A 56,717-nucleotide genomic window follows, 5' to 3' on the forward strand; every position below is an offset into this window, starting at 1 on the left:
CCGCGCACCGAGGTGATCATCGCCAACCCGGCGGGCATCCAGGTCGATGGCGGCGGCTTCATCAACGTGAACCGTGCCACGCTGACCACCGGCACGCCGCAGTTCAACGCCCAGGGCGGGCTCGACAGCTTCGTCGTGCGCGGCGGCAATGTGCGCATCGAGGGTGCGGGGCTGGACGCGGCCAAGACCGACTACGCGGCCATCCTCGCGCGGGCGGTGCAGGTCAATGCGGGCCTCTGGGCGAACGAGCTGAAGGTGGTGACTGGAGCGAACCAGGTCAGCGCGGACAGCAGCCAAGTAAATCCGACAGCCGGCAACGGCGCGGCACCGAGCTTTGCGCTGGACGTGGCGGCACTGGGCGGCATGTACGCCGGCAAGATCACGCTGGTGGGGACCGAGGCGGGGGTGGGCGTGAGGAACGCCGGGCACATCGGTGCGGGGGCCGGCGGACTCGTCGTGACGGCGGCGGGGCGGCTGGAGAACACCGGCACGCTCGAAGGTGCGAAGGTCGAGCTGCGCAGTGCGAGCGACATCGACAACCGGGGCGGGACGATCCGGCAGGCGGGGACGCGGGAGATCAGTGTCACCGCGCCGGTGTTGAGCAATACCCAGGGGGGCTTCATCGGGGCTGAGCCGGTGGCGGCGGATGCGGCATCGGGCACGCCAAGCACCGACGCCGGTGCAACGGGAACGAATACCGGCACCACGCCGACGACCGGCACCACGGCCAGCGCGGCAGGCACGGCAACGACAACAGCGGGCATCACCGAGGCAACTCCGCTGCAGCCAGCGGCAGCCGCCGGCTCGGGTGCGATCGCGGCGACCGGCAGCGTGCTCAACGACGGTGGCCACATCTACGCAGGCGGCGAGATCGCGCTGAACACGCCGCGCATCGACAACACCGGCGGCTCATTGAGCGTGGGCACGATGGCCGTCACAGGCGATCGCTTCAGCAACGCGGGCGGCACGCTGAACGTCAGCCGCGACTTCAGCGCGAGCGTGGGGAGCTTCGACAACAGTGGCGGCACCTTGCAGGCCGGGCGGATCACCATCGATACCACGGGCAGCGTGAGCAACCAGGCCGGCTCGCTGGTCAGCGATGCCGACCTGTCGGTTCGGGCCGCCAGCCTGGACAACTCCAGCGCGGGCACTGTGCGTGCCGGCAACGATCTGAACCTGGCGGTGGCAGGCACCTTGCTCAATGAGGGCAGCATCACGGCAGGCCGGCATGCGTCGGTCACTGCCGCGCGTGTCGACAGCACGGCCAAGGGCGTGCTCGGCGCTGGTGTCCATTCCGACGGGACACTTGGCCCCACGGGCGACCTGACGGTCACGACCACGCAGACCCTTTCTGCGCACGGCAGCAACCTGGCCGGCGGCAGCGCCGTGCTCCAGGGCGCGGGCATCGACCTCGATGGCAGTCAGACGCATGCCACCGACCTCACGCTGTCGGCCACGCAGGGCGACATCACGACGCGCGGCGCGACGGTGGTGGCATCGGGCACCCTGACTGCGACGGCAAACTCGTTCGCCACGCAGACCCTGAGAAACGACAAGGGTGCGATCAGCGCCGGGCAACTCGTGCTGCGCACCGCGAACCTGTCCAACACCCAAGGCGGTGCCATCGTCCAGACGGGCAACGGCGCCACCGCCATCGAGATCGCCGGCGACATCGACAACAGCGGGGGCAAGCTCACGGCCGTAGGCGACCTGGCGGCGCGCGCGGGCAGTGCGGTCAAGAACCTCGGGGGCACGATCGCTGCCAACGGCGACGTCCGCCTCGACGCAGGCAGCCTGGCCAACGCGCAAGGAACGGTCCGCGCCGTTGAGGGCGCCCTGCATGTCGCGACCACGGGCACAACCTCCAACACGGGCGGAACGTTGCAGGCCGCAGGCGCCGTGGTGCTGCGCAACGCCGGCTTCACGAACAGCGCCGACCTCGTGAACACCGCCGCAGGCCAGGTCATCGGCGACAGCCTGTCGATCGACACCCGAGGGCAGGCGCTGGACAACCGGCAGGGCACGCTCGCCGCCACCACCACGGTGTCGATCGCCTCCGGCGCCATCGACAACACGGCCGGCCTGTTGCAGTCCGGCGGTGCCATGGTGATCGACACACACGGCCAGGCCCTGACGAACACCCAGGCGGCGAACTACGAAACGGCCCAGGGCGGCATCACCAGCGCCGGCAGCCTCGACCTGTCCGCCGGTGCGTTCGACAACACGGGCGGCTTCATCGGGTCGAAGGGCGATCTGCGCGCCAGAACCACCGGCGTCGTCAACGGCACCGGCGGCATCGTGCTGGGCCAGTCCGCGCTGACCATCGACACGCAGGGCGGCCTGTACGACAACCGGGGCGGTCAGACGCAGAGCGTCGGCGCGCTGCGCATCGATGCGGGGACGATCGACAACAGCGGCAGCCTGATTCGCTCGCTGGAGACGGCCACGCTGAATGCCACCACAGTGACCAATGTCAACACGCAAGGCAGCGAGCAGGGCATCGAGGGCCGGAACCTCGCGATCAACACCGGGGCGCTGAACAACGCATCGGGCGCCATCCGCGCCGACATCGACACCACCATCATCAGCAGTGGGCAGGTCGACAACACCGGCGGCCTGATCTCTGCGCGCCGCACGCTGCGCATCGCAGACCCGAACCCGGGCGCGCGGACGCTGGCGATCACCAACACCGGCGGCACGCTGGTGGCCGACCAGGCCGCGCAGGTGCAGGCGGACTCCCTCAGCGGGGACGGCAAGGTCGTCTCCGGGAAGGACTTGACGCTCGACTTCACCAAGGACCTCGTGAACAACGGCGAGATCAGTGCCAACGGCAACCTGACCTATGCTTCCAGCGGGAACCTCACCAACAACGGAAAGCTGCTCGCGGGCGGTACCTTGGCCGTCAGCGGCAACAACGTCGAGAACACCGAGAACGCGGCGATGCGCGGCGACACCACCATCGTCACCGCTGCGGCGACGCTGACCAACCGTGGGTTGATCGACGGGACCGACACGCAGATCAACGCGGGTGCGCTGGTGAACGACATCACCGGCCGTATCTATGGCGACCACCTGTCCATCGCAGCGGGGTCGGTGCTGAACGAGGGCGACGGCACCCGGGGCGGCACCATCGCCGCGCGCGAACGCCTGGACATCGGCGCGAACACGGTCGTCAACCGGGAGCACGCGCTGATCTTCAGCGGCAACGACATGGCCATCGGCGGTGCGCTCGATGCCAACCGGCAAGCCGTCGGGCAGGCGGCGCTGATCCACAACGCCAGCGCCACGATCGAGTCGCTGGGCGACATGCGCCTGTCGGCCGCGACCATCCGCAACAGCAACGAACACCTGAGCGTGCAGCGCGAGGTCGTCTCGAGTGTCCACAAGCAGGAGATCATTCCTGACGGCGTCACGCAGCCGCGCCCGGCCTCCGACTACGTCAGCCCCGACGGCAAGTGGATCTACCTGAAGCTTCATCCGGAGAAGTACGGCCAGCGTCAGATCGCCGCGCCGACCAGCGTCACGACGCAGAACTGCTCAGGCTCCGGCGACAGCGCGAGCTGCGAAGACCCGGTCACCACCACCGAGCCGCGCGACTCGGCGCGCTTCGCGGAGTTCAAAGTCACCCCACCCACGCAGGCGCCTATGCCGATGCCGCAGGACTTCGGGTGCTCGCCCTTGGGCACCTGCCCGGCCTACGAAGCGGCCTACACCGCATGGAACGAGAGCTACACCACCGCCCTCGCGCAGCTGACCACCGCCATCGCCGCCTACAACGCCGAAGTCAACGCGGACAACGCCACCCAGCAGATCGCCCGCGCCTGGACCGACTTCGACTACACCGAGACGCTCAGCCACGACGTCATCGCCCACACCGACCCCGCGAAGATCGTCGCGGGCGGCGACATGACGCTCAGCGGGCAGTTGATCAACAGCGACAGCCAGGTGTTGGCCGGCGGCACGATCACGACCGACCACGCACCGCAGAACCAGCAGACCCAGGGCGCGGAAGTGCTCAGCCGGAACGGCAAGTCGATCTACCGGTATTGGGAGCACCATGGCGGCCTGAATGGCGGCACCGACTGGTCTGCCGTCGAGTCCGCCTACGCCCCCGCCGACAGCGTCACCACCTTCGCGCTCCCAGGCTGGCGCTACGTAGCGGGCACCACGGCCACCAGCCACGACAAGCCGCCGGCTGCTGGCGGCGTGTCGGTCGCCGACCACGGCAGCGCCGCGGGCACCGGCACCGCCTCGGGCCGAGGCCGAACCTTCACCGAGGTGCCATCGACGGTCAAGGCCCCCGACGCCGGCAGCGCCGCCACCGGTGCAACGCTCGTCGTGCGCACCAGCACGCCCGACACCGCGCTGCCCTCGGCCAGCCTGTTCCGCACCAGCGCGACAGGCCACTACCTGATCGAGACCGACCCGCGCTTCGCCAGCTACCGCGGCTGGCTGTCCAGCGACTACCTGCTCGATGCCCTGGGCCTGGACCCGAACAACACGCTCAAGCGCCTGGGCGATGGCTTCTACGAGCAGAAGCTCATCCGCGAGCAGATCGCCCAGCTCACCGGCTACCGCTACCTGGGCGGCTTCACCAGCGACACCGACCAGTACACCGCCCTGATGAACGCGGGCGTGACCTTTGCGCAGGCCTACGGCCTGCGGCCCGGCATCGGCCTGAGCGCGGCGCAGATGGCGCAACTCACCAGCGACATCGTCTGGCTGGTCGAGCGCGAGGTGACCCTGGCCGACGGCAGCACCCAGCGCGTGCTGGTGCCCCAGGTGTACGTGCGCGTGAAGCAGGGGGACATCGACGGCTCGGGCGGGCTCCTGTCGGCGGACGCCCTCGTGATCAAAGGCGGTGCCGACGGCAAGGGCGCCGGCGACCTGCTGAACACCGGCACCCTCGCCGGGCGCACGCTGGTGTCCATCAACGCAGACAACGTCAACAACCTGGGCGGGCGCATTGCAGGCGGCAGCGTGGGCATCCTTCCCGATCGATCTGGTGTGTTAGTGCTCTTCAAGGCTGACGACGCCCCGCAAGGGGAGCTCATGCACTATGCACCCCCCAACAACGCCGCGATCTTCAACGCCGATGGCTCACTTCGATTTCAGTTGCCGAATCCCTTCGGCGCATCCGGCAGTTTCCGCGCCGTGCTGCGCAACCGTCGCCCCGATGGCGCCATCGAGTTGGGCGTGCGCGTGTGTCCAATGAGCTACCCGGTGTGCGAAACGGTTTATGTGCTCGACGGCAGTACGCCCGACATCAGCAAGCAAATGCCGCGCTGGGTTCGAGACTGATGCTCACAGACCTGATGGTCACCACCACTCTACCGCCATTGGGAGCACTGCGGCGGCCGAACGGCTTCACCATCGAACTGGGCATGAGCCAGGGCAAGGGCAAGGGCAAGGACGACGGCAGCGAGGTCGGCACCAACAACACGCATGTGAGCGGCGGCAAGGCGGTGAACGTGACGAGTGGCGGGACCTGACCCTCAAGGGCGCCGTCATCGATGCACCGAAGGTCACGGCCGACGTGGGCGGCAACCTCAGCATCGAGAGCCTGCAGGACACCAGCAGCCAGGTCTCCAAGCAGAACAGCTCCGTCAACCTGACCGCCGACAACGCCATCCACGCCGCGCCCGCCTTCGCCCCACACATCAAAGGAGTGATGATGAAAAAGAAAATACTTGCGGCGCTTCTGCCGTGCTGCCTGCTGACGGCGTGCTACACGCCCTACATAGCCCCGCCCTACAAGCTGGCCCAAGGGGCGAAAACCGCCACGATCCTGATCCCAGCGCCGTTTGCGCCAGGCCAATACGACTACTCCAGCGTGTCTAGACGCGAGTTGAAATGCGATGCCAACAACGCGGTCGTCAACCCCGCGCCGTATTCAGGCGAGTTAGCCAGATTTTCCAAAAAGGAAAACAGCGCCGCTGAGTTGAGTGTTGGAGCCGGGTACGCGCAATACGACTTCGCGATCCGCGTTCGAGATCGGAGCTGCGGATTTCCGTTTTGGGCGAAGCTCGAAGCGGGCCACAGCTACGAGATGGTCTTGAAATACGTCTACGAGGGCAACTGGCCTCTCACCAAGCAGTCTTGCACCGCAACGGTGAAGGATCGCCAGAGCGGCGAGACCATCTTGCTTTCAAAGTTCGACGACCCGCCCGAGGAAAACGATCCGCGCTGCACTTCGCCGGCTGGCCCCGCGCAAGGAACACCCACACTATCGCGTGGAGCGGGGATGATGTAGCAATCGGCGGCACGGGCCGATGACGACATTGGTAAAGCCGTGGGAGCCGAATGGGCGCTTATCTGTTCTAGCGCTACGCGGGCTATGCGGCAGAGCCACAGAACGGCTTCGCCCTGGAGCGCCTGCAGCACACGCGTGCCCGCGACCTGGAAAAAAGTGTGAAGCCCGCCGATAAGCCGGATTCTGTGCACCGGCTCCGTCTTGCGACGATGCCGGCGTGACCGCCATTACTCTGGGCCGCCGGTCGCCCGGACGGCTCGATGCCACCTACCCGCCAGCTCCGCGGAACCACGTCAACGCTGGCCTATTTGGTGTTGCTGCGCGCAGAGATTGCCCGTTTCACCCGGATCGGGGTTGCCCCTTCACCGACTCGTCTCTGTTGCTCTGATCCTCACCTCACGGTGGAGAGTCGTTAACTCCTGCGCTGTCCTGTGCAGTCCGGACGTTCCTCCAGTGCGGTCTTTCGACACGATGCCCGAAGGCAGAGCGTCCCTTTCGGGCTTGCACCAGCGGCGGTCTGGCGTGCTTCACAGGACGGATTATCTCGCGACAATGCCCCCTTCCCGTTTTCGTCCACACCAGGAGACCGAAATCATGAAAGCCCAGAACATTCTCGAGACCATTGGCCGCACGCCGCACATCCGCATCCAGAAGCTTTTCGCCGGCACGGCCAAGGGCACGCAGCAGGTGTGGATCAAGTCCGAGCGCGCGAACCCCGGCGGCTCGATCAAGGACCGCATCGCGCTCGCGATGGTCGAAGACGCCGAGCGCTCCGGCGCGCTCAAGCCGGGCGGCACCATCATCGAACCGACCTCTGGCAACACCGGCATCGGGCTGGCGATGGTCGCAGCCGTCAAGGGCTACAAGCTGGTGCTGGTGATGCCCGACTCGATGTCCGTCGAGCGCCGCCGCCTGATGCTGGCCTACGGCGCCAGCTTCGACCTGACACCGCGCGCCGGCGGCATGAAGGCGTCGATCGCCCGCGCCGAAGAGCTGGTCGCGAGCACACCCAACAGCTGGATGCCGCAGCAGTTCAACAACCCGGCCAACGTGGCAGTGCATGTGCGCACCACGGCCGAGGAGATCGCGGCCGACTTCCCCGACGGCCTCGACGCGATCATCACGGGCGTGGGCACCGGTGGCCACATCACGGGCGTGGCGAAGGTGCTGAAAGCGAGGTGGCCGGCGCTGAAGGTCTACGCGGTCGAGCCGGTCGCGTCGCCGGTGCTGTCGGGTGGTGCGCCCTCGCCGCACCCCATCCAGGGCATCGGTGCGGGCTTCGTGCCGAAGATTCTCGACATGGCGTTGCTCGACGGCGTGATCCAGGTCGACGCCGACCCGGCGCGCGAGATGGCGCGCCGCTCGGCCCGCGAAGAAGGCATGTTGGTCGGCATCTCGTCCGGCGCCACGCTGGCCGCCATCGCGCAGAAGCTGCCCGAGCTGGCCGACGACGCGGTGGTGCTGGGCTTCAACTACGACACGGGCGAGCGCTACCTGTCGGTCGAAGGTTTCCTGCCGGCTTGAGCGCTCGCTCTGGTCACGGTCAGTGGCGCGACCCGAGCATGCCCCAGAGGTTGCAGTTCCCCGGGCAATACAAGGCCGCGGGGCTGGCGGCAATGCCGGGGGCCGGTGCGGCGGCCGCGCCCTCGCGCGTGCTGTCCGGCAAGGGCGTTCCGCTCATGGCGAGGGCGGCGACGCCGCTGACGACCAACGCTTTCGTGACGATGAGCATGGGTGTCTCCTGCAGTGATCGTTCGACGCACCCAAGATAGGCCCGTGGGACGCGCGATGCACCCGTAGTTTCCCGGCGGACTTTCGGCCCCGCGCGGCGCCGGAACGGCGGCCTCCCTACAATACCGGCCTCCGGTCCCGCCACCTGCCCGATCATCACGGGCCGCACGCCATGCTCCGCCTCTCCGAAATCAAGCTTCCCCTGGACCCGCCCTCCGACGCGCTGCCGCGCGCGGTGCAGGGCCTGCTCGGCGTCGATGCCGACGCCATCGCGGACATCCACGTCCACAAGCGCAGCTTCGATGCGCGCAAGGTCGACCTGCTGCAGGTCTTCATCGTCGACGTGACGCTGGCCGATCCGTCGCTGGAGCCGACGCTGCTGGCCAGGCTGGCGGGCAATCCACGCGTGACGATCACGCCCGACATGTCGTACCACCCACCCGCCCAGGCGCCGGCCGATCTGCCGATCCGTCCGGTCGTCGTCGGCTTCGGGCCCTGCGGCATCTTCGCGGCGCTGATGCTCGCCAAGATGGGCTTCAAGCCGATCGTGCTGGAGCGCGGCAAGACGGTGCGCCAGCGCACCCGCGACACCTGGGGCCTGTGGCGCAAGGGCGTGCTCGACCCCGAATCGAACGTGCAGTTCGGCGAAGGCGGTGCCGGCACCTTCTCCGACGGCAAGCTCTACAGCCAGATCAAGGACCCGCGCTTCCTCGGCCGCAAGGTGATGGAAGAGTTCGTCAAGGCCGGCGCGCCGGCCGAGATCCTCTACGTCGCGCATCCGCACATCGGCACCTTCAAGCTGGTGAAGGTGGTGGAGAACATCCGCGAACAGATCGTGGCGCTGGGCGGCGAGATTCGCTTCGAGCAGCGCGTGACCGACGTGCACATCGAAGCGGGTCATCTGCGGGGCCTGACCGTGCTCGACCAGCGCAGCGGCACGTCGAGCGAGCTGCGCTGCGACCACGTCGTCCTGGCGCTGGGCCACAGTTCGCGCGACACCTTCGAGATGCTGCACGCGCGCGGCGTGCACATCGAGGCCAAGCCCTTCTCCATCGGCTTCCGGGTGGAGCACCCGCAGGGCCTGATCGACCGTGCGCGCTGGGGCCGCCATGCGGGCCACCCGCTGCTGGGCGCGGCCGACTACAAGCTGGTGCATCACGCGAGCAATGGGCGCTCGGTCTACAGCTTCTGCATGTGCCCCGGCGGGACGGTGGTCGCGGCCACCAGCGAGCCGGGCCGCGTCGTGACGAACGGCATGAGCCAATATTCGCGCAACGAGCGCAATGCCAACGCGGGCATCGTCGTGGGCATCGACGCCGCCGACTATCCGGGATGGGAAGACGGCAAGACGGGTTCGCCCCTGGCCGGCATGGTGCTGCAACGCCAGCTCGAATCCAACGCCTTCGTGCTCGGCGGCAGCGACTACCGCGCGCCGGGCCAGCTGGTGGGCGACTTCATCGCTGGTATGCCGTCGACCGAATTGCGCAGCATCGTGCCCTCGTACAAGCCCGGCGTGACACCGACCGACCTGCACCTGGCCCTGCCCGCCTACGCGATCGAAGCGATGCGCGAGGCCTTCCCCGCCTTCGGCCGCAAGATCAAGGGCTTCGACACGCCCGACGCGGTGCTGACCGGCGTCGAAACGCGCACCTCGTCGCCGATCAGGATCACGCGCGGCGAGGACTTCCAGAGCCTCAACACGCGCGGCCTCTTCCCGGCCGGCGAAGGCGCGAGCTACGCGGGCGGCATCCTGTCGGCCGGCGTGGACGGCATCAAGGTGGCCGAGGCGGTGGCGCGCGCCGTGCTGCACGAGGCCGAAGGCCAGCCGGTTGCCGCATGACGCGCTACCCCTCGCCCACGCCGCTGCAGTTCGCCGGCGCCGCGCTCGCGATGGCGCTCGTCGTGCTCGCGTCGAACATCCTCGTGCAGTTCCCCATCAACGACTGGCTCACCTGGGGCGCCTTCAGCTACCCGGTGGCCTTCCTGGTGAGCGACCTGGTCAACCGGCGCTTCGGCCCGCCGCCGGCGCGCCGCGTGGCGTATGTCGGTTTCGCCGTCGCGGTGGCGGCATCGCTGCTGCTGGCGCCGGTGCGCATCGCGCTCGCGTCGGGGCTGGCCTTCATCGCGTCGCAGCTGCTCGACATCGGCGTGTTCGACCGTCTGCGCCGTGGCACCTGGTGGCGTGCGCCCCTGGTCGCGACGCTGATCGCGGCGGTGCTCGACAGCCTGGTGTTCTGGGGCATCGCCTTCGGCGGCACCGACGGGCCATGGCTGACCTGGGCGCTGGGCGACCTGGGCGTGAAGCTGGCCGTGGGCGTGCTGATGCTGCTGCCCTTCCGGCTGCTGATCGGCCGCGCGCTCGGCGCGCCACCGGCTGCCGCCCGCTGACCTCGAAAGCGCCACCATGACCGACGACTTCCACTTCTACGAACCCGCCAAGGGCCACGGCCTGCCGCACGATCCGTTCAATGCGATGGTGGGGCCGCGCCCCATCGGCTGGATCTCGTCGCAGAGCGCGTCGGGCGTACGCAACCTCGCGCCCTACAGCTTCTTCAACGCCTTCAACTACACGCCGCCGATCGTCGGCTTCGCCAGCATCGGTGCCAAGGACAGCCTGCGCAACATCCGCGAGACGCGCGAGTTCGGGTGGAACCTGGCGACGCGGCCACTGGCGGAGCGGATGAACGCGTCCTGCGCGGCGGTGCCGCCGGACGTCGACGAATTCGCGCTGGCCGGCCTGACGCCGGTGGCGTCGCGCGGCATCGCGGTGCCGCGCGTGGCCGAGAGCCCGGTGTCTTTCGAGTGCAAGCTGACGCAGATCGTGCGGCTCGAAGGCGTCGACGGCACGCCGGTCGACACCTGGCTGGTGCTGGGCGAGGTGGTGGGCGTGCACATCGCGCGCCGTCTGCTGAACGACGGCATCTACGACACCGCGGCGGCCGAGCCCATCCTGCGCGGTGGCGGCCCGGCCGACTACTTCACCGTCACCCCCGACAATCTCTTCAAGATGTTCCGTCCGCGCTGAGCGCGGCGCCATCGCCCTTCACGCTGCGCGTTGCGCGCGGCCCCACACGAACCGAATCGATGACCGAAGCTCCCGACAACACCACCGCGCCGACGAGCGACGCACCTGCAGCGATGGCATCTGCACCGACCGCACCTGTCGCGTCCGTCGCCGACATGCCGTCGACCGATCTGCCGTCGTCCGACACCCCATCGACCGGCGCGCCCGCCCGCAAGCGCTCGCGCGGTGGCCGCGGCCGCCGTGGCGGCAAGGGCGAACGCCCGGCCGTCGAAGAAGGCGCGGCACCCGCCGAGCAGAAGGCGCAGAAAGCACCAAGGGCGCAACAGCCGGCCGGCCAGCCCGCCCGCAAGAACGGCGCGCCCGCGCCGCGCAAGGTGCACCCGGTGCTCGAACGGTTGTTCGAGCTGTACCCGCAGCTCTTCGGCGCGCGCTTCCGCCCGCTCAAGCTGGGCATCTACCAGGAACTGCTCGCCGCCCACGGCGACGAGTTCAAGGCCGAAGACCTCAAGCTCGCGATGGGCCTGCATGCCCGCTCGACGCGCTACCTCGAATGCGTGGCCGCCGGCCATCCGCGCCATGACCTGCAGGGCAACCCGGTCGAACCGGTGGCGCCCGAGCACATCCACCACGCGATCCTCGAGGTGTTTCGCCGCCGCCAGGGCCGCACGAAGGACGACCTGAGCGGCCAGCTGCGCGAGCGCATCATCGCGACGATCGAAGCCTCGGGCGTCGGGCGCGAGGCCTATGCCGAGCGCGTGCGGGCACGCGACGATGCGTCGAACGCTGCCCTGGACGACGCACTGGCCGAGCTGGCGCGCCAGGCCGCCAAGCGCGAAGCGCTGATGCGCGCCTTCGAGGCCAGCGGCAAGACCGAGGCCGAGTTCGCCGACATGTACGGCATGGACCCGAAGGAGGTCGCGCGCACGCTCAACCGGGTGCGGCGCGACAAGGCGGACGACGAGAAGCGCACCGCCGAGGCCGCGCTGGCCACCATCCCCGACGCGAGCATCGACGTGCCCGAACCGCCACCGGCCGACGACGTCGCGGACGACGCGAAGCCGGACGCCTCGTAGGCGCGCCGTCTTCAGTCGTTCCCGAGCCATCGCGCTGCCGCGTCCCCCGTGTCCTGCGGCGTCGTGTTGAAGGCGATGGCAGCGGAAGGGGCGGCCCGGTGCACGGCGTTCACCAAGCGCTCGAAGAGCAGCAGGCTCTTCGGCGGCATGCGGATGCCGCCGCCGATCACGACACCATCGTAGGCATTGCCGGCGAGCTGCTTCGTCACCATCTCGGTCGCCGAGGCGTCGGGCGGCACCAGGCACAGCTCGGCGGCCCAGCCGCGATCGGCCATCTGCTGCATGCCGATGGCGATGCCCGCATGGATCTTCGCGGCGTCGAAGCCGGGCGGCAGCGCCGGATCCGAAAAATCGACGGTCTCGGGCTGTTGGCCGATGAACAGCACGCGCTTGGGCTCAGTGGGCGAGGTCATGACGATCTCCTGGTGGGTTGAACATGACTGAAGATTAGGTCGTCTCTATTCCGGCGCATAGACTCCAGTATCTGGACGGATCGTCTCATTTTCGGAACAGCCATGGACCTTCATGCCCTCGCCGATTTCCATCTCGTCGCCACCCACGGCGGTTTCGGCCGCGCCAGCCGCGCGAGCGGCCAGCCGAAGGCGACGCTGTCGCGTCGCGTTCGAGATCTCGAGAAGAGCCTCGGGGTGCGGCTGATCGAGCGGGGCTCGCGCACGCTGCGCCTGACGGACGAAGGCGTCGCCCTGCACACGCGCACCGGCTCTCACTTGGGCGAGATCACAGAGGCCCTGCAGGACGTCAAGGCCGGGCTGGGTCGACCGAGTGGCCGCCTGCGCGTCAGCGTGCCCCTGTTGTTCGCGCAGACCAGCCTGGGTGCGCTGGCGGCCGCGTTCCTGGCCGCGTATCCGGAGGTGCTGCTGGAAGTCGCCACCGACGACCGGTTCGTCGATCTCGTTGCCGACGAAGTCGACGTCGTCATCCGCGTGAACCCGCGTCCGGACAGCGAACTCGTGGGCCGATGCTTTCTGCGCAATCAGCTGATGCTGGTCGCGCCGCCCGGCTTGCCGCGGCCCCCGCTCGACGCTCCACCGGATCGGCCAGACCGTTTTCCCGCGGTCATGCGCACCGGAGCATTGCGTGACGAGACATGGCACGTCATCGACGAGAAGACCGGCCTGGCGCAGGTGTTCCATCCGCAGGCGGTGCTGCGCCTGGCGTCGCCGCTGTCGGTACGCGACGCCGTTCTGGGCGGCGCGGGGGCCGCCATGATCCCGCGCACGATCGCGGTCGACGCACTCGCGTCAGGCCGGCTGGTGAGTTGGGGCTTGTCGACCGCGCCGGTGACCGAAGTCTGGGTGCTGCATGCGTCGCACCGACTGGTGAGCCCCAAGGTCAGCGCGTTCGTCACCTTCGTCTGCGACTATTTCGGTGAGGACGCTCATCGTGACTTGCTGAGTCACGGATGAGCGGGGAAGCATGAACGCTGATTCGCACGCGATAGCGCGCGCTATCCCCTGATCAGGGGCGCGTGGTGAAGCCAACGGTCTTCGGTCAGCTGATCCACCACAAACTGCGCGACGTCGGCTCGCGCAATCGATCCTCCGTGGATGCCCGACAGGTCGGTGGCTGCTCGCACCTTGCCGGTGCCGCCCTTGTCGTTGAGAACCACCGGGCGAACGGGCACCCAGTCCAGCCCGCTAGCTCGCACCAAATCTTCTTGCCTGTTCTTGTCGTCGTACACCTTGCGCAAGAGCAGCGGCATGATGATGTTGTCGAAGACGAAGCCGCCGTGCCCCCGGCTGTCGCCGGCGCCCAGGCCGGTGATGCAGACCAGGCGTCGAACGCCTTTCTGGGCCATCGCCTTGACGAGGCTTCTGGTCACGGTCGACAGAAGCGTGACTTCCTTGAAAGGGCTCACCGAGGTGCCGATCGAGCTGATGACGCCCGTGCAGCCTTCAAGTGCCCGAGCGAGCACAGCCTCGTCGCGAGCATCTCCTTCGACAAGTGTCGCGCCGGCCAGGTCGCCCGCCTTGGCAATCGATCGAACCACCGCCACGACCGAATGCCCCTTCGCGGTGGCTCGCTTGACGATCTCGCGACCCGTGCCGCCGGTCGCACCCAAGAGCAGTACCTTCATGTGGAAACCTCTTGCTTCGGTTGAATATTGCTCGATCCCATTCCGGTTCGACTCGTGGATCGCCATGGCCAGAATGATCAGTCTAGGTGGAAGATGTGATGGCCGAGCCCCGAAGCTGATATTCGAGGAACTCGGAGATGGCTTCCAGCGACGCCTTGCCGGCACGCAACAGCGCGAAGTTGGACTGGAAAACATGCACCATCCTCTCCCACATGCACGTCGCACCGCCCACCTTGCATGGTCTCACCAGAAAGCGTGAGATCGGTCCATGGCGACATGGCGGCGGCCAACGACGTCCCCGGGTCAAGTTTCGGAAAGCACAGACATGTCGGACTCGGCCACGTTGTTGATGAGCCTGTTGTGTCAGGCTTCAGCGTAGTCCAGCCAAGTTCGGTGCTGGAGTCGTGGTGAAACGAAAAAGCCGGCGCATTGCACCGGCTTTTTCGTTGGGAAGGACGGCATGACCGCCCCAATGACTCAGCCCTGCGCGTTCCGCAGCGCGGCGATGCGCTCTTCGATCGGCGGGTGCGTCGCGAAGAGCTTGCCCATCGCGCCGGTGATGCCCATCGCCTCGACCGCCTTCGGCAGCTCGCCGGCCGGCAGGCCGCCCAGGCGGGCCAGCGCGTTCATCATCGGCTGCTTGCGGCCCATGAGCTGCGCGGCGCCGGCGTCGGCGCGGAATTCGCGATGGCGCGAGAACCAGGCCACGACGATCGCCGCGGCGAAGCCCAGCACGATGTCGAGCACGACGGTGGTGACCATGTAGCCGATGCCCGGACCGCTGCTGCGGTCGTCGCCGCGGCGCAGGAAGGAATCGACCGCATAGCCGATCACGCGCGACAGGAACACGACGAAGGTGTTCATCACGCCCTGGATCAGCGTCATGGTGACCATGTCGCCGTTGGCGATGTGCGCGACCTCGTGGCCGATCACGGCCTCGACCTCCTCGCGCGTCATGTTCTGCAGCAGGCCTGTGGACACCGCGACCAACGAGGAATTCTTGAACGCACCGGTGGCGAAGGCGTTGGGCTCGCCCTCGAAGATGCCGACCTCGGGCATGCCGATGCCGGCCTTGTCGGCGAACTTGCGCACGGTGCCGACGATCCAGGCCTCGTCGGGCGACTGGGGCGCATCGATCATGCGCAGGCCGGCGGTCCACTTGGCCATCGGCTTGCTGATGAGCAGCGAGATGATCGCGCCACCAAAGCCCATGACGAGCGCGAAGCCCAGCAGCGCCGTGAGGTTGAGCCCGTTGGCCGTCAGGAAGCGGTTCACGCCGAGCAGGCTGGCGACCACGCCCAGCACGGCGACCACCATCACGTTGGTCAGGACGAACAGAAGAATGCGTTTCAAGTTGATTTCTCCGTGGGGAAACTGCAGATCAATTGGGGGCGTCGCACCGCGCTTCAAGCCGGGTCCGAGGGCATCGGGCCGGGCCTCGAAAGCCTGGGCGGACGGAAAACGTCGAGGTCATCATAGAAGCAAAGATTCGCGTTCTCGGGCCACCAACCAGGCACGCCAAGCACCGGCAGGGGCACGAAAGGCTTGGTGGCCAGGTGCACCGCCGAGAGCGCCTCGGCGAGGCTTTCGTCGCGAGGGTAGATCGACCGGCGCGCGCCGGGGGCGAAGAGCACATGCGCCGTCAGGCCTTTGCGCGGCACGGTCAGCTTTTCGAGCAGCGCATGACCAAAAAGCAGCAGGCGCGCCTCGGCCCAGCGCGCGCGCTCGGTGATGAACAGGCGCTGCCAGTCGCGCGCGACCAGTGCGTCCCACAGCGCGGGCGGCGCATCGAGCACCGCGCCGTTCTCGTCGAACAGCGTCAGCGCGTCGCGCAGCGGCCCACGGCGGGCGCCGATGCCGCACCGGGCGATCTCGGCGGCCTGCAGTTCATTGAGGCGGCGCTTGGCCTGCGGGAAGTGCAGCCAGGCCAGGCCGTTGAAGAAGTCGTGCAGGTTGTCGCGGGTCGGCACGTCGCCGGTGCGGAAGATGTGCGCCTCGTAGGCTTCGCCGGGCGGCAATGCCTCGTGCGGCACGAAGCGCATCGACGACGATGCAGTGGCCGACGCCAAGGCGGCGGCGGCCGAGTGCTGCTGCGCGGCCTGTTCAGCGCACGCACCGATGGCCCGGCAGTGCGCCAGCCACGGGCGCGCCCAGTCGACCCGCACGCCGTTCAAGCGGCAGAGGCACCCAGCCAGCGGATGCGGTCGGGCTGCTGCAGCACGGCGAACTCGTCGGTCAGCTTGTCGAACAGCTTGAGCGAGCTGCCGTGCTTGCCGAGCAGGCCGGCGGCACGCAGGGCCTGGGCCGCGTCGTTGAGGGCGACGTCGCCGCCCTTGCGCAGGCTGGGCACGGCCTGCAGGATGAACTCGGCGGCGTCCGACACCACCGGTGTGCGCGGCGTGGGGGGCGTTGGCAGCGCCGGCGCCTTGGCGGCCTTGGTCGTCTTGCGGGCCACCTTCTTGGCCGCCGGCGCGGCGGCGGTCTTCTTCGCGGGCGCGGCCTTGGCGCGCGCCGTCCTGGCGGCCGCAGCCGGCGCCGGTGCCGCAGCGGTCTTGCGGGCCGGCGCAGGTGCCGGTGCAGGCGCGCGCGATGCGGTGCTGCGCGCACCGTGGTGCTCGAGGTCGATGAATTCGTCGTACACCGCCATCGTCTCGTCGCCGGTCTTGCCCTGCTGGCCGATGCCACAGACGCGGCAGCCGGTCTCGCGCAGGCGGATCACCAGCGGCGCGAAGTCCGAGTCGGACGACACCAGCACCACCACGTCGGGCCGTTCGGTGATCGCCAGCGCCATGGCGTCGACGGCCAGCGCGATGTCGGTGCTGTTCTTGCCGGCCGAGAGGTTGACCATCGGCCGCACCGACAGCCGCTTGAACAGGCCCTGGTGCTTCAGCGCGGTCTCGGCATTGCCATAGGCGCGGCGCAGGTGGACGGCGCCGTGCTCGGTCAGCGTGCGTTGCACGGCCTGCTCGATGACATCGGCCGAGACGTTGTCGGCGTCGATCAGGAGCATGACCTTGGGTGTGGTGTTCATTGCAGTTTCCAGTTGAGTGTCTCGCCGCCACCCAGCGGCTTGAGCATCGCGTCGCCATAGGGCAGGGTCTCCGGCACGGTCCAGCTTTCGCGCTGGAGCGTAATGGTGTCGGTGTTGCGCGGCAGGCCGTAGAAGTCGGCCCCATGGAAGCTGGCGAAGCCTTCGAGCTTGTCGAGCGCGCCCGCATTGTCGAAGGCCTGGGCGTAGAGCTCGATGGCGGTCAGCGCGGTGTAGCAGCCGGCGCAGCCGAAGGCATGTTCCTTCAGGTGCGCGGCATGCGGCGCGCTGTCGGTGCCGAGGAAGAAGCGGTCGCTGCCGCTGGTGGCGGCAGCGACCAGCGCCAGGCGATGCACTTCGCGCTTGAGCACCGGCAGGCAGTAGTAGTGCGGCCGGATGCCGCCGGTGAAGAGCGCGTTGCGGTTGTAGAGCAGGTGGTGCGCGGTGATGGTGGCGGCGGTGAATGGGCCGGCGTCGCGCACGTAGTGGGCGCCTTCCTGCGTGGTCAGGTGCTCGAAGACGATCTTCAGCTCGGGCATGTCGCGCCGCAGTGGGATCATCACGCGGTCGATGAAGACGGCCTCGCGGTCGAACAGGTCGACGCTCGGGTCGGTCACCTCGCCGTGCACCAGCAGCAGCAGGCCGTGCTTCTGCATGGCCTCGAGCGTCGCGTAGGTCTTGCGGATGTCGGTCACGCCGGCGTCGCTGTTGGTGGTGGCGCCCGCGGGGTAGAGCTTGACGGCCTTCACGCCGGCGGCGGCGGCCCGCGCGATCTCGTCGGCGGGCAGCCTGTCGGTGAGGTAGAGCGACATCACGGGCTCGAAGGCGCGCTCGGCCGGCATGGCGGCCAGGATGCGTTCGCGGTAGGCCAGCGCCTGCTCGGCGGTGGTCACGGGCGGGCGCAGGTTCGGCATGATCAGCGCGCGGCCCATCTGGCGGGCCGAGTGCGGCACGACCGCCTGGAGCGCGGCGCCATCGCGCACGTGCAGGTGCCAGTCGTCGGGGCGGGTGAGGGTCAGGGTGTCGGCGGAACGTGTCATGGCCGGCATTGTCCTCTGGCGGCGCAGGCAGCTGGCACGCAACGTGCACGCCCGACGAAATCGATAAACGATTCTCCGATATACGCAACCGCTATGGCCAACAAGACTCCTGCGCGTGCGCCGCGCCGCGCCGCCGCTGCGCCCCCCGCCGTCGCAAAATCTCCCGACCCGCTGTTCAACCAGTCGCTCGAGAAGGGCCTGGCCGTGCTGCGCGCCTTCGACGGCGCGCATCGCACGATGACGCTGGCCGAGCTGGCCGAGCGCACCGCCATGAGCAAGGGTTCGGCGCAGCGCACGGTGCACACGCTGCAGGTGCTGGGCTACGTGGGCAAGCACCCGCAGACGCGGCGCTTCCAGCTGCTGCCGCGCACCATCGAGCTGGGCTACAACTACATGGCGGCCAACGCGCTCATCCAGACGGCCACCCCGTACCTGGCGCAGCTCGCCAATGCCAGCGGCGAGACGGCCAGCGTGACCGAGCCGGTCGGCACCGAGATGGTCTACGTCGCGCAGCTGGTGACGTCGAAGTTCATTCCCGTGCAGACGCCCGTGGGCATGCGCATCCCGATGTACTGCACCAGTTCAGGCCGCGCCTGGCTCAGCAGCCTGCCCGACGCGCAGGTGCTGGCGCTGCTGCAGGCCTCGGAGCGGGCGCAGCGCACGCCGGTCACGCTGACCGACGTGGACGCCATCATGGTGCGCATCGCCGACTGCCGGCGCGTGGGCTATGCCACCAATGCCGAGGAGCTGTTCCTCGGCGATATGGGCATCGGTGCGCCCATCCTCAACCGCAAGGGCGAGGCGCTGGGCGCCGTGCATGTCTCGCCGCCGACCAGCCGCTGGACGCTCGAAGAAGCACAGCGGAAGCTCGCGCCGATGGTGATCGAGTGCGCGCGCGCCATTTCGAGCGCGGTGGCGCACTGAAATCGCTCTGTTTTATCGTTTAAGCGTAGATAGATATCGATAAACGATTTTATCAATGCGATTAACTTTGGCATGTCACTTGCTTCGTCAACCGCTCACCCGCAACTCAAAGGTCGACCTCCCATGAAGCTCCATTCCTTGCCGTCGCTGCCCGCCAAACGCTTGGGCAAGCGCACCGGCGCCTTGCTGATCGCTGCCCTGTCGCTCGCGAGCACCGCCGTGCTCGCGCAGGAAAAAGTGATGCGCATCGCCATGACGGCCGGCGACATTCCGCGCACCTCGGGCCAGCCCGACCAGGGCTACGAAGGCAACCGCTTCACCGGCATCCCGATGTACGACAGCCTGACGCAGTGGGACCTGAGCTCGGCCACCAAGGCCAGCGTGGTGATCCCCGACCTCGCCGTGTCGTGGGCCGTCGACGCGAAGGACCGCACCAAGTGGATCTTCAAGCTGCGTCCCGGCGTCAAGTTCCACGACGGCTCGCCCTTCAACGCCGACGCCGTGGTCTGGAACGTCGACAAGGTGCTGCGCAAGGACGCGCCGCAGTTCGACCCCGCACAGATCGGCGTGACCGCCTCGCGCATGCCCACGCTGCGCACCGCCCGCAAGATCGACGACCTGACGGTCGAGCTCACCACGTCGGAGCCCGACTCGTTCCTGCCGATCAACCTCACGAACCTGTTCATGGCCTCGCCCGTGCAATGGGAGAAGAAGCTGGCCGCCGTGCCCGCGAGCGTGACCGGCACCGCCGAGCGCAGCAAGGCCGCCTGGACCGCCTTCGCGGCCGACTTCTCGGGCACCGGCCCGTTCAAGGCCTCGAAGTTCGTGCCGCGCGAGCGCCTGGAGATCGTGAAGAACCCCGACTACTGGGACGCCAAGCGCCGCCCGAAGATCGACCGCGTCGTGATGCTGCCGCTGCCTGAAGCATCGTCGCGCACCGCCGCGCTGCTGTCGGGCCAGGTCGACTGGATCGAGGCACCGTCGCCCGACGCGCTCGAGACCATCAAGGGCCGCGGTTTCAAGCTCTACCAGAACCTGCAGCCGCACCTGTGGCCATGGCAGTTCTCGATGCTGCCGGACTCGCCGTTCGCTGACAAGAAGGTACGCTACGCCGCCAACCTGTGCCTGAACCGCACGGCGCTCAAGGAACTGCTCGGCGGCCTGATGGTCGAGGCCACCGGCGTGGCCGAGCCCGGCAACCCGTGGCGCGGCAACCCCAGCTTCCAGATCAAGTACGACCCGGCCGCCGCCAAGAAGCTCATGACCGAAGCCGGCTACTCGGCCGCCAAGCCGGTCAAGGTGAAGGTGCAAACCTCGGCCTCCGGCTCGGGCCAGATGCAGCCGCTGCCGATGAACGAGTTCATCCAGCAGAGCCTGAAGGAATGCTACTTCGACGTGCAGTTCGACGTGGTCGAATGGAACACGCTGTTCTCCAGCTGGCGCCTCGGCGCGAAGGACCCGAGCGCCCATGGCGCGCACGCCACCAACGTGAGCGCGGCGACCATGGACCCCTTCTTCGCGATGGTCCGCTTCGTGAGCACCAAGGCCTTCCCGCCGGTGTCGAACAACTGGGGCTACTTCAGCAACCCGGAAGTCGATGCCCTGGTCGACAAGGCCCGCACCACCTTCGACGACAAGCAGCGCGACGCGGCGCTGGCCACGCTGCAGGCGCGCATCATCGACGAGGCACCGTTCCTGTTCGTCGCGCACGACGTCGGTCCGCGCGCCCTGTCGCCGAAGATCAAGGGCGTCGTCCAACCCCAGAGCTGGTTCATCGACCTCGCCACCATGTCGATGGACTGATGCTGTCTTACCTCCTGCGCCGCATCGGCTACGCCCTGCCCATCATGCTGGGCGTGTCCTTCCTCTGCTTCATGCTGGTGCACATCGCGCCGGGCGACCCGCTGGTGTCGATCCTGCCGGCCGATGCATCGGTCGATCTGCAGCAGCAGATGATGAAGCTCTATGGCTTCGACCGGCCCTGGCCGGTGCAGTTCGCGCAGTGGATCTGGCGCGCGCTGCACGGCGACCTGGGCACATCGATCGCCACCGCGCGGCCGGTGACGCAGGAGGTCTTCAAGGCCGTGGGCAACACCTTCATGCTGGCCGCGCTGGCCACGCTGATCGGCTTCGCCTTCGGCGCCCTTTTCGGTTTCGTCGCCGGCTACTTCCGCAACTCGTGGATGGACCGCGCGGCCTCCTTCATCTCGGTGATCGGCGTGAGCCTGCCGCACTACTGGCTCGGCATGGTGCTGGTCATCATCTTCTCGGCCAAGCTGATGTGGCTGCCGGCCACCGGCGCGGGGCCCGACGGCTCGGGCCTGTGGAAGTGGGACGCCGAACACGTCAAGTACCTGATCCTCCCCGCCGTGACCATGTCCTTCATCCCGATGGGCATCGTCGCGCGCACGGTGCGCGCGCTGGTGGCCGACATCCTGTCGCAGGAGTTCGTCATCGGCCTGCGCGCGCGCGGCCTCAACGACTTCGGCGTGTTCAAGCACGTGGTGAAAAACTGCGCGCCGACTGCCCTCGCGGTGATGGGCCTGCAGCTGGGCTACCTGCTGGGCGGCTCGATCCTGATCGAGACCGTGTTCTCGTGGCCGGGCACCGGCTTCCTGCTGAATCAGGCGATCTTCCAGCGCGACCTGCCGCTGCTGCAGGGAACGATCCTGGTGCTGGCGCTGTTCTTCGTCGGACTGAACCTGATCGTCGACGTCTTGCAAACCATGTTCGACCCCCGCATCGAAAGGGCCTGAACGATGTCCGCCACCGCCACGTCCTCCATCGCCGCCGGCACGGCGCCGTCGGCCCCCCTCCAGGCCGTGCGTTCGCGCAGCCATGGCGCCAACGTGATGCGCCGCCTGGTGCGCAACCCCGTCGCCATGACGGCCGCGGCCATCATCGGGCTGCTGATCCTCGTGGCCATCTTCGCGCCGTGGATCATGCCGGCCGACCCCTTCGCCACCTCGATGTTCAAGCGGCTGCGGCCGGTGGGCACGCCGGGCTATCCGCTGGGCACCGACGAGTTGGGCCGCGACCTGCTGTCGCGCCTGATGCTCGGCGGCCGACTGTCGCTCTTCATGGGCATCGCGCCGGTGATCATGGCCTTCGTGATCGGCAGCGCGCTGGGCATCCTCGCGGGCTACGCCGGCGGCAAGGTCAACACGGTGATCATGCGCTGCATCGACGTGCTCTACGCCTTCCCGTCGGTGCTGCTGGCCATCGCGCTGTCGGGCGCGCTGGGCGCGGGTATCACCAATGCGCTGATCTCGCTGACGGTGGTGTTCGTGCCGCAGATCGCGCGCATCGCCGAAAGCGTGACCACGCAGGTGCGGCGCAGCGACTACGTCGACGCGGCCCGTGCCTCGGGGGCGCCGGCCCTGACCATCGTGCGGCGCCATGTGCTCGGCAACGTGATCGGACCGATCTTCGTGTATTCGACCAGCCTGATCTCGGTGGCGATGATCCTGGCCTCCGGCCTGTCCTTTCTCGGCCTGGGCGTGAAGCCGCCGCAGCCGGAATGGGGCCTGATGCTCAACACGCTGCGCACCGCCATCTACAGCCAGCCGCTGATCGCCGCGCTGCCCGGCGTGCTGATCTTCGTGACCTCGGTGTCCTTCAACATGCTGGCCGACGGCCTGCGCACCGCGATGGAGGTGAAGCAATGAACGACGTGACAACCGCCACCACCTCGGTCGACCCGCGCGACATCGGCGGCCCACGCCAGCCGCTGATGCGCGTGCAGGCCCTGAAGAAGCACTTCCCGCTCAAGCGCGCCGGCCTGGGCTTGGGCCCCAAGTCGGCGGTGCGCGCCGTCGACGGCGTGAGCTTCGAGATCCGCAAGGGCGAGACGCTCGGCGTGGTCGGCGAATCGGGCTGCGGCAAGTCGACCACCGCGCGCCTCCTGATGCAGCTCATCGTGCAGGACAGCGGCGAGCTGGTGTTCGACGGCGTCACCGTCGGCGCGCGCGAGCTGCCGCTGCGCGACTTCCGCCGCCAGACGCAGATGGTGTTCCAGGACAGCTATTCGTCGCTCAACCCGCGCATGACGATCGAGGACTCGGTCGCCTTCGGGCCGACGGTGCACGGCGTGTCGTCGCGCGAGGCGCTCAACCGCGCGCACGACCTGCTCGCGCGCGTCGGCCTGGAGCCCGCGCGCTTCGCGGGGCGCTACCCGCACGAGCTGTCCGGCGGGCAGCGCCAGCGCGTGAACATCGCGCGTGCGCTCGCGCTCGAGCCGCGGCTGGTGATCCTCGACGAAGCGGTGTCTGCGCTCGACAAGTCGGTGGAAGCGCAGGTGCTCAACCTGCTCGAAGACTTGAAGCGCGACTTCGGCCTGACCTACCTCTTCATCAGCCACGACCTGCACGTGGTGCGCTACATGTCGGACCGCGTGCTGGTGATGTACCTCGGCCAGGTGGTCGAGGTCGGCACCGCCGCGCAGGTGTTCGATGCGCCGCGCCACCCCTACACGCGCGCGCTGCTGCGCTCGATGCCCAGCGGCGATCCGATGCAGCGCACCACCGAGGCGCCGCTCTCGGGCGACCCGCCCAACCCGATCGACCCGCCGTCGGGCTGCCGCTTCCACACGCGCTGCGCCTTCGCGCAAGCGGTGTGCAGCCAGACGCAGCCGGACTTCATCGAGACCGCCTCGGGCCACGGCGCCGCCTGCCTGCGCTGGCAACCGGGCTCGGGCTACGTGCCGCCGCCGGACTTCCCGGACCTGGCCGAGACGAAACCGGAGGTGGCCCATGTCTGAACTCGCCGTCGAACTGAAGGACCTGCGCGTCGAGTTCCGCGCACCGGGCAAGCGCATCGAGGCCGTCAACGGCGTCGACCTGCGCCTGCGCCAGGGCGAGGTGGTGGCGCTGATCGGCGAATCGGGCTCGGGCAAGAGCGTGACGCTGCGCACCGTGATGCGGCTGCACCCCGAACGCAACACACGCATCACCGGCACGCTCGACGTCAACGGCAAGAACGTGCTCGGCATGAACGCGCGCACGCTGGCGGACCTGCGCGGCAAGGAAGTCGCGATGATCTTCCAGGAGCCGCTGCTGGCGCTCGACCCGGTCTACACGGTCGGCGCGCAGATCGTCGAAGCCATCCGCCGCCACGAGGGTGTGAGCCACTCGGAAGCGCGTGCCCGTGCCCTGGCGCTGTTCGAGAAGGTGCGCATCCCCAGCCCCGAACGGCGCCTGGCGGCCTACCCGCACGAGATGTCCGGCGGCATGCGGCAGCGCGCAATGATCGCGCTGGCACTGGCCTGCAACCCGAAGGTGCTGCTGGCCGACGAGCCGACCACCGCGCTCGACGCCACGGTGCAGATCCAGATCCTGCTGCTGCTGCGCGAACTGCAGCGCGACCTCGGGCTGTCGGTGATCTTCGTCACGCACGACATCGGCGCGGCCGTCGAGGTGGCCGACCGCATCGCCGTGATGTACGCCGGGCGCATCGTCGAGGAAGGCACAGCGCGCGATCTGATCCTGGCGCCGCGGCACCCCTACACCATCGCGCTGCTCAAGAGCCGCGCGCACGGCGCGATGACGCGCGGCACGCGGCTCGAGACCATCGGCGGCTCGCCGCCCGACCTGTCGGCGCTGCCGCCGGGCTGCGCCTTCGCCGCGCGCTGCACGCTCGCGACCGACGCCTGCCGCGCGGCGCAGCCGCCGGCGGTCGAGGTGTCGCCGGGGCATCATGCGCGCTGCATCCGTACCGACGACGCGGCCGCCATCGCGCCCGCCGCGCTCGCCTGAGGCACAGGCACTCGGGCCGCCTTCGCATCCTTTTCAGAGACCCACCATGCACCTGCACGACCCCGCCCACGCCTTCGTCCCCTACCCCGACGTGCCCGTCGAGAGCGCCGCCACCGGCCCGCTGGCCGACCTGCGCTTCGCAGCGAAGGACCTGTTCGACGTGGCCGGCTACCCGACCGGCGGCGGCAGCCCCTTCCTGCTGGCGATGTCGGGCATCAAGACGCAGACCGCGCCCGCCGTGCAGGCGCTGCTCGATGCCGGCGCGCACTTCGTCGGCAAGACCGTGACCGACGAGCTGGCCTTCTCCATGACCGGCAACAACGCGCACTTCGGCGCGCCGATCAACGGCGCGGCCAAGGACCGCATCACCGGTGGCTCGTCGTCGGGCTCCGCATCCGCCGTTTCTTCGGGCCTGTGCGACTTCGCGCTGGGCAGCGACACCGGCGGCTCGGTGCGCGCGCCGGCCAACCACTGCGGCCTGTACGGGCTGCGCCCGACGCACGGCCGCATCAGCCTCGAACGGGTGCTCGACCTGGCGCCCAGCCTCGACACCTGCGGCTGGTTCGCGCGCGACGTCGGCACCTTCGCGCGCGTGGCCGACGTGCTGCTGGGCACCGACGCCAGGCCGCTGCCCGCCACGGTGCGGCTGCTCTGGCCGCAGGACGTGTGGGCGATGCTCAGCGCACCGGTGACGCAGGCGCTGGCGGCGCCGGCGGACCGCATCCAGTCGGTGCTGGGCAAGGCGGCACCGGTCGAGCAGCTCGCGCTGGAGTCGTGGGACGCGATGTACTGGAACTTCCGCTACATCCAGGGCCGCGAAGCGTGGCTCACCGACGGCCCGATGATCGAGCGCTTCGCGCCGCCGCTGGGCCCCGGCGTGGCCGAGCGCTTCGCGTGGTCGCGCGACGTGACCGATGCACAGGTGAACACCGCACGCGCCTTCCGCATCGCCTTCCGCCAGCAGTTGGCCGCGCTGCTCGGCGACGACGGCGTGCTGCTGATGCCGACCATGCCCGACATCGCGCCGCTGCGCAGCGCGGCCGACAGCACGCTCGAGGACTACCGCAACGACTCGATCCGCATGCTGTGCGTGGCCGGGCTCAGCGGCTTCCCGCAACTGTCGATGCCGCTGGCGCAGCGCGACGGTGCGCCGCTGGGCATCTCGCTGCTCGGCCCGGCGGGGTCGGACCGCTCGCTGGTCGTGCTGGCGGAGCGCATCGGCGAGCGCTAGGGGTTCTGCGGCACGTTCCGTCCCAGCGGCGGCAGGTCGAGCATCGGCGCGTCCGGTTCGGGGGACGCCGCCTCGGCACCGAGGTCCGGTTCGTACAGCAAGTCGTTGAAATCCGTCGACGCGAAGCTCGCCGGAACATGGATCCCCTGCGCATCCTTGGTCACCAGGCCGCGGCTCTCCATGTCCTTCATGGTCTTGTTGACCATCTCGCGCGAGATGCCCGAGTACGAGGCGATGATGGTCTGGGTGATGCGCTTGTCGTAGCCACCGCGCTCGGCGGGCGCCCATTGGGTCAGTTCGTGCAGCACGCGCTCCACGATCTTCGTGGCCGAGGAAGTCGTCACCCGGCGCAGTTGCGTGCGCAGCATGCCGATGCGCCGGGCCTCCAGTTCGAGCAGACCCAGCGGCAGCGCGGGGTACTTCGCGCACAGGGCGCGCAGGTGCCTCACGGGCGCCGCATAGATGACGGAGGGGAGCGCCGCGATGGCGGTCGCGGGGCACGCGAACACGTCCTCGCCCCAGGACGGCGGCAGGAAGAAGTCGCTGCGCTGGATGAAATCCGTCGTCACCTCCTCGCTGTTTTCGCGGCTGTGCCGGGCAACGCGGAGCAGGCCGGTGGCGACGCAATAGACGTGCTGGCAGGGCTCCCCCGCCGCCTTCACCAGCTGATGGCGCTTGTAGGTGAGCAGTTCGGTCACATCCCGGAGCGCATCGCGATCGGCCTGCGACAGCGGCGTGAAAAGAGGATGAAGGTACATAGGCTCTCCGGTCAGGCATGGCCTCGGGCGTCTCTCGGCTCGGCGAGGGTCGCCGTCGCCTCCTCGATGCACATGGCGCGCCCGACGCGACACCCCTCACGACCGGCGCACGCCGCGCCCGCTGGCACACCACGAGAGGACAAGGGCCGGCGGGGCGTCGCCCGGCCAACGCGCGTTCAATGAATCGCCGCGGTGCCCGCGCACGCGCCGGCCAACGCGTGCGGCGCGGCGGCATTCGTGGGGGTCAACGCCGGGAGTGCCGCCCGCGGACCGCCCAGATAGTAGCCCTGCATCCACCGCGCACCCGCGCGCAGCGCGACACCGAGATCCTCGGCCCGGTCCACGCCCTCCACCACGGTGCAGGGGGCCAGGTTGGCGCAGAGCGCCAGCGCATGCTTGAGGCTGTCGAAGCCGAACTGGCTTTCGCCGGCCCGCCGGATGAACTGCGCCTCCAGTTTCACGATGTCGGGCTTGCACGCCTGCAGCACGCCCAGGCTGGCCGCGCTCGCGGCGAAATGGTCGATGGCGATCCGGCATCCGCAGACGGCCAGGCGGCGGCAGAAGTCGCGCATCGCCTCCGCGTCCTGCCACTGCGCACCGGCCCAGCCGACCTCGACCACCAGGCGGCGTGCCACCTCGGGCTCTTGCGCGAGGGCACGTAGCGCCGTGGCCCACCAATGGTCCAGCCGCGCGCTGTTCGCGGAGATGTTCAGGCTCATGCCCGCCTCGGGGCTTCGACGCAGGGCCTCGAGAATCTGGTTCGCCGCCATGTGGTCGAGTTCGCGCGTGAGCTGGAGCCGTTCCAGGCAGGGCAGGACGCTGCCGAGCGCGACCGGCACGCCGGAACGGCCCTGGATGGGAAGAAGGTGCACGCAGCCTTCGCGATAGAGGGTGTCGGCCGATGCATAGGCGTCGATGACCGGCTGCCAGCGCATCTGCATGCGGCCGGCCCGCGCGGCCTCGAGCACGGCCACCGCCGTTTCCATGTCCGCACGATAGCGGGCGCGCCAGTCCTTGGACGGGAGGTCCTGGAAATCGGGCGCGGGCTGCGCCGCCCACAGCACCAGGTCGGTCTCGGCGGCGTCCAGGGTGCGCGGATCGGGGACGTCGATCCAGCCGACGTGGAGCCGTGCCAGCGCAGCCATGGCCTGGAAGCGGACCGCCTCGCCGGCGACGGCGCACAGCAACTGCTCGAGGTCCGCGTTCACCGGCGACGCATCGGTGGATGCGAGGGGCAGCGTGCCGCGCTCGGACCAGATCAGGAAGCAGTCGTCGCGCAGCGTCAGCACCCGGTCGCCGCTCGTGGCGCCGACGAAGGCGATCAGCCGGCGCGCCACCTCGCGGCTGGTCGCGGCGGCGAACTCGGCGCCGAAGGCCTCGTCGAGGTGCGGGAGATTGCCGATGAAGACGAAGGCGCAGGTCTGCCGGCGCGACAGCGTGCGGCCCCAGCCGTCAGGGCGCCGGTGCGGCCGCGTTGCCGCCACCGTGCTGCGCCGGACCCGGTCGCGCGCCGCCGCGGTCCACGGCAACAGGCTGCGCAGCGGCCGCCCCAGGGCGCGCAGAAACGCATCGACCGAAGCCGGAGGCGGTACGCCCGGCGCCGATACCTCCGTCGATGTGTCGAGTGAACAGGTCCGCATCGCATCATGCCTTTGTGTCGTGTTGTCGTCGCAGGCCCATGGTAGGAACGCATCGCCCGCGACGCATGCTCCTTCTTCGGCACTTTGTGGGGCGGATCACAAACCCGTGCATCCATGCGCCGGAAATGCCAACGACGACCGCGGCCTGCGGGGCGCGGCTAAGGAAACCCCCGATGGAGCCGGCCGCCGTATTGACTACGATCCGCGCACCCCGGGCGCCGGGCTGCGACCCCCGGCATCCGCGCCGGCGGCGCTCCTACGTTCACACAGCACCGATGTCCACCCCTCCCGAGTCCGGCCCCGTGCTGGACGCCGCCAGCCCCCTCCCCCCACAGATCGAAGCGGCCGACGAACCGGCCAAGGTGCCGCTGGCCATCGAGGACTGGGCCACGGTGGTCATCATGGGCCTGCTGGCCTGCATCACCTTCGCCAACGTGCTGGTGCGCTACTTCACCGACTCGTCCTTCGCGTGGACGGAGGAGTTCTCGGTCTTCCTGATGATCCTGCTGGCCATGGTCGCCGGCTCGGCCGCGGTGGCACGCGACCGGCACATCCGCATCGAATACTTTTCCGAAAGCGGCTCGATGGCGCGGCGCAAGCGGCTGTCGCAGTTCGGCGCGGTGCTGGTGGCGGCGCTCTTCCTGCTGATCGCCGCGCTCAGCGTGCGCATGGTGTGGGACGACTACCGTTTCGAGGAAACCTCGCCGGGCATCGGCGTGCCGGCCTGGTGGTACTCGATCTGGCTGCCGATCGTGTCGACCGCCATCGCGCTGCGGGCCGTCGGACTGTTCATCCGGCGCGGCCGCCGCGACGACCGGGGCGACGAATGATCGCGACGCTGCTGTTCGTCGCCTTCGTCGTGCTGATGCTGATCGGCGTGCCGATCGGCGCGGCGCTCGGCCTGGCCGGCGCGGCCTGCATCGCGCTCGCCAACGCCGATGCCCAGTGGTTCGGCCTGCTGGCCGTGCCGCAGAACTTCTACGCGGGCCTGGGCAAGTACCCGCTGCTGGCGATCCCGATGTTCGTGCTGGTCGGCTCGATCTTCGACCGCTCCGGCGTCGCGTTGCGGCTGGTGAACTTCGCCGTCGCCATCGTCGGCCGTGGGCCGGGCATGCTGCCGATGGTCGCGATCCTGGTCGCGATGTTCCTCGGCGGCATCTCGGGCTCGGGCCCGGCCAACGCCGCTGCGGTGGGCGCCGTGATGATCGCGGCGATGTCGCGGGCCGGCTACCCGCCGGCCTTCTCGGCCAGCGTGGTCGGCGCGGCCGCGGCCACCGACATCCTGATCCCGCCCTCGGTCGCCTTCATCGTGTACTCGGTGCTGGTGCCCGGTGCGTCGGTACCGGCGCTGTTCGCTGCCGGCATGATTCCCGGCATCCTGGCCGGGCTGGCGCTGATCATTCCGGCCGTGTGGATGGCACGCAAGCACAAGATGGGCGCGCTCGAGGCCAGCATGCCGCGGCCCGCCTTCTGGAAGAGCTTCCGCGAAGCGACCTGGGGCCTGGCCGCGCCGGTGCTGATCCTCGGCGGCATGCGCGCGGGCTGGTTCACGCCGACCGAGGCAGCGGTGGTCGCGGTGTTCTACGGGCTCTTCGTCGGCATGGTGATCTACCGGACGATCAAGGTGCGCGACCTGTTCGTCATCCTGCGCGAGGCGGGCGAGCTGTCGGCCGTGATCCTGCTGGTCGTCTCGCTCGCAGGCATCTTCGCGTACTCGCTCTCGACGCTCGGCGTGATCGACCCGGTGGCCAAGGCCATCACCAACTCGGGCCTGGGCGAGTACGGCGTGCTGGCGCTGCTGATCGTCATGCTCATCACGGTGGGCATGTTCCTCGACGGCGTGTCGATCTTCCTGATCTTCGTGCCGCTGCTGTGGCCCATCGTGCAGTTCTACAAATGGGACCCGGTGTGGTTCGGCGTGATCCTCACGCTCAAGGTGGCGCTGGGCCAGTTCACGCCGCCGCTCGCGGTCAATCTGATGGTGTCGTGCCGCATCGCCAACGTGCGCATGGAAGAGACCGTGCGCTGGGTCGGGTGGATGCTGTTCGCGATGTTCCTCGTGATGGTCGCGGTGATCGCGTGGCCGCAGCTGGCACTGTGGCTGCCGAACAAGCTGGGGTATTGAGATGTCGCCAAAAAGCCAGTGGTTGGGGTGGGATCACGCCGACGGCGTACTCTGCTCCGCGAATGTCCCCCGGCCTGCGGCCTCCTCCTTGATTTCGCTGCGCAGAGCACACCATCGACGTGATCTGGACGCGCTGTGGGTGATCGCGCGTACACCCCCCATCGCGTCCACGTGCGCAGGGTATCGGGTGCTCCCCGCAGCGAAATAAAGGAGGAGCCGAAGGCGGGGGACATTCGCGGAGGGGAGTACCCGGTGGCCTGCACACGCACCCCGAATGCACCGATCTCCTCAACATTCAACGTGTAGTTCGTGTTCGATAACAAAAGGAGACATCCAATGAAATTCCGCCGCACCCTGCTCGGCCTCGCGCTGGCAGCCACCGCCCTTGGCTTCACCACCGGCGCCATGGCGCAGGCCGCCTACAAGCCCGAATACAAGATGTCCCTGGTGCTCGGCCCGCCGACGCCCTGGGGCCAGGCCGGGAAGATCTGGGCCGACCTCGTGAAGGAGCGTACCCAGGGCCGCATCAACATCAAGCTGTACCCCGGCGTGTCGCTCATTCAGGGTGACCAGACGCGCGAGTTCAGCGCGCTGCGCCAGGGCGTGATCGACATGGCGGTCGGCTCCACCATCAACTGGTCGCCGCAGGTCAAGCAGCTCAACCTGTTCTCCATGCCCTTCCTCATGCCCGACTACGCGGCCATCGACGCGCTCACGCAGGGCGAGGTCGGCAAGGAGCTGTTCGCCACCATCGACAAGGCCGGCGTGGTGCCGCTGGCCTGGGGCGAGAACGGCTACCGCGAGATCACCAACTCCAAGCGCGCCATCAGGTCGCCCGACGACCTCAAGGGCATGAAGATCCGCGTGGTCGGCTCGCCGCTCTTCGCCGACCTCTTCACTGCGCTCGGCGCCAACCCGACGCAGATGAGCTGGGCCGACGCGCAGCCCGCCCTGGCCAGCGGTGCCGTCGACGGGCAGGAGAACCCGCTGTTCCTCTTCACCGTGCTGAAGATGCAGAACGTCGGCCAGAGGTTCGTGACCACCTGGGGCTACGTCGCCGACCCGCTGATCTTCGTGGTCAACAAGGAGATCTGGGCCTCGTGGACGCCGGCCGACCAGGCCATCGTGAAGCAGGCCGCCATCGATGCCGGCAAGCAGGAAATCGCCATCGCGCGCAAGGGGCTGATCGAAGCCGACAAGCCCGTGCTCAAGGACATCGCCGGCATGGGCGTGACCGTGACGCAGCTGTCGCCGGCCGAGCGCGAAGCCTTCGTCAAGGCGACGCGGCCGGTCTATGCGAAGTGGAAGCCGACGATCGGCAACGCGCTGGTGGAGAAGGCCGAGAAGGCGATCGCGGCGCGCAAGCAGCCCTGACGCCCGAACGCGTCACGACGAATCGTTCTACAGCAGGTACTCGCCGCTGGCTTCCGGCTGGTAGGCGATGGCCGCAATCTGCAATTGCCCGCCCGACCCATCGGGCGCGACCCAGTTCGCCACGTCGCCGACCCGCAGCCCGAGCAGCGCGGTGCCGACCGGCGACAGCACCGAGATGCAGCCGGTGGCGGGGTCGGCGTCCGACGGGTAGCTCAGCGTCAGCGTTCGCCGTTGGCGGTCGCCGGTGGGCTCGACCACCTGCACGCGCGAGCGCATCGTGACGACGTCGGCGGCGATCTCGCTGGGCGCGACAAGCTCGGCGTTGTCCAGCACGCTCTGGATGGCGCTGGCCGGCAGGCCGTCGGCGTACTTGCCGAGCCGGGCGTGGTCGAGTTCGGTGAGGGTGCGCGTGGCGAGCACGGCGATGGAATCGGGGGTCATGGCGAAACGCTCCTGGAAAAAGACGCGCGCCGAGGCAGCGGGTGCCCGGTGATCCAGTGGCGCGATGAAAAGAAGAAGGGGGATCGCCGGGCTCAGGAGCGTGCAGCAGCACGTCGGCCCGGCATGCGGCGAAGCTCCGCGCGCAGGCGCACGGCAGACCGGCTTGCCAGAAGCCGATCCGCGAGAACGCTGACGAGGGAGGACGCGAAAGAGCGCATGGCGCCATCGTAGGCCGGTATGGCGCTCGCGGCACGCATACACCTGCAGGCCATGCGGGTTCGCAAAAAACAAAGCCCCGCAATGCGGGGCCTTGTCGTTCCGGGCGCAGCAGCCTCAGTGCTGCAGGATCTTGTTCAGGAAATCCTTGGTGCGCGGCTGGCGGTTTTCCGGATGGCTGAAGAACTCGTCCTTCGGGCAGTCTTCCAGGATGCGGCCACCGACGTCGATGAAGATCACGCGGCTCGCGACCTTGCGGGCGAAGGCCATCTCGTGCGTCACGACCATCATGGTCATGCCTTCCTTGGCCAGGGCCACCATCACGTCGAGCACTTCGCCGACCATCTCGGGGTCGAGGGCCGAGGTGGGCTCGTCGAACAGCATGACGATCGGGTCCATGCTCAGCGCACGGGCGATCGCCACGCGCTGCTGCTGGCCGCCGGACAGCTGGCCGGGGAACTTGTCCTTGTGCGCCATCAGGCCCACGCGATCGAGCATCTTCAGGCCGCGGACCTTGGCCTCGTCGGGCTTGCGGCCCAGCACCTTGATCTGCGCGATCGTGAGGTTCTCGGTCACCGACAGGTGCGGGAACAGCTCGAAGTGCTGGAACACCATGCCGACCTTCGAGCGCAGCTTGGGCAGGTTGGTCTTGGGGTCGTGCAGCGGAATGCCGTTGACCGTGATCTCGCCCTTCTGGAAGGGCTCGAGCGCGTTCACCGTCTTGATGAGCGTCGACTTGCCCGAGCCCGAGGGGCCGCAGACCACGACGACGTCGCCCTTGGCGATGTTGACCGAGCAGTCGTTGAGCACCTGGACCGGGCCATACCACTTGGAAACATTCTTGATTTGAATCATGTTTTCGGACATTTTTTCTCTCCGGTCAGCGAATGATGGCGATCTTCTTGTGCAGGCGCTTCACGAGGTAGGACAGCGCATAGCACATCACGAAATAGACGACGGCCGCCAGCAAGTAGGCCTCGATCGGCCGGCCGTAGTTCTTGCCGGCGGTTTCCAGCCCCTTCAACAGGTCGTAGGCGCCGATGGCGTAGACCAGCGAGGTGTCCTGGAACAGGATGATGGTCTGCGTGAGCAGCACCGGCAGCATGTTGCGGAAGGCCTGCGGCAGGATCACCAGCTTCATGTTCTGGCCGTAGGTCATGCCCACCGCCATGCCCGCGAAGACCTGACCGCGCGGGATGGACTGGATGCCGGCCCGCATGATCTCGCTGAAGTAGGCCGCCTCGAAGGCGATGAAGGTGATCACCGCGGAACCCTCGGCGCCGATCGGCCGGCCGATGACGAAAGGCACCAGCAGGAAGAAGCCCAGGATCACCATCACCAGCGGAATGCTGCGCATGCCGTTGACGTAGATGGCCGCGGGCGCATCGAGCCACTTCTTGCCCGACAGGCGCATCAGCGCGAGGATGGTGCCGAAGACGATGCCGCCGATCGTCGCGACGACCGTCAGGATGACGCTGAAGTACAGGCCGTCGAGGACGAACTTGCTGAAGACGTCCCAGTTGTAGAACGAAAAATCGAGATTGCCCATGTCAGTGTCCCCCGCCGCCGCTGGCCGAAACGATGAAGCCCGGCACGCGCGTCTTCTTCTCGATGAACGCCATCACGCGGTTGATCGCGAAGGCCGAGACGATGTACAGCGCCGTCACGGCGAGGAACATCTCGATGGGGCGCGAGGTTTCTTCGCTCGACTGGATGAAGAACATCGTGAGTTCGCTGACCGACACGGCGAAGGCGACCGACGAATTCTTGAAGATGTTCATGGTCTCGCTGGTGAGCGGCGGGATGATGATCCGATAGGCCATCGGCAGGATCACGTAGCGGTAGTACTGGAAGGTGGTGAAGCCCACCGCCATGCCCGCGTAGCGCTGGCCCTTGGGCAGCGCCTGGATGCCCGAGCGCACCTGCTCGGCGATCCGCGCCGAGGTGAAGAAGCCCAGCGCCAGCACCACCAGCACGAAGCTCGGCACCCCCTTCATCACGGGAATCAGCGCCGGGATGACGTGGTACCAGAGGAAGATCTGCACCAGCAGCGGAATGTTGCGGAAGAGTTCGACCCAGGCATTGCCCAGGCGAACCAGCCACGGGCTGTCGGGCAGCGTGCGGATGATGCCGATCAGCGAACCCAGCACCAGCGCCACGATCAGCGCCAGCAGCGCCACCGACAGCGTCCAGCCCCAGGCCGAGAGCATCCATTGCCAATAGGTCGGGAACTTCCCGCCCGGGTCTTGCATGAAGACCTGCCAATCCCAGTTCGATCCCATCGGGTTTCTCCTTCTCGTCGACTGTTGTTATGCCGTTGTTCTGCCGATCGCGAAAACAAACGCCCGCCGAAAGTGGCGGGCGTTGGCATGCTGACCGGCGTTGAATTACTTCTTGGCCGCGTAGTCTTCCATGGGTTTGTCGTTCGGGTTCGCCCAGGCGTTCTTGGTGGCGTCCGACAGGGCCAGGCCGACCTTCACGTTGGCCGGCGGGATCGGCTGCAGGAACCACTTGTCCCACAGCTTGTTCAGCTCGCCCGACTTGATCTGCGCCTTGATGCTGTCGTCCACGGCCTTCTTGAAGGCCGGGTCGTCCTTGCGGATCATGATGGCGATCGGCTCGACGCTCAGCACTTCACCGACGATCTTGTAGTCGGCCGGCGACTTGGACTTGGCGATGTTCGAGGCCAGGATGGAACCGTCCATCACGAAGGCGTCGGCGCGGCCCGATTCGAGCAGCAGGAAGCTGTCGGAGTGGTCCTTGCCGTACAGCTCCTTGAAGTCGATGCCGCCGGCGCGCTCGTTCTTGCGCAGCGTCTGCACCGAGGTGGTGCCGGTGGTGGTCGCCACGGTCTTGCCGTTCAGGTCCTTGATCGAGTTGATGCCCGAGTTGGCCTTGACCGCGATGCGCACTTCCTCGACATAGGTCGTGACGGCGAAGGCCACGTCCTTCTGGCGGGTCGCGTTGTTGGTGGTCGAGCCGCACTCGATGTCGACGGTGCCGTTCTGCACCAGCGGAATGCGGTTCTGCGAGGTCACCGGCTGGTACTTGGTCTCGAGCTTCTTGCCCACGGACTTTTCCAGGTCCTTGATGATGTTCGCGCAGATGTCGTAGTGGAAACCCGTGTACTGGCCGTTGCCCAGCGTGTACGACAGACCCGACGATTCGCGAACGCCTTCGGTGATGACGCCCGAGGCCTTGATCTTCGCCAGGGTGTCGTTGGCTTGCGCGAATGCGCCGCCGGCGGCGAGCGCCAGGATCGACAGTGCCAGTACTTGTTTTTTCATGCGGAAAACTCCTGAGTTGACTGAGGGGAACATGACGAAATTCTAGGCAGTCACGTTTGAAGGAACACCCGTGCCAACCCGGTGCATCGCGCACCATGACATGGATTCTCCCTCGGAAAACAGCCGCTCAGCGCTGGTGCGCACGGCCCGGCTTTCGTCATTGCGCTGAGGATAAGCAGCCTTTGTGCCCGACGGCACCCAAACCGATGCCGGATGCGCTGGTTCTCATGCATTCGCGTCATACCGGCCGCGCGACCTGAGCGCTCCCTCACGCGGTCGGCTGGGTCTCGACCAGGTAGGCCCAGAGCGCGTCGACCGAGCGCTTGCCCTGCAGCGCATCGCTGCTCGCCTTGCCGCCGCGGCCGGTGCTTTTGACCGGCGCAGCCGGCGCCATCGGCCGCTCGCGGTAGGCGCGGATCTCCATGGTCGCCTCGAGGCTGTCGATCTCCGGCGGCAGCGCGCTCACCAGCCGGCGCGCTTTCACTTCCTGGCGCACCGCGCTCTGCGGCAGGAAGGCGATGCCGTGCCCTTCGAGCGCCATCGCCTTGAGGCTTTCGGACATGTCGGTTTCGTAGACGCGGTCGAGGTGGATCGCCGTGCCGGAGTCCTTGATGAGCTGGTCGACCACGCCGCTCAGGTAGGCGCCCGGCGCATAGCCGAGGTACGGCAGCGGCTGGCCCGGGCGCCCCGGCAGCCGGTAGCGCGGCGCGCCATCGGCGTCGGGCTTGACCCAGGGCGCCACCACCTCGTGGCCCAGCAGCACCATCTCGTAGCGGTTGGTGTCCAGCTGCAGCGGCTGCGACGGATGCTGGTAGGCGATCAGCACGTCGCAGCTGCCCTCGACCAGCCGATGCACCGCGTCGTGCACGTTGAGCGCGATCAGGCGGGTCTTGAGGGGGCCGAAGTGCTCGCGCAGCGTGGTCGCCCAGGCCGGAAAGAAGGTGAAGGCCAGCGTGTGCGGCACCGCGAACTCGATCACATCGTGGGCCGCCGCGGAATGCCCGCGCAGCATGGCCCGCGTGCTCTGCAGCCCCTGCAGCATCTCGATGGCCTGGCTGTAGAGCGTCTGGCCGGCTGGCGTCAGGCGCGTCGGGTAGGACGAGCGGTCGACCAGGTCGGTGCCGGCCCAGCCCTCCAGCGCCTGGATGCGGCGCGAGAAGGCCGGCTGCGTGACGTGGCGCAGCTGGGCGGAGCGGCTGAAGCTGCGGGTCTCAGCCAGGCTGACGAAATCTTCGAGCCACTTGGTTTCCATGGGGCGGGATTATGGGACCGGCGAGACCAGGCCGCGCCCCGAGAAATGACCTTCGGCGTTGGCGAGGAAGCGCGTCACCGAGGCCGTCACCGCTTCCGGCGACCAGCCGGCCACGTGCGGCGTCAGCACGATGGTGTCGAGACCGATCAGCGGCTCGGGCCGGTGCGGCTCGCTCTCGTACACGTCGAGGCCGGCACCGCCCAGGCGCTTCTCGCGCAGCGCCGCGGCCAGCGCATCGGTGTCGACCACGCTGCCGCGCGCGATGTTGACGAGCACGCCGCGCGGGCCGAGCGCGTCGATCACGTCACGGCCGACCAGGTGCTTCGTGCCCGCGCCGCCGGGCGTCGCCACGACCAGGAAGTCGGCCCAGGTCGCGAGCGCCAGCAGGCTGTCGAAGTAGCGGTGCGCCACGCCCTCTTTCGGGCGCCGGTTGTGATAGCCGATGTCCATGTCGAAGCCACCGGCGCGCTTGGCGATCTTCTGGCCGATGGTGCCGAGCCCCACGATGCCGAGCTTGCGGCCCGAGACGTTCGGCGGGAACGGAATCACGTCGCGCCAGACGCCGTCGCGGCACTGCCGGTCGAGCTTCACGATGCCGCGCACCGCCGCGATCAGCAGCCCGAAGGCGTGGTCGGCCACGCAGTCGTCGTTGGTGCCCGCACCGTTCGCCACCGCGATGCCGCGGGCGCGCGCCGCCGCCAGCGCGACGTTCTCGTAGCCCGCGCCCATGGCGCAGATCAGCTCGAGCCGGGGCATGGCGTCGATCTCCTCGGCTGTCACGCCCGTGCCGCCATTGGTCAGCACGGCGCGAAAGACGGCACCCTTCGCCGCGATGGCCGCGTCGCGGCTCGGCCGGTCGATGGCGTAGGTGACATCGTAGTGCTCGCGCAAGAGGGCGAGGTGCTCGTCGGTCTGCAGGTTCAGGACCAGCAGGGGAATCTTCCCGGTCATTCGAATCGCTCCTGAGTCGGTTTCAAAAAAATGCGGGGCGCCACGGCCCGTTCACAGCACCGGCGCCGCCTCGATCTGCTGCATGGTCCACATCTGGGCATAGCGGCCCTGCCGTTCGAGCAGCGCCGCATGCGTGCCGCGCTCCACGATCACACCGCTCTCCATCACGAGGATCTCGTGCGCATCGATCACGGTCGAGAGCCGGTGCGCGATCACCAGCGTGGTCTTGTTGCGCGCCGCGCTCTTGAGTTCGGACTGGATGGCGCGCTCGTTGGCCGAGTCGAGCGCCGAGGTGGCCTCGTCGAAGATGACGATCGGCGGGTCCTTCAGCAACGTGCGCGCGATCGCCACCCGCTGCTTCTCGCCGCCCGACAGCTTCAGCCCGCGTTCGCCCACCATGGTGGCGTAACCCTTGGGCGTGGCGGCGATGAAGTCGTGGATGCGTGCCGCCTTCGCCGCGCCCTCCACCTCCTCGCGCGTGGCGTTCGGCCGGCCGTAGGCGATGTTGTATTCGACGGTGTCGTTGAACAGCACCGTGTCCTGCGGCACGATGCCGATGGCCTGGCGCACGCTGGCCTGGGTCACGGTACGGATGTCTTCGCCGCCGATGGTGATGCGGCCGTCCTGGACATCGTAGAAGCGGTACATCAGGCGCGCCAGCGTCGACTTGCCCGAGCCCGACGGCCCGACCACCGCCACCGTCTTGCCGGGCGGAATCTCGAAGCTCACATGCTTGAGGATCGGCCGCGCCGCCTCGTAGGCGAAGCTCACGTCCTCGAAGCGCACGGCGCCCTCGGCGTGCGACAGCGGCTGCGCGCCGGGCGCATCGCGCACCTCGCGCTCCTTCTCCATCAGCACGAACATCTTGTCGAGGTCGGTCAGGCTCTGCTTGATCTCGCGGTAGATCACGCCCAGGAAATTCAGCGGGATGTAGAGCTGGATCATGAAGGCGTTGACCATCACCAGGTCGCCCAGCGTCATGCGGCCTTCGACCACGCCCGCCGTCGCGCGCCACAGCATCAGCACCAGGCTCACCGCGATCAGCAGCTGCTGGCCGGTGTTGAGCATCGACAGCGTGCGCTGGCTCTTGATGGCGGCCTGGCGGTAGCGGTCGAGGCTGGCGTCGTAGCGGCCGGCCTCGAACTCCTCGTTGTTGAAGTACTTGACCGTCTCGTAGTTCAGCAGCGAATCGACCGCGCGGCTCTGCGCCACCGAATCGAGCTCGTTCATGGTCTTGCGGAACTGTGTGCGCCACTCGGTCACCGTCACGGTGAACGTGATGTAGAGCACCAGCGCGGCACCGGTGATCCAGACGAAGAGCGCGTCGAACTTCACGCCCAGGATGGTCAGCACCAGCACCAGCTCGATGATGGTCGGCACGATGCTGTAGAGCGACATCGAGATCAGCGAATGCACCCCGCGCGTGCCGCGCTCGATGTCGCGCGTCATGCCGCCGGTCTGGCGCTCGAGGTGGAAGCGCAGGCTCAGCGCGTGCAGGTGGCGGAACACCTCCAGCGAGATGCGGCGCGCGGCCCCCTCGGTCGCCTTGGCGAACACCAGCTCGCGCAGTTCACCGAAGAGCGAGGTCGAGAAGCGCAGCAGGCCATAGGCCAGCAGCAGGCCGATCGGCACGATCAGCAGCGCCTGGGCCATGTCCGGAAGGCCTGGCTTGGGCGTCATGGTGTCGACCAGGTTCTTCAGCAGCACCGGGACGCCCACGTTGGCGACCTTGGCACCGATCATGAAGGTCAGCGCGGCCAGCACCCGCCATTTGTAGTCCCACAGGTAGGGGAACAGCCGGCGCAGCGTGGCCCAGTCGGACCGATCGCTGCGCGGGGGGGCGCCGCCGGGCGCGTGGTGGGGGGAGGAGAGGGCTTCGCCGCTGCGGCGCATGGGAGACAATCGTGGCTGTTGTTGCCTTCGATTGTGCCCATGTCCGATTCTCCGAGTGCCAACGCGGCCGCCGTCCTCAAGAGCCTGCCCACCGACATGGAGCTGGTGCTCAAGGTCATCCCGATGCCCGCCGACTGCAACGCCAACGGCGACATCTTCGGCGGCTGGGTCATGGCCCAGTGCGACCTGGCCGGCTCGGTGATCCCGGCGCGCTACACCCAGGGCCGCATGGCGACCGTGGCGGTGAACGAGTTCATCTTCAAGCAACCCGTACGCATCGGCGACATCCTGTCCTTCTATTCGAAGCTGGTGCGTATCGGCCGCACCTCGGTGACGGTGACGGTCGAGGTCTTCGCGGAACGCTTCAAGGCGCAGGGCGAGTACATCAAGGTGACCGAAGCGACCTTCACCTATGTCGCCATCGACGACAACGGCCGACCGCGGCCGATCGCCACCGCCTGAATCCGGCGCTCACACCTTCGAGAAATCAGGCTTGCGCTTCTCCATGAAGGCGCTGAAGGCCTCCTTCGCGGCCGGCGAGCGCATGGCCTGGCCGAAGCTCACGCCCTCGGCGTCGATGCGTTCCAGCACCGCCGGCTGCTGCGCCATCTTCATCAGGCGCTTGGTCTCGATCAGCGCCGACATCGGCTTGGCCGCCAGCTTGCGCGCCTGGCCCTGCGCGATGGCGTTGCATTCGGTCGGCGGCACGACGCGGTTGACCAGGCCGACCTCGAGCGCGGCCTCGGCCATGAAGGGCTCGCCCAGCATCAGCGCCTCCGCGGCGCGGTGGTAGCCGAACATCCGCGGCGCCAGCAGGCTCGACGCGGCCTCGGGCACCAGGCCGAGGTTGACGAAGGGCATCGAGAAGGCGGCGTTGTCGCCCGCATAGACCAGGTCGCAATGGAACAGCAGCGTGGTGCCGATGCCCACCGCCGGGCCGCAGACAGCGGCGATCACCGGCTTGGGAAAGGCGGCGATGGTGCGCAGGAAGCGGATGCCGGGCGCGTCCTTCATCGGCGCCGCAGCCGGTGCGCTGGCGGTCGCCATGAAGTCGGCGATGTCGTTGCCGGCGCTGAAGATGGTCGGGTCGCCCTGGATCAGCACCGCGTGCACGGCCGCGTCTTCCGACGCCTGGCCGAGCGCCGCCGAGAGCGCGTCGTACATCGCGCCGGTGATCGAGTTCTTGCGCGCGACGCGGTTGAAGGTGAGGGTCATCACACCGGCTTCGGTATGGACGAGGATGTCGCTCATGGTCATTCCTTGAAATAGACGATCTGGTTGGACGTGGCGAGCAGCGCGCCGGCCTGGCTCCAGAGCTGGGCGCTCTGGTCGAAGAAGCCGTTCTGGAACTGCTGCCCCACGGCACGCCCGAGAAGATAGCCGGTTCCGACCTCGTCCAGGTGCGAGGCGTCGGCATGGAAGTAGGTCGTGATCGACACCGTGCCGGCCGGCACCGGCGTGGCGCGCCGCAGCCAGACGCGCGGGAAGAACATGTCGCTCATCGACGCCAGCGCCGGGAAGTCGAGCGGGCGCGGGTCGGCGTCGCGCAGCCAGAGCATCGTCTCGCTGTGCTCGCCACGGCCATCCCATTGCACGGGAATGCTGCCGCGCACCGGCCGCATGTCGTACTGGCCGATCCATGCGACGCCCTTGGGGCCGATGGTCATGCGCCCGGTCTGCTCGGGGCCGGGCACCGGCGGCATCGGCAGGTCGTTGGTGCTCCAGGTCTCGCGGCGGGCCGCCGTGACCACGGTGGCGGTGGTCGTCACCTGCGGCGCACCGCTGGCGCCGGCCTGGGTGATCTGCACGGTCCAGTGCTGGGTCGAGCGGTTGGTGCGCACGGCGGTCGCCTGCACGTCGAAGGCGCCGGCCTCGATGGCCGCGGCGTAGTTCACCGTGAGCGCGATCGGCGCACCGAGCAGGTCGGGATGCCGCAGCACCGCCTGCAGCACGACCGCCGCGGTCGTGCCGCCGAAGGGGCCGACCATGTTCCAGTAGTCCGGGCTCGTCATGCCCGTGAAGTGGCCGACGCGGATGTCGCTGTGGTGCAGCGCGAGCGCCTTGTCGAAGATGTGTTGCGTCGTCATTTCCTCGTCTCCTCGAAATGCAGGCGCAGCGACCGATCAGACCCGCTCGAAGATCCCGGCTGCGCCCTGCCCCATGCCCACGCACATCGTGACCATGCCGTACTTCAGATTCTTGCGCCGCAGTGCATGCACGACTGTCGCGGAGCGGATAGCCCCGGTCGCCCCCAGCGGATGGCCCAGCGCGATGGCACCACCCATCGGGTTCACCTTGCTCGGGTCGAGGCCCAGCGTGTTGATGACGGCCAGCGACTGCGCGGCAAAGGCTTCGTTCAGCTCGAACCAGTCGATGTCCTCGTGCGTCAGGCCCGCGTAGCGCAGCGCGGCAGGAATCGCCTCGATCGGGCCGATGCCCATGATGTGCGGCGGCACGCCCTTGCTCGCGAAGCTCACGAAGCGCGCCAGCGGCGTCAGGTCGTATTGCTGGCAGGCCTTCTCGCTGGCCAGGATCAGCGCACCCGCGCCGTCGGAGGTCTGCGAGCTGTTGCCCGCAGTGACCGTGCCGCGCGCGGCGAACACGGTGCGCAGCTTGGCCAGACCCTCGAGGCTGGTGTCGGGCCGCGCGCCCTCGTCGAGGCTCACGGTGCGCGTCTTCGCGATCGCCTCGCCGGTCTCCAGGTCCGGTGTGCGGTCGGTCACCTCGATCGGTGTGATCTCGTCGGCGAACTCGCCCGCCTTCTGAGCGGCCAGCGCCTTCTGGTGCGACGCCAGTGCGAAGGCATCCTGCGCCTCGCGGCTCACCTTCCATTGCTGCGCGACCTTCTCGGCCGTCAGGCCCATGCCGTAGGCGATGCCGACGTCCCCCTCGCGCTCGAAGATCGAGGGCGACAGCGAGGGCGAATTGCCCATCATCGGCACCATGCTCATGCTCTCGACGCCGGCCGCGATCATCACGTCGGCCTCGCCGACGCGGATGCGGTCCGCCGCCATCTGCACCGCCGACAGGCCCGAGGCGCAGAAGCGGTTGACCGTGATACCGCCGATGCTGTTGGGCAGCCCCGCCAATACCGCGCCGATGCGCGCGACGTTCAGGCCCTGGCTGCCTTCGGGAATGGCGCAGCCGCAGATGATGTCCTCGATGGCCTTCGGATCGAGCCGCGGCACCGCCGCCAGCGCGGCGCGCAGCGTGGTCGCCAGCAGGTCGTCCGGGCGGTAGTTGCGGAAATAACCGCGGTGCGACTTGCCGATGGGCGTGCGCGTGGCGGAGACGATGTAGGCGTCTTGAACTTGCTTGCTCATGATGTGTTCCTTCAGTTCCGGACCGGCTTGCCGGTGGAGAGCATTCCCATGATTCGCTCCTGCGTCTTCGGATGCACGATGAGCGAGCAGAAGGCCTTGCGCTCCAGCGCCATCAGGTATTCCTCGGTCACGAGCGAGCCGGCGTCGACGTCGCCGCCGGTCACCACCTCGGCGATCAGACGCGCGATGTGAAAGTCGTGCGCACTGATGAAGCCGCCGTCGCGCATGTTCACCAGCTGGCCCTGGATGGTGGCAGCGCCGCTGCGGCCCGCGACGCGGAAGCTGCGGCGCAGCGGGGCGCGGTAGCCGGCGTCGGCCATGGCCTTGGCCTGCTGCAGCGCGACGTAGAGCAGTTCGTCCTTGTTCGGCACGATCACGTCGCTGTCGAGCAGGTAGCCCAGCTTCTTCGAATCGAGCGCACCGGTGCCGACCTTGGCCATCGCCGCGGCCGCGAAGCCCTCGGTGAGGAAGGGCAGCAGGTCGGTCCCGGTCGAGGCGGCGGCGTTCTCGGCCGCGCGGCGCGCGATGTAGGTCAGGCCGCCCGCGCCGGGCACCAGGCCCACGCCGACCTCGACCAGGCCGATGTAGCTTTCCATCGCGGCCACGCGCCTGGCCGAATACACGGCCAGCTCGCAGCCGCCGCCGAGCGCCAGGCCGCGAATGGCCGAGACCACCGGCACGCTGGCGTAGCGGATCCTGAGCATCACCTTCTGCAGTTCTTCCTCGGCGCCTTCGACCGCGCCGATGCCGGCGACCACGAAGGCCGGCAGCATCGCCTGCAGATCGGCACCGACGGAGAACTTGTCGTCCGGTGACCAGATCACGAGGCCCCGGTACTCGGCCTCGGCCAGGTCGACCGCGGCGGCGAGCGCCTCGGCCACGTCCGGGCTGATGGCGTTCATCTTCGAGTGGATGCTGGCGATCAGCACCTCGCCATCGAGCGTCCAGATGCGCACATCGCCGTCGTCGCCGAGCGTGGTGCCGGCGGTCGTCGGATCGACGGCGTTCGCCCCGAGCACGCTCTCCGGGAACAGCTGGCGCGCATGCACCGGGAGCTGGCGCTGCGGCACGAACTTGCCGAGCGAAGCGCTCCACGAACCTTCCGGCGTATGCACGCCACCGGCCTCGGCCACGGGCCCTTCAAAGACCCACTTCGGGAGCGGCGCGCTGCTGAGCGCCTTGCCCGCGTCGATGTCTTCCTGCACCCACCTGGCGACCTGCGCCCATCCTGCTTCCTGCCACAGCTCGAACGGGCCCTGCTGCATGCCGAAGCCCCAGCGCATCGCAAAGTCGACATCGCGCGCGCTCTCGGCGATCGTCGCCAGGTGCACGGCCGCGTAGTGGAAGCCGTCGCGCAGGATCGCCCAGAGGAACTGGCCCTGCGGGCCTTCGCTCTCGCGCAGCAGCTTCAGCCGCTCGGCGGCCGGGCGCTTAAGCATGCGGCCATACACCTCGTCGGCCTTCTCGCCGCCGGCCACGTAGTCGCCGCTCTGGAGGTCGAAGCGCAGGATGTCGCGGCCGACCTTCTTGTAGAAACCCGCCTTGGTCTTCTGCCCGAGGTTGCCGAGCGCGAGCAGCTTGGCGAGCACAGGCGGCGTCGCGAAGTTGCCGTAGAAGGGATCGGTCTGCGCGTTCAGGTTGTCCTGCAGCGTCTTGACAACGTGCGCCATCGTGTCGAGACCCACCACGTCGGCCGTGCGGAAAGTGCCCGAGCTCGCGCGGCCCAGTTTCTTGCCCGTGAGGTCGTCGACGACGTCCGGCGTCAGGCCGAACTTCTCGACTTCCTTCAAGGTCGCCAGCATGCCGGCGATGCCGACGCGGTTGGCGATGAAGTTGGGCGTGTCGTGCGCACGCACCACGCCCTTGCCGAGCGTGCTGGTGACGAAGGCCTCGAGCTGGTCGAGCACCTGCGGCTGCGTGGTCGGCGTGTCGATCAGCTCGACCAGGAACATGTAGCGCGGTGGGTTGAAGAAGTGGATGCCGCAGAAGCGCGGCTTGAGGGCTTCGGGCAGCGCTTCGCTGAGTTTCGTGATCGACAGGCCGGACGTGTTCGAGGCCAGGATGGCATTCTTCGCAACGTGCGGCGCGATCTTCTTGTAGAGGTCGAGCTTCCAGTCCATGCGCTCGGCGATGGCCTCGATCACCAGGTCGCAGTCGCCGAGCTTGGCGAGATCGTCCTCGTAGTTCGCGACCTCGATCAGCGTCGCGTCGGCCACGTCGCCCAACGGGGCGGGCTTCTGCTTCTTGAGGTTGTCGATGGCGCGCAGCACGATGCCGTTCTTCGGCCCATCCTTCGCAGCCAAATCGAACAGCACCACCGGCACGCGCACATTGACGAGATGAGCAGCGATCTGCGCGCCCATCACGCCGGCGCCGAGCACGGCGACTTTCTTCACATTGAATCGGGACATGGGTTGTTCTCGAATGGGTTACTGGACACGGTTCCAGGTCTGGGTGCGCCAGAAGGGGCCGAGGTAGCCACGCACCTGCAGCTTCTGGCCACCGTCGATGGGCGTGAAACTGGCGCGGTATTCCTTGCCGTTCTCGGGGTCGAGGATCCTTCCCCCTTCCCAGACGTCCTTGCCCTCGGCCTTGGTGCCGCCCCGGATGATCTCCAGGCCCGTGATCGGCTTGCCCTTGCGGTCGTCCGTGCACTCGTCGCAGGTGGCGTCGGGCTTGCTGTCCTTCTTGAGCGAGCGCTCGATCCGGCCGGTCAGCGCACCACCCGACTCGGTGACCCGGATCTCGCCCTTGGCCTCGCCGGTCTTGTCGTCGACGTTGCGCCAGAGGCCCACGGGACTCATCTGCGCCAGCGCCGACGTGGCGGCGGCGAGCAGGACGATGCTTGCGACAAAGGCTTTCATGGTGTCTCCGTTGTGGTTGTTGTCGTCGCCGCGGGTCAGGCCAGCGCCGCGTCGGTGTCCATCAGCGACTTGCTGCCGGCACGCGCGGTGCGCATCAGCGTCGCGGTCTCGGGGAACAGCTTGGCGAAGTAGAAGCGCGCGGTCTGCAGCTTGGCGACGTAGAACGGGTCGGTGTTGCCCGCAGCGATCTCGCGCAGCGCCACCTGCGCCATGCGGGCGAACAGGTAGCCGAACACGAAGTGGCCCGCCACCCGCAGGTAGTCGACCGCCGCAGCGCCCACTTCGTCGGGGTTCTGCGAACCCTTGAAGCCGATCTCCATCGTGAACTTGGTGAGCTGTTCGCCCAGCACCGCGATCGGCGTGATGAACTCGCTCATCTTCTCGTTCACGCCTTCCTCGGCGACCAGCGCGCCCACCAGCTTGCCGAACTTCTTCAGCGTGGCGCCGTTGTTGCCCAGCACCTTGCGGCCCAGCAGGTCGAGCGACTGGATGGTGTTGGTGCCTTCGTAGATCATGTTGATGCGGTTGTCCCGCACGAACTGCTCCATGCCCCATTCCTTGATGAAGCCGTGGCCGCCGAAGACCTGCATGCAGGCGTTGGTCGCGATGTGGCCGTTGTCGGTGATGAAGGCCTTGACGATGGGCGTGAGCAGCGCGACGAGTTCGCCGCTGTCCTTGCGCACCTTCTCGTCGGGGTGGTGGTGCTCCTTGTCGAGCAGCAGCGTGCAGAAGATCTGCAGCGCCCGGCCGCCTTCGGCGTAGGCCTTGGCGGTGAGCAGCATCTTGCGCACGTCGGGGTGCACGATGATCGGGTCGGCTTCCTTGTCCTTGGCCTTCACGCCCGACAGCGAGCGCATCTGCAGCCGGTCCTTGGCGTAGGCCAGCGCGTTCTGGTAGGCCACCTCGGTCAGGCCGAGCGACTGGTTGCCCACGCCCAGGCGTGCGGCGTTCATCATCACGAACATCGCGGCCAGGCCCTTGTTGGGTTCGCCCACCAGGCTGCCGACCGCGCCGTCCATGACGATCTGCGCGGTGGCGTTGCCGTGGATGCCCATCTTGTGCTCCAGGCCGCCGCAGTGGATCGGGTTGCGCTCACCCAGCGAGCCGTCGACCTTCACGATGTACTTGGGCACCGCGAACAGGCTGATGCCCTTGCTGCCCTTGGGTGCGTCCGGCAGGCGGGCCAGCACCAGGTGGATGATGTTGGCGGCCATGTCGTGCTCGCCGGCCGAGATGAAGATCTTGTTGCCCGTGAGCCGGTAGCTGCCGTCCGCCTGCGGTTCGGCCTTGCTGCGCAGCAGGCCCAGGTCGGTGCCGCAGTGCGCTTCGGTCAGGCACATCGTGCCGGTCCATTCGCCGGACACCAGCTTGGGCAGGTAGGTCTTCTTCTGCGCTTCCGTGCCGTGCGCCACCAGCGCCTCGTAGGCGCCGTGCGAGAGGCCGGGGTACATCGTCCACGCCTGGTTGGCGCTGTTGAGCATCTCGTAGAGGCACTGGTTCAGCACGAAGGGCAAGCCCTGCCCGCCGAACGCGGGCTCGCAGGACAGCGCGGCCCAGCCGCCTTCGACGAACTTGGCGTAGGCGTCCTTGAAGCCGGTCGGCGTCTTGACCTCGTGCGTCTCCTTGTCGAGCACGCAGCCCTCTTCGTCGCCCGTGATGTTCAGCGGGAAGGTGACCTCGGCGGCGAACTTGCCGGCCTCCTCGATGACGGCATTGACCGTGTCGATGTCGGTCTCGGCGTGGGCCGGCATGGCCTTGAATTCGTCGGTGACGCGAAGGACTTCGTGCAGGACGAACTGCATGTCGCGCAGCGGCGGGGTGTAGAGCGGCATCGGTGACTCCGGAAAAGAGGGAAAGGAAAGGAAGAAGGAGAAAGAGGCGCCCGTCAGCGGACCGGCTTGAGGCGGCGCGGCGCCGGAGCGGCCGCGGGCGGCGTCGCGCCATGGCGCGCCAGGATGTTCTCGAAACCGTGCTCCGCCCGCGCCATCGAGCCCGGCAGCCGCAGGAAGCGGGCCTCGTAGTGCAGCGCCAGGATGAGCGCGTGGATCTCGAAGGCGATCTGCTTCTCGTCGGCATCCGCGCGCAGATGACCTTCCTTCATCGACGACACGATGGCACGCGTCATCGCGGCGAGCCAGATGTTCACCGACTCGGCCAGCGCGTCGCGCACCGGGCCGGCGCGGTCGTCGAACTCGACGGCGCCGCTGATGTAGATGCAGCCCGAATCGATCTCGGCGGAGGTGCGCTTCATCCAGTTGGCGAACATGGCGCGCAGGCGGGGCAGGCCGCGCGGGGCTTCGAGCGCGGGATAGAACACCTCCTGCTCAAAGCGCGCGTGGTACTCGCGCACCACCGACAGCTGCAGTTCCTCGCGCGAGCCGAAGTGGGCGAAGACGCCCGACTTGCTCATCTGCGTCATCTCAGCGATGGCGCCGATCGACAGGCCCTCGAGCCCGATCTGCGCGGCCAGCCCGAGCGCCGCGTCGATGATGACGGCCTTGGTCTGCTGGCCCTTCTGCGGGGCGCGGGCGGGCTTGGTCGATGCAGCAAAGGTCATGGTCGGGTCTGCGCAAAAAAGAACGATCGTTCTATTTTGCAGGACTTCCGCCGACGCTGGCAAGCGGAATGTCCCGTGCCGCTTCAGGGCTTGCCCGGAGACCGCCGGATCGGACGGCCATGAAAAACGGAGCACGGCGCCCTGGCACCGTGCCCCGTTCGGAGCGGTCATGCAGCGTCGATCAGCGCTTGAAGGCGACCACTTCCTGGCGCTGTTCGCCCAGGCCCTCGATGCCGAGGGTCATCACGTCGCCCTTCTTCAGGAACATCGGCGGCTTCATGCCCATGCCGACGCCGGGCGGCGTGCCGGTGGTGATGACGTCGCCGGGCATCAGCGTGTTGAGCTGGCTCACGTAACTCACCAGCTTGGCAACGTTGAAGATCATGGTCTTGGTGTTGCCGGTCTGCATGCGCTGGCCGTTCAGGTCGAGCCACATGCCGAGCTTCTGCGGGTTGGGCACTTCGTCGCGGGTGACGAGCCAGGGGCCGAGCGGGCCGAAGGTGTCGAAGCCCTTGCCCTTGTCCCAGGTCAGGCCGTGTTCGATCTGCCATTCGCGTTCGCTCACGTCGTTGATGACGCAGTAGCCGGCGACGTAGTCGAGCGCTTCCTTCTGCGACACGTAGCGCGCGCGCGTGCCGATGACCACGCCCAGCTCGACTTCCCAGTCGGACTTGACCGAGTTCTTCGGCAGCATCACCGGGTCGTTCGGGCCCTGGATGCAGCTCGTGGCCTTGGTGAACACGACCGGTTCCTTCGGGATCGGCATGCCGGACTCGGCCGCATGGTCCGCATAGTTCAGGCCGATGGCGATGAACTTGCCGACGTTGGCGATCGGGCTGCCCAAGCGCGGCTTGCCGCGCACCAGCGGCAGCTTGTCGGTCTTGAGCTTGCGCAGCTTGGCCAGTGCGGCATCGCCGAGTTGATCGGGGCCCAGGTCCTTGACCACCGCGCTCAGGTCGCGCAATTGGCCGTTGTCGTCGATGAGGCCGGGCTTTTCCTTGCCGGGGTTGCCGTAGCGCACAAGTTTCATGGATCGCTTCCTTTCAGTTGAACGTGGGATTCTCGCGCGCCGACGTCAGTAGGTCGCGCGGCCGCCGGAGAGGTCGAACACCGCGCCGGTCGAGAAGGCGCAGTCTTCGGTGCAGAGCCAGGCGACCATCGCCGCGATCTCGTCGGGCGTGCCGAAGCGGCCCATCGGGATCTTCGACAGCATGAAGGCGATGTGCTCCGGCGTCATCTGGTCGAAGATCGCCGTCTTCACCGCCGCCGGCGTCACGCAGTTCACGCGCACGGGGCCGGTGGCGAGCTCCTTGCCGAGCGACTTGGTCAGCGCGATGACCGCCGCCTTGCTGGCGCTGTATGCGCTGGCATTGGGGTTGCCTTCCTTGCCGGCCACCGAGGCGATGTTGACGATGCGCGCCCAGGGCCGCGTCGCGAGGTGCGGCGTCCATTCGCGGCAGCAGTGGAAGACGCCGTTGACGTTGACCGCCATGACCTGCTGCCAGGCATCGACCGGGTAGTCGGCCAGCTTCGTGTTCGGCCCCGTGATGCCGGCGCAGTTGACCAGTGCATCGACGCCCAGGTCGGCACCGCGGCGCGACAAGGTGGCCTGCACCGCCTGCGCCACGGCAGCGGCATCGCTCACGTCGACGCCCACCGCCGTCGCGCCCGCACCGAGACGGCCGGCCGCCGCTTCGGCCGCCGCGAGGTCGCGGTCCCACAGCGTGACGCTGCCGCCCGACGCCAGCAGGCGCGCCGCGATGGCGTAGCCCAGGCCGGTCGCGCCGCCGGTGACGACCGCATGGCGGCCATTGAAATCGAGCTGGTTCATATCGTGATCCCTCCATCGACCGAGAAGGCCTGGCCGGTCGCGAAGATCGACTCGTCGCTGGCCAGGAAGACGACCACCGGCGCGATCTCGTGCGCCTGCGCGAGCCGGCCCATCGGCTGGCGCGCGATGAAGGCCTTGCGCGCCTCGACCGGATCGGGATTCGCATTGATGCGCTCGCCGAGCGAGGGCGTGTCGACCGTGCCCGGGCACACCGCGTTGCAGCGCACGCCCTGCGTCACGTAGTCGGCCGCCACGCTCTTGGTCAGGCCCAGCACGGCCGCCTTGGTGGTGCCGTAGACGTTGCGGTTGGGCAGGCCCTTGATGCTCGAGCACACGCTCGCCATGTTGATGATGCTGCCGCCGCCCGACGCCAGCATGCGCGGCAGCACGGCCTGGATGGCCCAGAACTGCGCGCGCACGTTCAGGCGAAAGGCGAAGTCGAGGTCGTCGTCGGTCGCGCTCAGGATCGGCCCGTTGTGCACGACGCCGGCACAGTTGAACAGCACGTTGACCACCGGCATGCGCGCGACCAGGTCGTGGATCGCCTGCTTGTCGAGCACGTCGAGCACCGCGGTCTGGATGTTGGGTGTGCCGGCGTAGCTGTCGAGCAGCGCGGCGTTGACGTCGGTGGCCCACACCTGCGCGCCTTCGGCGGCCATGGCCAGCGCGGTGGCGCGGCCGATGCCCTGCCCGGCCGCTGTGATGAGGGCTGTCTTTCCTTGAAGTCTCATGGGGTGTCCTGTGGGGTCGGCCGTTGTCGCCGATGCGTTGAGGGTTTCGCCGGATGGTGGCTGCGCAACGTAAAACTTATTCTGAATTGGCCTGACCACTTGTCCAATTCAGGACAACCCTTAAGCCCCGACGCTCCTCCCCGTGCCCGTGCAATCCATCGAACCGCAACGCCTGTACCGGCAGATCGCCGATCAGCTGCGCGCGCTCATCGCGCAAGGCGAGTTCGCCACCGGCGCGCGCCTGCCGGCCGAGCGCGACCTCGCGCGCCAGTTCGGCGTGAGCCGGCCCTCGGTGCGCGAGGCGCTGATCGCGCTCGAGGTCGAAGGCTGGGTCGAGGTGCGCACCGGCTCGGGCGTGTACGTGCAGGACCGCGCGCACCGCAAGGCCGCGCCGGTTGCGGCCCATGAATGGGGGCCGCTCGAACTCATCCGCGCGCGGCGCGTCGTCGAAGGCGAAACCGCCGCCCTGGCCGCCACGCACGTCCGCCGCAAGCACGTCGACGCGATGACCGAAGCCATCGCGCAGATGCGCGAGCTGGCCGACCGGAACGTCATGCCGCTGGAAGGCGACCGCGCCTTCCACCTGGCCATCGTCGAGGCCTGCGACAACGTGGTGCTGGCCGAGACCGTGCAGGGCTTCTGGGATTCGCGCAAGGGCCCGATCTTCTCGCGCCTCGGCGGCCACTTCGAGACCGTGCCCTCGTGGCGAGCCGCCATCGTCGAACACGAGGCCGTGCGCGACGCGATCGCCGCGCGCGACGCCGCCGCCGCACGCACCGCGATGCACGAACACATGGACAAAGCCCACCAACGATTCAGCGCGAGCTGGCGCCGCGCAAGAAGGACCGCCTGACACACGCCAGCACTTTTGACTTTTTCCTTCAGCCACAACGGAGACAAACCGATGAACCCAAAGACCACGAGCAAGAGACTCGCCCTGAAGACCCTGGTGCTTGGCGCCATGGCCGCCACCGCCTTCGGTGCCGCCGGCATCGCCAACGCACAGACCAAGCTCAAGTGGGCGCACGTCTACGAAACCTCGGAGCCCTTCCACAAGTACTCGGTGTGGGCCGCCGAGGAGATCAAGAAGCGCACCAACGGCAAGTACGACATCCAGGTGTTTCCGGCCTCCAGCCTGGGCAAGGAAGCCGACATCAACCAGGGCCTGACGCTGGGCACGGTCGACATCGTGCTGACCGGCGCAAGCTTTGCCGGCCGCAGCTACACGCCGCTGTCGATCTCCTACTTCCCCTTCATCTTCCGTGACGCCGAGCACCAGCTGAAGTACGCCAAGAGCGACGTCTTCAAGGAACTGGCCAAGGGCTACGACGACAAGACCGGCAACCACATCACCGCACTCAACTACTACGGCGCACGCCACGTGACGTCGAGCGCGGCCCGACCCGTGAACAAGCCCGAAGACATGAAGGGCCTGAAGATCCGCGTGCCCGACGCACCGGCCTACCTTGCCTTCCCCAAGGCGCTGGGCGCCAACGCCACGCCCATCGCCTTCGCCGAGGTCTACCTTGCGCTGCAGAACGGCACCGTCGATGCACAGGAGAACCCACTGCCGACCATCGAGGCCAAGAAGTTCTTCGAGGTGCAGAAGAACATTTCGCTGACGGGCCACATCGTCGACTCGCTGCTGACGGTGGTATCGGGCCAGCTGTGGGGCAAGCTCTCGGCCGACGAGAAGAAGATCTTCTCGGAGGTGATGGAAGAAGCCGCCGACAAGACCGGCCGCGAGATCATCGCGTCGGAAGCGCGCCTGGTCGAAGAGTTCAAGAAGCGCGGCAACAACGTGATCACGGTGGACAAGGCCGCGTTCCGCGAAGCGGTGCTCAAGAACACCAAGCCGACCGACCACGGCTACCGCCAGGCCGACTACGACCGAATCATCGCCATCAAATGACCGAGCCGAAGATCATCGACGACGAGGGCCACTTCCACGCGGAGGACGAGGTGGTGGACCTGTCGGACACCATCGCCGAAGGCTGGATCTCCCTGGCGCTCTTCTGGGCGCTGGGGCTGACCGTCTTCTACCAATTCGTCACGCGCTACGTGATGAACGATTCCGCGGCATGGACGGAGGAGATCGCCCGCTACATGCTGGTGGCCGTGGTGTTCGTCGGCGCCGCCGTGGGCGTGGCCAAGAACAGCCAGATCCAGGTGGACTTCTTCTACCGTCACATGCCGGTGGCGATGGGCCGGTGGATCTCGCGCGCAGTCGATGTGCTGCGCACCGCCTTCTTCGCCGCGGCCGTGTTCATGACCTGGCAGATGATGGAAAAGATCGGCAACCAGACGCGCATGACGATCGTCGATGCACCGATGAACATCGTCTACGGCGTCTGCCTGTTCGGCTTCGCGGCGATGACGTTCCGCTCGGCGCAGGTCGGCCTCGTCCATTGGCGCCGCGGCTACAGCGTGCTCGAGCGCCCCGAGTCCACCTTGGCCGACCAGTGACCGACCGACAAGAGAACGCACGACATGCTGAAAATATTCTTCCTGATCTTCATGGCAGGCGGCATTCCCGTCGCCGTGGCCATGGCCGGCGCTTCGTTGGTCTACATCCTCTTCACCGGTTCGCTGCCGCCCTTCGTGGTGATCCACCGGATGGTGAGCGGCATCGACAGCTTCCCGTTGCTGGCGGTGCCCTTCTTCATCCTGGCCGGCAACCTGATGAACAACGCCGGCATCACCACGCGCATCTACAACTTCGCGCTGGCACTCGTCGGCTGGATGAAGGGCGGGCTCGGCCATGTGAACGTTCTCGGCTCGGTGATCTTCGCGGGCATGAGCGGCACCGCCATCGCCGACGCCGCCGGCCTGGGCACCATCGAGATCAAGGCGATGAAGGAGCACGGCTACTCGACCGAGTTCGCCGTGGGCGTGACGGCGGCCTCGGCCACGCTCGGGCCGATCATTCCACCGAGCCTGCCCTTCGTGATCTACGGGATGATGGCCAACGTCTCGGTCGGCGCGCTGTTCCTCGCGGGCATCCTGCCGGGCGTGATGCTGGCGATCCTCATGATGATCACGGTCGCTTACTTCGCGCACAAGAACAAGTGGGGCGCGGACGTCAAGTTTTCGAGCACGCGCCTGTTCAAGGCCTTGACGGAACTCGCCGTGGTGGTCGGCTGGCCGCTGCTGATCTGGCTGCTGGTCGCCAAGCTGGGCACGCCGCCGCAGCTCACGGTGTTCGCGGGCCTGGCCTCGCTCTTCGTGCTCGACAAGCTCTTCAAGTTCGAGGCGCTGCTGCCCATCATGACGCCGGTGCTGCTGATCGGCGGCATGACGACCGGGCTGTTCACCCCGACCGAGGGCGCCATCGCGGCCTGCGTGTGGGCGCTGATTCTCGGCTTCGCCTGGTACCGGACGCTGTCGTGGAAGATGTTCGTCAAGGTCTGCCTCGACACCATCGAGACCACGTCGACCGTGCTCTTCATCGTGGCCGCCGCGTCCATCTTCGGCTGGATGTTGACCGCCACCGGCGTGACCACCGACATCGCCGCCTGGGTGCTCGGCTTCACCAAGGAAGCGTGGGTCTTCTTGCTGCTGGCGAACCTGCTGATGCTCTTCGTCGGTTGCTTCCTGGAGCCGACGGCCGCCATCACCATCCTCGTGCCGATCCTGCTGCCCATCGCCACGCAGCTGGGCGTGGACCCGATCCACTTCGGCCTGGTGATGGTGCTGAACCTGATGATCGGCCTGCTGCATCCCCCCATGGGCATGGTGCTGTTCGTGCTGGCGCGCGTGGCGGGCCTGAGCTTCGAGCGCACCACCATCGCGATCCTGCCGTGGCTGGTGCCGCTGCTGGTGGCGCTGGCGGTGATCACCTATGTGCCGTCGTTGGTACTGTGGTTGCCGAAAATGTTCTTCTAGCCCCGACAAAGAGAACCACGATGACTCCCTTCATTCGCCTCCATCCCGCCGACGACGTGGTGATCGCGCGCGCCCAGCTGGTGGGCGGCACCACGGTCGAAGACGTGGCCGTGCGCGGCCTGATCCCGGCCGGCCACAAGGTCGCCATGCGCGCCATCGCACCGGGCGAGCCGGTGCGCCGCTACAACCAGATCATCGGCTTCGCCAGCCGGCCGATCGCGCCCGGCGAGCATGTGCACACGCAGAACCTCGACATGGGCCCCGACAAGGGCCATTTCGAGCGCGACTACGCCTTCGGCGCCGACGTGAAGCCCGCGCCGGCCAGGCGTGAAGCCACCTTCATGGGCATCAAACGCGCGGACGGCCGCGTGGCCACGCGCAACTACATCGGCGTGCTGACCAGCGTGAACTGCTCGGCCACCGCCGCCCGCGCCATCGCCGACCACTTCTCGCGCCGGACCAACCCGGCCGCGCTGGCCGACTACCCGAACGTCGACGGCGTGGTCGCGCTCACGCATGGCACCGGCTGCGGCATGGACACGCAGGGCATGGGCATGCAGATCCTGGAGCGCACGCTGACCGGCTACGCCACGCACCCGAATTTCGCGGCGGTGCTGGTGGTGGGCCTGGGCTGCGAAGCGAACCAGATCAACGCCTGGCTCACGACCGGGCACCTGGCCGAGGGCGAGAACTTCCAGACCTTCAACATCCAGGACACCGGCGGCACGCGCAAGACAGTCGAGAAAGGCGTGGCGCTCATCAACGGCATGCTGCCGCGCGCCAACGCCGTGAAGCGCGAACCCTGCAGCGCGGCGCACATCACCATCGGCCTGCAGTGCGGCGGCTCGGACGGCTACTCGGGCATCAGCGCCAACCCGGCGCTGGGCGCGGCGGTCGACCTGCTGGTGGCGCATGGCGGCACGGCCATCCTGAGCGAGACGCCGGAGGTCTACGGCGCCGAGCATCTGCTGACGCGCCGCGCGGTGCGGCGCGAGGTCGGCGAGAAGCTGGTCGAGCGCATCCGCTGGTGGGAGCACTACACCGAGATCAACGAAGGCGAGATGAACAACAACCCGTCACCCGGCAACAAGGCGGGCGGGCTGACGACCATCCTCGAGAAGTCCCTGGGTGCGGTGGCCAAGGGCGGCACCAGCAACCTCGAGGCGGTGTACGAGTACGCCGAGCCGGTGACGGCGCACGGCTTCGTCTACATGGACACGCCCGGCTACGACCCGGTGAGCGCCACGGGCCAGGTGGCCGGCGGCGCCAACCTCATCTGCTTCACCACCGGCCGCGGCTCGGCCTACGGCTGCGCGCCTTCGCCCTCGCTCAAGCTCGCGACCAACTCCGCGCTGTGGCAGCGGCAGGAAGAAGACATGGACATCAACTGCGGCGAGATCGTCGACGGCACGGTGTCCATTCAAGCGATGGGG

Annotated in this window: 50 protein-coding genes, 1 other RNA gene and 1 pseudogene (1 of these 52 running past the window's edge); 24 read left to right on the forward strand and 28 right to left on the reverse strand. The window is 67.9% G+C overall.

The genetic code is table 11. The annotated features are described in order from the left end of the window. Positions 1-5,301: pseudogene (locus N8A90_RS19135) on the forward strand (hypothetical protein); the annotation flags it as partial. Beyond that, a complete protein-coding gene (locus tag N8A90_RS19145) occupies positions 5,240-6,253 on the forward strand; it encodes a hemagglutinin repeat-containing protein (protein WP_410087711.1) in 1,014 nt (337 codons plus the stop codon). The pseudogene N8A90_RS19135 and the gene N8A90_RS19145, both read left to right, overlap by 62 nt. 156 nt (positions 6,254-6,409) lie before the next feature. Here the strand turns inward: N8A90_RS19145 and rnpB are convergent. Further along, positions 6,410-6,782: RNase P RNA component class A (gene rnpB / locus N8A90_RS19150), an RNA gene on the reverse strand. Between the two features lie 65 nt (positions 6,783-6,847). Here rnpB and cysK point away from each other — a divergent pair. After that, a complete protein-coding gene (gene cysK, locus N8A90_RS19155) occupies positions 6,848-7,777 on the forward strand; it encodes a cysteine synthase A (protein ID WP_262076607.1) in 930 nt (309 codons plus the stop codon). A gap of 19 nt (positions 7,778-7,796) precedes the next feature. On the opposite strand, the gene N8A90_RS19160 is transcribed toward cysK, so the two are convergent. Further along, positions 7,797-7,985 carry a hypothetical protein gene (locus tag N8A90_RS19160; RefSeq protein WP_262076608.1) on the reverse strand — a complete coding sequence of 63 codons (189 nt, stop codon included), beginning with the start codon at positions 7,983-7,985 and terminating at the stop codon, positions 7,797-7,799. Between the two features lie 171 nt (positions 7,986-8,156). Between N8A90_RS19160 and N8A90_RS19165 the strand changes: the two genes are divergently transcribed. Genes N8A90_RS19165 through N8A90_RS19180 form a run of 4 tightly spaced genes read left to right on the forward strand, consistent with a single transcriptional unit; the run spans position 8,157 to position 12,082 of the window. Then, complete coding sequence (locus N8A90_RS19165) at positions 8,157-9,824, forward strand: NAD(P)/FAD-dependent oxidoreductase (protein WP_262076609.1); 1,668 nt, start codon at positions 8,157-8,159, stop codon at positions 9,822-9,824. After that, complete coding sequence (locus N8A90_RS19170) at positions 9,821-10,372, forward strand: VUT family protein (RefSeq protein ID WP_262076610.1); 552 nt, start codon at positions 9,821-9,823, stop codon at positions 10,370-10,372. The genes N8A90_RS19165 and N8A90_RS19170 overlap by 4 nt, the downstream gene beginning before the upstream one ends. A gap of 16 nt (positions 10,373-10,388) precedes the next feature. Next, the gene (locus N8A90_RS19175; RefSeq protein ID WP_262076611.1) at positions 10,389-11,009 is read left to right on the forward strand and encodes a flavin reductase family protein; all 621 of its coding nucleotides are present in this window, start codon (positions 10,389-10,391) and stop codon (positions 11,007-11,009) included. Positions 11,010-11,068: 59 nt separating this feature from the next. Next, positions 11,069-12,082, forward strand: coding sequence for a ProQ/FINO family protein (locus N8A90_RS19180; protein ID WP_262076612.1), 1,014 nt, complete (start codon positions 11,069-11,071; stop codon positions 12,080-12,082). A gap of 11 nt (positions 12,083-12,093) precedes the next feature. On the opposite strand, the gene N8A90_RS19185 is transcribed toward N8A90_RS19180, so the two are convergent. Further along, complete coding sequence (locus N8A90_RS19185; RefSeq protein WP_262076614.1) at positions 12,094-12,495, reverse strand: hypothetical protein; 402 nt, start codon at positions 12,493-12,495, stop codon at positions 12,094-12,096. 102 nt (positions 12,496-12,597) lie between these two features. On the opposite strand from N8A90_RS19185, the gene N8A90_RS19190 reads away from it, so the two are divergent. Beyond that, positions 12,598-13,509, forward strand: coding sequence for a LysR family transcriptional regulator (locus N8A90_RS19190; protein WP_262076616.1), 912 nt, complete (start codon positions 12,598-12,600; stop codon positions 13,507-13,509). Between the two features lie 41 nt (positions 13,510-13,550). Here N8A90_RS19190 and N8A90_RS19195 read toward each other — a convergent pair whose 3' ends face one another. From N8A90_RS19195 to pyrC, 5 genes are all read right to left on the reverse strand, one after another. After that, positions 13,551-14,180, reverse strand: coding sequence for an NAD(P)-dependent oxidoreductase (locus tag N8A90_RS19195; protein ID WP_262076617.1), 630 nt, complete (start codon positions 14,178-14,180; stop codon positions 13,551-13,553). Positions 14,181-14,657: 477 nt separating this feature from the next. Further along, on the reverse strand, positions 14,658-15,533 hold the full coding sequence (htpX, locus tag N8A90_RS19200; protein ID WP_262076618.1) for a protease HtpX: 876 nt from the start codon (positions 15,531-15,533) through the stop codon (positions 14,658-14,660). Between the two features lie 53 nt (positions 15,534-15,586). After that, positions 15,587-16,345 carry a DUF3025 domain-containing protein gene (locus N8A90_RS19205; protein ID WP_410087712.1) on the reverse strand — a complete coding sequence of 253 codons (759 nt, stop codon included), beginning with the start codon at positions 16,343-16,345 and terminating at the stop codon, positions 15,587-15,589. Between the two features lie 5 nt (positions 16,346-16,350). Continuing rightward, positions 16,351-17,211, reverse strand: coding sequence for an NYN domain-containing protein (locus tag N8A90_RS19210; RefSeq protein WP_262076620.1), 861 nt, complete (start codon positions 17,209-17,211; stop codon positions 16,351-16,353). Then, the gene (gene pyrC, locus N8A90_RS19215) at positions 17,208-18,248 is read right to left on the reverse strand and encodes a dihydroorotase (protein ID WP_262076621.1); all 1,041 of its coding nucleotides are present in this window, start codon (positions 18,246-18,248) and stop codon (positions 17,208-17,210) included. The genes N8A90_RS19210 and pyrC overlap by 4 nt, the downstream gene beginning before the upstream one ends. A gap of 93 nt (positions 18,249-18,341) precedes the next feature. On the opposite strand from pyrC, the gene N8A90_RS19220 reads away from it, so the two are divergent. From N8A90_RS19220 to N8A90_RS19250, 7 genes are all read left to right on the forward strand, one after another. Continuing rightward, a complete protein-coding gene (locus N8A90_RS19220) occupies positions 18,342-19,172 on the forward strand; it encodes an IclR family transcriptional regulator (protein WP_262076622.1) in 831 nt (276 codons plus the stop codon). A 123-nt stretch (positions 19,173-19,295) separates the two neighbouring features. Then, the gene (locus N8A90_RS19225; RefSeq protein ID WP_262076624.1) at positions 19,296-20,975 is read left to right on the forward strand and encodes an ABC transporter substrate-binding protein; all 1,680 of its coding nucleotides are present in this window, start codon (positions 19,296-19,298) and stop codon (positions 20,973-20,975) included. Further along, the gene (locus N8A90_RS19230; RefSeq protein ID WP_262076625.1) at positions 20,975-21,928 is read left to right on the forward strand and encodes an ABC transporter permease; all 954 of its coding nucleotides are present in this window, start codon (positions 20,975-20,977) and stop codon (positions 21,926-21,928) included. The genes N8A90_RS19225 and N8A90_RS19230 overlap by 1 nt, the downstream gene beginning before the upstream one ends. A gap of 3 nt (positions 21,929-21,931) precedes the next feature. Then, positions 21,932-22,840, forward strand: coding sequence for an ABC transporter permease (locus N8A90_RS19235; protein ID WP_262076626.1), 909 nt, complete (start codon positions 21,932-21,934; stop codon positions 22,838-22,840). Next, positions 22,837-23,931, forward strand: a complete 1,095-nt coding sequence (locus tag N8A90_RS19240) for an ABC transporter ATP-binding protein (protein ID WP_262076627.1) — start codon at positions 22,837-22,839, stop codon at positions 23,929-23,931. The genes N8A90_RS19235 and N8A90_RS19240 overlap by 4 nt, the downstream gene beginning before the upstream one ends. Further along, positions 23,924-24,925, forward strand: a complete 1,002-nt coding sequence (locus N8A90_RS19245; RefSeq protein ID WP_262076628.1) for an ABC transporter ATP-binding protein — start codon at positions 23,924-23,926, stop codon at positions 24,923-24,925. The genes N8A90_RS19240 and N8A90_RS19245 overlap by 8 nt, the downstream gene beginning before the upstream one ends. A 46-nt stretch (positions 24,926-24,971) precedes the next feature. Next, a complete protein-coding gene (locus N8A90_RS19250) occupies positions 24,972-26,156 on the forward strand; it encodes an amidase (protein ID WP_262076630.1) in 1,185 nt (394 codons plus the stop codon). On the opposite strand, the gene N8A90_RS19255 is transcribed toward N8A90_RS19250, so the two are convergent. Both N8A90_RS19255 and N8A90_RS19260 read right to left on the reverse strand, forming a co-directional pair. Further along, positions 26,153-26,914, reverse strand: coding sequence for a Crp/Fnr family transcriptional regulator (locus N8A90_RS19255; RefSeq protein WP_262076631.1), 762 nt, complete (start codon positions 26,912-26,914; stop codon positions 26,153-26,155). The two genes, N8A90_RS19250 and N8A90_RS19255, sit on opposite strands and share 4 nt — an antisense overlap. A gap of 176 nt (positions 26,915-27,090) precedes the next feature. After that, entirely contained in the window at positions 27,091-28,554 is a 1,464-nt protein-coding gene (locus N8A90_RS19260; RefSeq protein ID WP_262076632.1) for an EAL domain-containing protein, read from the reverse strand. Positions 28,555-28,829: 275 nt separating this feature from the next. Between N8A90_RS19260 and N8A90_RS19265 the strand changes: the two genes are divergently transcribed. The 3 genes from N8A90_RS19265 (at position 28,830) to N8A90_RS19275 (ending at position 32,053) form a co-directional block, all read left to right on the forward strand. Further along, a complete protein-coding gene (locus tag N8A90_RS19265) occupies positions 28,830-29,384 on the forward strand; it encodes a TRAP transporter small permease (protein ID WP_262076634.1) in 555 nt (184 codons plus the stop codon). Further along, positions 29,381-30,679, forward strand: a complete 1,299-nt coding sequence (locus N8A90_RS19270; protein ID WP_262076635.1) for a TRAP transporter large permease — start codon at positions 29,381-29,383, stop codon at positions 30,677-30,679. The genes N8A90_RS19265 and N8A90_RS19270 overlap by 4 nt, the downstream gene beginning before the upstream one ends. Positions 30,680-31,015: 336 nt before the next feature. After that, positions 31,016-32,053: a DctP family TRAP transporter solute-binding subunit gene (locus tag N8A90_RS19275; protein ID WP_262076636.1), complete on the forward strand. Its 1,038-nt coding sequence runs from the start codon at positions 31,016-31,018 to the stop codon at positions 32,051-32,053. A gap of 27 nt (positions 32,054-32,080) precedes the next feature. Here N8A90_RS19275 and rnk read toward each other — a convergent pair whose 3' ends face one another. The 8 genes from rnk to N8A90_RS19315 form a co-directional block, all read right to left on the reverse strand. Further along, a complete protein-coding gene (rnk, locus tag N8A90_RS19280; protein ID WP_262076637.1) occupies positions 32,081-32,494 on the reverse strand; it encodes a nucleoside diphosphate kinase regulator in 414 nt (137 codons plus the stop codon). 333 nt (positions 32,495-32,827) lie between these two features. Further along, on the reverse strand, positions 32,828-33,565 hold the full coding sequence (locus N8A90_RS19285) for an amino acid ABC transporter ATP-binding protein (protein ID WP_262076746.1): 738 nt from the start codon (positions 33,563-33,565) through the stop codon (positions 32,828-32,830). Positions 33,566-33,590: 25 nt separating this feature from the next. Next, entirely contained in the window at positions 33,591-34,259 is a 669-nt protein-coding gene (locus N8A90_RS19290) for an amino acid ABC transporter permease (protein WP_262076638.1), read from the reverse strand. Between the two features lies 1 nt (position 34,260). Next, the gene (locus N8A90_RS19295; RefSeq protein ID WP_410087713.1) at positions 34,261-34,992 is read right to left on the reverse strand and encodes an amino acid ABC transporter permease; all 732 of its coding nucleotides are present in this window, start codon (positions 34,990-34,992) and stop codon (positions 34,261-34,263) included. Positions 34,993-35,097: 105 nt separating this feature from the next. Continuing rightward, positions 35,098-35,997, reverse strand: a complete 900-nt coding sequence (locus N8A90_RS19300; RefSeq protein WP_262076639.1) for an amino acid ABC transporter substrate-binding protein — start codon at positions 35,995-35,997, stop codon at positions 35,098-35,100. A 268-nt stretch (positions 35,998-36,265) separates the two neighbouring features. Continuing rightward, entirely contained in the window at positions 36,266-37,249 is a 984-nt protein-coding gene (locus N8A90_RS19305; protein WP_262076640.1) for a LysR substrate-binding domain-containing protein, read from the reverse strand. A 9-nt stretch (positions 37,250-37,258) separates the two neighbouring features. Beyond that, on the reverse strand, positions 37,259-38,200 hold the full coding sequence (locus N8A90_RS19310) for a 2-hydroxyacid dehydrogenase (protein WP_262076641.1): 942 nt from the start codon (positions 38,198-38,200) through the stop codon (positions 37,259-37,261). Positions 38,201-38,251: 51 nt separating this feature from the next. Continuing rightward, a complete protein-coding gene (locus N8A90_RS19315; protein ID WP_262076642.1) occupies positions 38,252-40,093 on the reverse strand; it encodes an ABCB family ABC transporter ATP-binding protein/permease in 1,842 nt (613 codons plus the stop codon). Positions 40,094-40,132: 39 nt separating this feature from the next. Between N8A90_RS19315 and N8A90_RS19320 the strand changes: the two genes are divergently transcribed. Continuing rightward, positions 40,133-40,555: an acyl-CoA thioesterase gene (locus N8A90_RS19320; RefSeq protein WP_262076643.1), complete on the forward strand. Its 423-nt coding sequence runs from the start codon at positions 40,133-40,135 to the stop codon at positions 40,553-40,555. Between the two features lie 9 nt (positions 40,556-40,564). Here the strand turns inward: N8A90_RS19320 and N8A90_RS19325 are convergent, their stop codons facing one another. The 10 genes from N8A90_RS19325 to N8A90_RS19370 form a co-directional block, all read right to left on the reverse strand. Then, complete coding sequence (locus tag N8A90_RS19325; protein ID WP_262076644.1) at positions 40,565-41,344, reverse strand: enoyl-CoA hydratase; 780 nt, start codon at positions 41,342-41,344, stop codon at positions 40,565-40,567. Positions 41,345-41,346: 2 nt separating this feature from the next. Beyond that, on the reverse strand, positions 41,347-42,180 hold the full coding sequence (locus tag N8A90_RS19330; protein WP_262076645.1) for an acyl-CoA thioesterase: 834 nt from the start codon (positions 42,178-42,180) through the stop codon (positions 41,347-41,349). 36 nt (positions 42,181-42,216) lie between these two features. Next, positions 42,217-43,416 (reverse strand): acetyl-CoA C-acyltransferase, encoded by a 1,200-nt coding sequence (locus tag N8A90_RS19335; RefSeq protein ID WP_262076646.1) that lies wholly within the window; start codon positions 43,414-43,416, stop codon positions 42,217-42,219. Between the two features lie 11 nt (positions 43,417-43,427). After that, positions 43,428-45,827 (reverse strand): 3-hydroxyacyl-CoA dehydrogenase/enoyl-CoA hydratase family protein, encoded by a 2,400-nt coding sequence (locus tag N8A90_RS19340; protein WP_262076647.1) that lies wholly within the window; start codon positions 45,825-45,827, stop codon positions 43,428-43,430. An 18-nt stretch (positions 45,828-45,845) separates the two neighbouring features. Beyond that, a complete protein-coding gene (locus N8A90_RS19345) occupies positions 45,846-46,280 on the reverse strand; it encodes a DUF2147 domain-containing protein (protein WP_262076648.1) in 435 nt (144 codons plus the stop codon). A 35-nt stretch (positions 46,281-46,315) separates the two neighbouring features. Beyond that, positions 46,316-48,112, reverse strand: coding sequence for an acyl-CoA dehydrogenase C-terminal domain-containing protein (locus N8A90_RS19350; RefSeq protein ID WP_262076650.1), 1,797 nt, complete (start codon positions 48,110-48,112; stop codon positions 46,316-46,318). 53 nt (positions 48,113-48,165) lie between these two features. Continuing rightward, a complete protein-coding gene (locus tag N8A90_RS19355) occupies positions 48,166-48,837 on the reverse strand; it encodes a TetR/AcrR family transcriptional regulator (RefSeq protein WP_262076651.1) in 672 nt (223 codons plus the stop codon). Between the two features lie 181 nt (positions 48,838-49,018). Beyond that, positions 49,019-49,867: a fumarylacetoacetate hydrolase family protein gene (locus tag N8A90_RS19360; RefSeq protein WP_262076652.1), complete on the reverse strand. Its 849-nt coding sequence runs from the start codon at positions 49,865-49,867 to the stop codon at positions 49,019-49,021. Positions 49,868-49,912: 45 nt separating this feature from the next. Continuing rightward, entirely contained in the window at positions 49,913-50,668 is a 756-nt protein-coding gene (locus N8A90_RS19365; RefSeq protein ID WP_262076653.1) for an SDR family NAD(P)-dependent oxidoreductase, read from the reverse strand. Beyond that, positions 50,665-51,399 (reverse strand): SDR family oxidoreductase, encoded by a 735-nt coding sequence (locus N8A90_RS19370; RefSeq protein ID WP_262076654.1) that lies wholly within the window; start codon positions 51,397-51,399, stop codon positions 50,665-50,667. Before N8A90_RS19370 ends, N8A90_RS19365 begins: the two co-directional genes overlap by 4 nt. Before the next feature lie 142 nt (positions 51,400-51,541). On the opposite strand from N8A90_RS19370, the gene N8A90_RS19375 reads away from it, so the two are divergent. The 5 genes in view from N8A90_RS19375 to N8A90_RS19395 are tightly spaced (at most 51 nt apart) and all read left to right on the forward strand, a layout consistent with a single transcriptional unit that may run on beyond the window. Then, the gene (locus N8A90_RS19375) at positions 51,542-52,252 is read left to right on the forward strand and encodes a FadR/GntR family transcriptional regulator (protein WP_262076655.1); all 711 of its coding nucleotides are present in this window, start codon (positions 51,542-51,544) and stop codon (positions 52,250-52,252) included. Positions 52,253-52,303: 51 nt separating this feature from the next. Then, a complete protein-coding gene (locus tag N8A90_RS19380; protein WP_262076656.1) occupies positions 52,304-53,311 on the forward strand; it encodes a sialic acid TRAP transporter substrate-binding protein SiaP in 1,008 nt (335 codons plus the stop codon). Then, positions 53,308-53,865: a TRAP transporter small permease gene (locus N8A90_RS19385; protein WP_262076658.1), complete on the forward strand. Its 558-nt coding sequence runs from the start codon at positions 53,308-53,310 to the stop codon at positions 53,863-53,865. The genes N8A90_RS19380 and N8A90_RS19385 overlap by 4 nt, the downstream gene beginning before the upstream one ends. A gap of 24 nt (positions 53,866-53,889) precedes the next feature. Further along, positions 53,890-55,284: a TRAP transporter large permease gene (locus tag N8A90_RS19390; RefSeq protein ID WP_262076659.1), complete on the forward strand. Its 1,395-nt coding sequence runs from the start codon at positions 53,890-53,892 to the stop codon at positions 55,282-55,284. 20 nt (positions 55,285-55,304) lie between these two features. Beyond that, a protein-coding gene (locus N8A90_RS19395; RefSeq protein WP_262076660.1) for a UxaA family hydrolase crosses the window boundary here: on the forward strand, positions 55,305-56,717 show its 5' portion. 114 nt of this gene lie beyond the right edge of the window; the window shows 1,413 of its 1,527 coding nt (coding positions 1-1,413); its start codon is at positions 55,305-55,307; its stop codon lies off the right edge, out of view.

The sequence above is a fragment of the Variovorax sp. N23 genome (assembly GCF_025486315.1).
GTDB lineage: Bacteria > Pseudomonadota > Gammaproteobacteria > Burkholderiales > Burkholderiaceae_C > Variovorax.

Coding starts and splice junctions, on each gene's coding strand:
- N8A90_RS19145 (WP_410087711.1), top strand. CDS start 5,240: ATGTGCTCGACGGCAGTACGCCCGACATCAGCAAGCAAATGCCGCGCT.
- cysK (WP_262076607.1), top strand. CDS start 6,848: ATGAAAGCCCAGAACATTCTCGAGACCATTGGCCGCACGCCGCACATC.
- N8A90_RS19160 (WP_262076608.1), bottom strand. CDS start 7,985: ATGCTCATCGTCACGAAAGCGTTGGTCGTCAGCGGCGTCGCCGCCCTC.
- N8A90_RS19165 (WP_262076609.1), top strand. CDS start 8,157: ATGCTCCGCCTCTCCGAAATCAAGCTTCCCCTGGACCCGCCCTCCGAC.
- N8A90_RS19170 (WP_262076610.1), top strand. CDS start 9,821: ATGACGCGCTACCCCTCGCCCACGCCGCTGCAGTTCGCCGGCGCCGCG.
- N8A90_RS19175 (WP_262076611.1), top strand. CDS start 10,389: ATGACCGACGACTTCCACTTCTACGAACCCGCCAAGGGCCACGGCCTG.
- N8A90_RS19180 (WP_262076612.1), top strand. CDS start 11,069: ATGACCGAAGCTCCCGACAACACCACCGCGCCGACGAGCGACGCACCT.
- N8A90_RS19185 (WP_262076614.1), bottom strand. CDS start 12,495: ATGACCTCGCCCACTGAGCCCAAGCGCGTGCTGTTCATCGGCCAACAG.
- N8A90_RS19190 (WP_262076616.1), top strand. CDS start 12,598: ATGGACCTTCATGCCCTCGCCGATTTCCATCTCGTCGCCACCCACGGC.
- N8A90_RS19195 (WP_262076617.1), bottom strand. CDS start 14,180: ATGAAGGTACTGCTCTTGGGTGCGACCGGCGGCACGGGTCGCGAGATC.
- N8A90_RS19210 (WP_262076620.1), bottom strand. CDS start 17,211: ATGAACACCACACCCAAGGTCATGCTCCTGATCGACGCCGACAACGTC.
- pyrC (WP_262076621.1), bottom strand. CDS start 18,248: ATGACACGTTCCGCCGACACCCTGACCCTCACCCGCCCCGACGACTGG.
- N8A90_RS19220 (WP_262076622.1), top strand. CDS start 18,342: ATGGCCAACAAGACTCCTGCGCGTGCGCCGCGCCGCGCCGCCGCTGCG.
- N8A90_RS19225 (WP_262076624.1), top strand. CDS start 19,296: ATGAAGCTCCATTCCTTGCCGTCGCTGCCCGCCAAACGCTTGGGCAAG.
- N8A90_RS19230 (WP_262076625.1), top strand. CDS start 20,975: ATGCTGTCTTACCTCCTGCGCCGCATCGGCTACGCCCTGCCCATCATG.
- N8A90_RS19235 (WP_262076626.1), top strand. CDS start 21,932: ATGTCCGCCACCGCCACGTCCTCCATCGCCGCCGGCACGGCGCCGTCG.
- N8A90_RS19240 (WP_262076627.1), top strand. CDS start 22,837: ATGAACGACGTGACAACCGCCACCACCTCGGTCGACCCGCGCGACATC.
- N8A90_RS19245 (WP_262076628.1), top strand. CDS start 23,924: ATGTCTGAACTCGCCGTCGAACTGAAGGACCTGCGCGTCGAGTTCCGC.
- N8A90_RS19250 (WP_262076630.1), top strand. CDS start 24,972: ATGCACCTGCACGACCCCGCCCACGCCTTCGTCCCCTACCCCGACGTG.
- N8A90_RS19255 (WP_262076631.1), bottom strand. CDS start 26,914: ATGTACCTTCATCCTCTTTTCACGCCGCTGTCGCAGGCCGATCGCGAT.
- N8A90_RS19260 (WP_262076632.1), bottom strand. CDS start 28,554: ATGCGGACCTGTTCACTCGACACATCGACGGAGGTATCGGCGCCGGGC.
- N8A90_RS19265 (WP_262076634.1), top strand. CDS start 28,830: ATGTCCACCCCTCCCGAGTCCGGCCCCGTGCTGGACGCCGCCAGCCCC.
- N8A90_RS19270 (WP_262076635.1), top strand. CDS start 29,381: ATGATCGCGACGCTGCTGTTCGTCGCCTTCGTCGTGCTGATGCTGATC.
- N8A90_RS19275 (WP_262076636.1), top strand. CDS start 31,016: ATGAAATTCCGCCGCACCCTGCTCGGCCTCGCGCTGGCAGCCACCGCC.
- rnk (WP_262076637.1), bottom strand. CDS start 32,494: ATGACCCCCGATTCCATCGCCGTGCTCGCCACGCGCACCCTCACCGAA.
- N8A90_RS19285 (WP_262076746.1), bottom strand. CDS start 33,565: ATGATTCAAATCAAGAATGTTTCCAAGTGGTATGGCCCGGTCCAGGTG.
- N8A90_RS19290 (WP_262076638.1), bottom strand. CDS start 34,259: ATGGGCAATCTCGATTTTTCGTTCTACAACTGGGACGTCTTCAGCAAG.
- N8A90_RS19295 (WP_410087713.1), bottom strand. CDS start 34,992: ATGGGATCGAACTGGGATTGGCAGGTCTTCATGCAAGACCCGGGCGGG.
- N8A90_RS19300 (WP_262076639.1), bottom strand. CDS start 35,997: ATGAAAAAACAAGTACTGGCACTGTCGATCCTGGCGCTCGCCGCCGGC.
- N8A90_RS19305 (WP_262076640.1), bottom strand. CDS start 37,249: ATGGAAACCAAGTGGCTCGAAGATTTCGTCAGCCTGGCTGAGACCCGC.
- N8A90_RS19310 (WP_262076641.1), bottom strand. CDS start 38,200: ATGACCGGGAAGATTCCCCTGCTGGTCCTGAACCTGCAGACCGACGAG.
- N8A90_RS19315 (WP_262076642.1), bottom strand. CDS start 40,093: ATGCGCCGCAGCGGCGAAGCCCTCTCCTCCCCCCACCACGCGCCCGGC.
- N8A90_RS19320 (WP_262076643.1), top strand. CDS start 40,133: ATGTCCGATTCTCCGAGTGCCAACGCGGCCGCCGTCCTCAAGAGCCTG.
- N8A90_RS19325 (WP_262076644.1), bottom strand. CDS start 41,344: ATGAGCGACATCCTCGTCCATACCGAAGCCGGTGTGATGACCCTCACC.
- N8A90_RS19330 (WP_262076645.1), bottom strand. CDS start 42,180: ATGACGACGCAACACATCTTCGACAAGGCGCTCGCGCTGCACCACAGC.
- N8A90_RS19335 (WP_262076646.1), bottom strand. CDS start 43,416: ATGAGCAAGCAAGTTCAAGACGCCTACATCGTCTCCGCCACGCGCACG.
- N8A90_RS19340 (WP_262076647.1), bottom strand. CDS start 45,827: ATGTCCCGATTCAATGTGAAGAAAGTCGCCGTGCTCGGCGCCGGCGTG.
- N8A90_RS19345 (WP_262076648.1), bottom strand. CDS start 46,280: ATGAAAGCCTTTGTCGCAAGCATCGTCCTGCTCGCCGCCGCCACGTCG.
- N8A90_RS19350 (WP_262076650.1), bottom strand. CDS start 48,112: ATGCCGCTCTACACCCCGCCGCTGCGCGACATGCAGTTCGTCCTGCAC.
- N8A90_RS19355 (WP_262076651.1), bottom strand. CDS start 48,837: ATGACCTTTGCTGCATCGACCAAGCCCGCCCGCGCCCCGCAGAAGGGC.
- N8A90_RS19360 (WP_262076652.1), bottom strand. CDS start 49,867: ATGAAACTTGTGCGCTACGGCAACCCCGGCAAGGAAAAGCCCGGCCTC.
- N8A90_RS19365 (WP_262076653.1), bottom strand. CDS start 50,668: ATGAACCAGCTCGATTTCAATGGCCGCCATGCGGTCGTCACCGGCGGC.
- N8A90_RS19370 (WP_262076654.1), bottom strand. CDS start 51,399: ATGAGACTTCAAGGAAAGACAGCCCTCATCACAGCGGCCGGGCAGGGC.
- N8A90_RS19380 (WP_262076656.1), top strand. CDS start 52,304: ATGAACCCAAAGACCACGAGCAAGAGACTCGCCCTGAAGACCCTGGTG.
- N8A90_RS19385 (WP_262076658.1), top strand. CDS start 53,308: ATGACCGAGCCGAAGATCATCGACGACGAGGGCCACTTCCACGCGGAG.
- N8A90_RS19390 (WP_262076659.1), top strand. CDS start 53,890: ATGCTGAAAATATTCTTCCTGATCTTCATGGCAGGCGGCATTCCCGTC.